General features: G+C 61.8%; 34 protein-coding genes and 2 rRNA genes (2 of these 36 only partly in view). 8 read left to right on the forward strand and 28 right to left on the reverse strand.

Going from position 1 to position 42,898, the window contains the following annotated elements; genetic code table 11:
• From MRK42_RS19980 to sgrR, 4 genes are all read right to left on the reverse strand, one after another.
• A protein-coding gene (locus MRK42_RS19980) for a hypothetical protein (RefSeq protein WP_354688589.1) crosses the window boundary here: on the reverse strand, positions 1-674 show its 5' portion. Its footprint begins 40 nt before the window's first position; only the first 674 of its 714 coding nucleotides appear in the window; the start codon lies at positions 672-674; its stop codon lies off the left edge, out of view.
• 32 nt (positions 675-706) lie between these two features.
• Positions 707-1,102 (reverse strand): thioesterase family protein, encoded by a 396-nt coding sequence (locus MRK42_RS19985; protein WP_026457237.1) that lies wholly within the window; start codon positions 1,100-1,102, stop codon positions 707-709.
• A gap of 190 nt (positions 1,103-1,292) precedes the next feature.
• A complete protein-coding gene (gene katG, locus MRK42_RS19990; protein ID WP_354688590.1) occupies positions 1,293-3,470 on the reverse strand; it encodes a catalase/peroxidase HPI in 2,178 nt (725 codons plus the stop codon).
• A gap of 147 nt (positions 3,471-3,617) precedes the next feature.
• Entirely contained in the window at positions 3,618-5,330 is a 1,713-nt protein-coding gene (sgrR, locus tag MRK42_RS19995) for an HTH-type transcriptional regulator SgrR (protein WP_354688591.1), read from the reverse strand.
• A 100-nt stretch (positions 5,331-5,430) separates the two neighbouring features.
• Here sgrR and MRK42_RS20000 point away from each other — a divergent pair, with 100 nt between their 5' ends.
• Together MRK42_RS20000 and MRK42_RS20005 are read left to right on the forward strand one after the other, a co-directional pair.
• Positions 5,431-5,607, forward strand: coding sequence for a hypothetical protein (locus tag MRK42_RS20000; protein WP_342014042.1), 177 nt, complete (start codon positions 5,431-5,433; stop codon positions 5,605-5,607).
• Between the two features lie 107 nt (positions 5,608-5,714).
• On the forward strand, positions 5,715-6,983 hold the full coding sequence (locus MRK42_RS20005; protein ID WP_354688592.1) for an aminotransferase class I/II-fold pyridoxal phosphate-dependent enzyme: 1,269 nt from the start codon (positions 5,715-5,717) through the stop codon (positions 6,981-6,983).
• Between the two features lie 80 nt (positions 6,984-7,063).
• On the opposite strand, the gene MRK42_RS20010 is transcribed toward MRK42_RS20005, so the two are convergent.
• Both MRK42_RS20010 and MRK42_RS20015 read right to left on the reverse strand, forming a co-directional pair.
• Positions 7,064-7,966 (reverse strand): DMT family transporter, encoded by a 903-nt coding sequence (locus MRK42_RS20010; RefSeq protein WP_223379478.1) that lies wholly within the window; start codon positions 7,964-7,966, stop codon positions 7,064-7,066.
• Positions 7,967-8,058: 92 nt separating this feature from the next.
• The gene (locus MRK42_RS20015; protein ID WP_026456877.1) at positions 8,059-8,478 is read right to left on the reverse strand and encodes a DUF2214 family protein; all 420 of its coding nucleotides are present in this window, start codon (positions 8,476-8,478) and stop codon (positions 8,059-8,061) included.
• A gap of 83 nt (positions 8,479-8,561) precedes the next feature.
• Here MRK42_RS20015 and MRK42_RS20020 point away from each other — a divergent pair, with 83 nt between their 5' ends.
• Positions 8,562-10,163 (forward strand): diguanylate cyclase, encoded by a 1,602-nt coding sequence (locus MRK42_RS20020; protein ID WP_354688593.1) that lies wholly within the window; start codon positions 8,562-8,564, stop codon positions 10,161-10,163.
• A gap of 120 nt (positions 10,164-10,283) precedes the next feature.
• On the opposite strand, the gene MRK42_RS20025 is transcribed toward MRK42_RS20020, so the two are convergent.
• The 6 genes from MRK42_RS20025 to MRK42_RS20050 are packed head-to-tail and all read right to left on the reverse strand — an operon-like array spanning position 10,284 to position 15,549.
• Positions 10,284-10,937, reverse strand: coding sequence for an HAD family hydrolase (locus MRK42_RS20025; RefSeq protein ID WP_042024988.1), 654 nt, complete (start codon positions 10,935-10,937; stop codon positions 10,284-10,286).
• A 39-nt stretch (positions 10,938-10,976) separates the two neighbouring features.
• Positions 10,977-11,984: an ABC transporter ATP-binding protein gene (locus MRK42_RS20030; RefSeq protein WP_354688594.1), complete on the reverse strand. Its 1,008-nt coding sequence runs from the start codon at positions 11,982-11,984 to the stop codon at positions 10,977-10,979.
• Between the two features lie 6 nt (positions 11,985-11,990).
• Positions 11,991-12,767, reverse strand: coding sequence for an ABC transporter permease subunit (locus MRK42_RS20035; RefSeq protein ID WP_005306167.1), 777 nt, complete (start codon positions 12,765-12,767; stop codon positions 11,991-11,993).
• Positions 12,760-13,659 (reverse strand): ABC transporter permease subunit, encoded by a 900-nt coding sequence (locus tag MRK42_RS20040; protein ID WP_005306164.1) that lies wholly within the window; start codon positions 13,657-13,659, stop codon positions 12,760-12,762. Before MRK42_RS20040 ends, MRK42_RS20035 begins: the two co-directional genes overlap by 8 nt.
• On the reverse strand, positions 13,659-14,492 hold the full coding sequence (locus MRK42_RS20045; RefSeq protein ID WP_043171849.1) for an alkaline phosphatase family protein: 834 nt from the start codon (positions 14,490-14,492) through the stop codon (positions 13,659-13,661). The genes MRK42_RS20040 and MRK42_RS20045 overlap by 1 nt, the downstream gene beginning before the upstream one ends.
• 10 nt (positions 14,493-14,502) lie before the next feature.
• A complete protein-coding gene (locus tag MRK42_RS20050; protein ID WP_005306158.1) occupies positions 14,503-15,549 on the reverse strand; it encodes an ABC transporter substrate-binding protein in 1,047 nt (348 codons plus the stop codon).
• Between the two features lie 197 nt (positions 15,550-15,746).
• Here MRK42_RS20050 and MRK42_RS20055 point away from each other — a divergent pair, with 197 nt between their 5' ends.
• Positions 15,747-16,559 carry a UTRA domain-containing protein gene (locus MRK42_RS20055; protein ID WP_354688595.1) on the forward strand — a complete coding sequence of 271 codons (813 nt, stop codon included), beginning with the start codon at positions 15,747-15,749 and terminating at the stop codon, positions 16,557-16,559.
• 227 nt (positions 16,560-16,786) lie between these two features.
• Here the strand turns inward: MRK42_RS20055 and MRK42_RS20060 are convergent, their stop codons facing one another.
• From MRK42_RS20060 to MRK42_RS20080, 5 genes are all read right to left on the reverse strand, one after another.
• The gene (locus MRK42_RS20060) at positions 16,787-17,551 is read right to left on the reverse strand and encodes a helix-turn-helix transcriptional regulator (protein ID WP_026457035.1); all 765 of its coding nucleotides are present in this window, start codon (positions 17,549-17,551) and stop codon (positions 16,787-16,789) included.
• Between the two features lie 238 nt (positions 17,552-17,789).
• Positions 17,790-17,984 (reverse strand): hypothetical protein, encoded by a 195-nt coding sequence (locus tag MRK42_RS20065; protein ID WP_354688596.1) that lies wholly within the window; start codon positions 17,982-17,984, stop codon positions 17,790-17,792.
• 47 nt (positions 17,985-18,031) lie between these two features.
• A complete protein-coding gene (gene dcuC, locus MRK42_RS20070; protein WP_026457034.1) occupies positions 18,032-19,402 on the reverse strand; it encodes a C4-dicarboxylate transporter DcuC in 1,371 nt (456 codons plus the stop codon).
• An 830-nt stretch (positions 19,403-20,232) separates the two neighbouring features.
• Positions 20,233-21,231: a diguanylate cyclase gene (locus MRK42_RS20075; RefSeq protein WP_354689066.1), complete on the reverse strand. Its 999-nt coding sequence runs from the start codon at positions 21,229-21,231 to the stop codon at positions 20,233-20,235.
• 178 nt (positions 21,232-21,409) lie between these two features.
• On the reverse strand, positions 21,410-22,276 hold the full coding sequence (locus MRK42_RS20080) for a helix-turn-helix domain-containing protein (RefSeq protein ID WP_354688597.1): 867 nt from the start codon (positions 22,274-22,276) through the stop codon (positions 21,410-21,412).
• 75 nt (positions 22,277-22,351) lie between these two features.
• Here MRK42_RS20080 and MRK42_RS20085 point away from each other — a divergent pair, with 75 nt between their 5' ends.
• Positions 22,352-22,750, forward strand: coding sequence for a VOC family protein (locus MRK42_RS20085; RefSeq protein ID WP_042070979.1), 399 nt, complete (start codon positions 22,352-22,354; stop codon positions 22,748-22,750).
• 693 nt (positions 22,751-23,443) lie between these two features.
• Here the strand turns inward: MRK42_RS20085 and MRK42_RS20090 are convergent.
• From MRK42_RS20090 to MRK42_RS20120, 7 genes are all read right to left on the reverse strand, one after another.
• Positions 23,444-24,040, reverse strand: a complete 597-nt coding sequence (locus MRK42_RS20090) for a hypothetical protein (RefSeq protein ID WP_268855508.1) — start codon at positions 24,038-24,040, stop codon at positions 23,444-23,446.
• Positions 24,041-24,132: 92 nt separating this feature from the next.
• Positions 24,133-26,172, reverse strand: a complete 2,040-nt coding sequence (gene recD / locus MRK42_RS20095; RefSeq protein ID WP_354688598.1) for an exodeoxyribonuclease V subunit alpha — start codon at positions 26,170-26,172, stop codon at positions 24,133-24,135.
• A complete protein-coding gene (gene recB, locus MRK42_RS20100; RefSeq protein ID WP_354688599.1) occupies positions 26,169-29,774 on the reverse strand; it encodes an exodeoxyribonuclease V subunit beta in 3,606 nt (1,201 codons plus the stop codon). The genes recD and recB overlap by 4 nt, the downstream gene beginning before the upstream one ends.
• The gene (gene recC / locus MRK42_RS20105) at positions 29,774-33,121 is read right to left on the reverse strand and encodes an exodeoxyribonuclease V subunit gamma (RefSeq protein ID WP_354688600.1); all 3,348 of its coding nucleotides are present in this window, start codon (positions 33,119-33,121) and stop codon (positions 29,774-29,776) included. Before recC ends, recB begins: the two co-directional genes overlap by 1 nt.
• 232 nt (positions 33,122-33,353) lie before the next feature.
• The gene (locus MRK42_RS20110) at positions 33,354-33,746 is read right to left on the reverse strand and encodes a DoxX family protein (RefSeq protein ID WP_042070987.1); all 393 of its coding nucleotides are present in this window, start codon (positions 33,744-33,746) and stop codon (positions 33,354-33,356) included.
• Between the two features lie 39 nt (positions 33,747-33,785).
• Positions 33,786-34,472: a pirin family protein gene (locus tag MRK42_RS20115; protein WP_354688601.1), complete on the reverse strand. Its 687-nt coding sequence runs from the start codon at positions 34,470-34,472 to the stop codon at positions 33,786-33,788.
• Positions 34,473-34,501: 29 nt separating this feature from the next.
• On the reverse strand, positions 34,502-34,834 hold the full coding sequence (locus tag MRK42_RS20120) for a hypothetical protein (RefSeq protein ID WP_225633827.1): 333 nt from the start codon (positions 34,832-34,834) through the stop codon (positions 34,502-34,504).
• Between the two features lie 253 nt (positions 34,835-35,087).
• Between MRK42_RS20120 and MRK42_RS20125 the strand changes: the two genes are divergently transcribed.
• A complete protein-coding gene (locus MRK42_RS20125; protein WP_026456757.1) occupies positions 35,088-35,996 on the forward strand; it encodes a LysR family transcriptional regulator in 909 nt (302 codons plus the stop codon).
• A 76-nt stretch (positions 35,997-36,072) separates the two neighbouring features.
• Here MRK42_RS20125 and MRK42_RS20130 read toward each other — a convergent pair whose 3' ends face one another.
• Complete coding sequence (locus MRK42_RS20130) at positions 36,073-36,423, reverse strand: hypothetical protein (protein ID WP_026456756.1); 351 nt, start codon at positions 36,421-36,423, stop codon at positions 36,073-36,075.
• Between the two features lie 199 nt (positions 36,424-36,622).
• On the opposite strand from MRK42_RS20130, the gene MRK42_RS20135 reads away from it, so the two are divergent.
• Positions 36,623-37,345 carry a response regulator gene (locus MRK42_RS20135; RefSeq protein WP_042024967.1) on the forward strand — a complete coding sequence of 241 codons (723 nt, stop codon included), beginning with the start codon at positions 36,623-36,625 and terminating at the stop codon, positions 37,343-37,345.
• A 4-nt stretch (positions 37,346-37,349) separates the two neighbouring features.
• Positions 37,350-38,738 (forward strand): ATP-binding protein, encoded by a 1,389-nt coding sequence (locus tag MRK42_RS20140; RefSeq protein WP_042070991.1) that lies wholly within the window; start codon positions 37,350-37,352, stop codon positions 38,736-38,738.
• An 80-nt stretch (positions 38,739-38,818) separates the two neighbouring features.
• Here MRK42_RS20140 and MRK42_RS20145 read toward each other — a convergent pair whose 3' ends face one another.
• The 3 genes from MRK42_RS20145 to MRK42_RS20155 form a co-directional block, all read right to left on the reverse strand.
• Complete coding sequence (locus tag MRK42_RS20145) at positions 38,819-40,771, reverse strand: ligand-gated channel protein (RefSeq protein ID WP_354688602.1); 1,953 nt, start codon at positions 40,769-40,771, stop codon at positions 38,819-38,821.
• 412 nt (positions 40,772-41,183) lie between these two features.
• Positions 41,184-41,298, reverse strand: a 5S ribosomal RNA gene (rrf, locus tag MRK42_RS20150).
• Positions 41,299-41,494: 196 nt separating this feature from the next.
• A 23S ribosomal RNA gene (locus MRK42_RS20155) occupies positions 41,495-42,898 on the reverse strand (it continues 1,485 nt past the right edge of the window).

Genomic DNA, 42,898 nt, shown 5'->3' on the forward strand with positions numbered 1-42,898 from the left:
AGGCGAGTCACCTGGGTGCCCTGTACCTCGCACTGGAGGCCAAGATCCTGCCACCCCTTCTCCTGGCGCAGGGAGACCTCCCCCGCGATCCCCTGCTCGTCGACCTTGAGCTTCTCCTGCTCGAAGATCACCTTGTCGCCCCCGGCCAGCGCCATCAGCTTGCCACTGCAGAGCCAGTGGGCAAGATCGGCCCCCTTGAGCTTGACACCGCCGCTGGCCGCCTTGCGCTCCGCCGGGCTGGGGGCGAACAGCCCGGCCAGCTCGGCAGCCCGTTTGGTGAGCCAGCTCTCGCGCTGCTGCATGCTCATCTTGCTGACGAACTCGGCGGGCTGACCCTTCTCGTCCAGCCACTGGACCAGCTTGCCCTCGTCATCAAAACCGAACCGGGCGGCAGGCTCCTTCACACCGAACAGCTTGCCCCCCTTGAAGTAGTAACGGCTCTCCCCCTCCTGCTTGCCCTGCTCGTTCATGATGGGTACGGCGATGATGACGGGGGCACCGTCGATCCAGGCCTGGATGTCGACGCCGTCGTAACTCAGTAGCCGGGTATCGAGGGCACTATCGACCCCCTTTTCCATCAGGGTGAACTGCTCTTCAAGGGGGCTTGCCACGGCAGAAAGGGAACAGAGTCCCAGCCCCAGGCCGAGGCTCAGGGCGATCACGGTATTGCGCATAAGTGTCCTGTCATTGGCCATCAAGGCCAGGGTTAACTCTCTATCAGCCAGGCTCGCAGCCCCTCGCGATGGGTCTCGCTCAGGGGCAGGGACTGGCGGGTTTGGTAATCGAAATGGATCAGGGTCGTCTCGGCGGTGACGGCCAGCTCGCCTCCCTGCCAGGCTTCCTGCCAGAGCGTGAAGGAACTTGAACCGATGCGGCGCACCCCGGTTTTGATCAGAACCGGCTGACCGTAGAACAGCTCCCGTTTGAACTGCACCGTGTAGCCCGCGATGATCAAGTGCCAGTTGTGCACGTCCAGCTCGGGGGAGAAGATCCGGAACAGGGGATCCCGCGCCGATTCGAACCAGACCGCCGGCACCGTATTGTTGATGTGTCCGAGGGCATCTGTCTCCTGAAAACGGGGGTGGATCTGCATTTCCAGCATGGGGTGACTCCTTGTCAGCAGGGATTGGCGACTCGCCATCATTGATGGATCAAGATGTTACCCGATGAGAGACCCAAAAGGACAGGTACATGCCGCGGTGCTCGTCACCGCCATGGCGTGTCGCAACCTGGCCGGCCGGGCACCAAAAAGCCCCGCACGGCAGGCCATGCGGGGCTTGGTTTCAGGGGGATCAGTCCAGCAGATCGAAGCGATCCGCGTTCATCACCTTGTTCCAGGCTCTGACGAAGTCACAGACGAACTTCTCCTTGCTGTCGTCCTGGGCGTAGACCTCGGCGTAGGCCCGCAACACCGAGTTGGAGCCAAAAACCAGATCCACCCGGGTGGCCGTCCACTTCAGCTGGCCGCTGCTGCGCTCCCGCAGCTCGTAGAGGTTGTTGCCGGCCGGCACCCACTGGTAGGCCATGTCGGTCAGGTTGACGAAGAAGTCGGTGGTCAGGGCGCCCGCCCTGTGGGTGAAGACCCCGTGCAGGGTGCCGCCATGGTTGGTGCCCAGCACTCGCATCCCGCCCACCAGCACCGTCATCTCGTGGGCCGTCAGCCCCATCAACTGGGCACGATCCAGCAACAGCTCTTCCGGCGTGACCACATAGTCCTGCTTCAGCCAGTTGCGGAAACCGTCGGCCAGGGGCTCCAGCACGGCGAAGGAGTCCACGTCAGTTTGAGCCTGGCTGGCATCGCCCCGGCCCGGCGAGAAGGGCACGTTCACCGTCACCCCCGCCGCCTGGGCAGCCTGCTCTATGCCCAGATTGCCCCCGAGCACGATCAGATCGGCGACGCTCACCCCGCATTCTGCGGCCAGCTTGTCATAGACGGCCAGCACCCTGGCCAGCCGCTCCGGTTCGTTGCCGAGCCAATCCTTCTGCGGTGCCAGCCGGATGCGGGCGCCATTGGCCCCGCCCCGCTTGTCGGAACCGCGGAAGGTGCGGGCACTGTCCCAGGCGGTGGTCACCAGCTCGCCGATAGTGAGACCACTGGCGACGATCCTGGCCTTGACCGCGGCCACGTCATAGTCGCTGCGACCGGCTGGTACCGGATCCTGCCAAATCAGATCTTCGGCCGGCACATAGGGCCCCACATAACGGCTCTTCGGCCCCATGTCTCTGTGGGTCAGCTTGAACCAGGCGCGGGCGAAGGCGTCGGAGAAGGCAGCCGGATCGGCGCGGAAACGCTCGGCTATCTTGCGATATTCGGGATCGAACTTCAGCGCCATGTCGGCATCCGTCATCATCGGCTTGCAGCGGATCGAGGGATCCTCGACATCCACCGGCATGTCCTCTTCGGCGATGTTGATGGGTTCCCACTGATGGGCGCCAGCCGGGGATTTTTGCAGCCACCAGTCGTACTTGAACAGGAGTTCGAAGTAGCCGTTGTCCCACTTGGTCGGGTGAGTGGTCCAGGCCCCTTCGATGCCGCTGGTCACCGTATCGCGACCGATACCGCGACTGCTGTGGTTCATCCAGCCCAGTCCCTGCTCCTCAAGGCCGGCCCCTTCAGGCTCGGGGCCAAGGCGTTTGGCATCCCCGTTGCCATGGGCCTTGCCGACGGTGTGGCCACCGGCGGTCAGGGCCACCGTTTCCTCATCGTTCATGGCCATGCGGGCGAAGGTGACTCGCATATCCTGTGCAGTTTTCAGCGGATCAGGCTGGCCATCCACCCCTTCCGGGTTGACGTAGATGAGCCCCATCATCACCGCCGCCAGCGGGTTTTCCAGATCCCGCTCGCCGGAGTAGCGACCGCCCGGCTTGCTGCTCGGCGCCAGCCACTCCCGTTCGGAGCCCCAGTAGATGTCTTTTTCCGGATGCCAGATATCCTCGCGGCCGAAGGCGAAACCGAAGGTCTTGAGTCCCATGGACTCATAGGCCACGGTGCCCGCCAGGATCATCAGATCGGCCCAGCTGATCTTGTTGCCGTATTTTTTCTTGATGGGCCACAGCAGGCGCCGGGCCTTGTCGAGGTTGGCGTTGTCAGGCCAGGAGTTGAGCGGGGCAAAGCGCTGGTTGCCGGTGCCGCCACCGCCACGACCGTCTGCGATGCGATAGGTACCGGCTGAGTGCCAGGCCATGCGGATCATCAGGCCGCCATAATGGCCCCAGTCGGCGGGCCACCAATCCTGGCTGTCGGTCATCAGGGCCGTCACGTCCCGCTTGAGCTCGGCCATGTCGAGCTGCTTCAGGGCCTCCCGATAGTTGAAACCGGCTCCGAGGGGATTGGTCTTGCTGTCATGTTGATGGAGGATGTCGAGGTTAAGACTCTTCGGCCACCATGCCATGCCGGAGGTCTCGACCGAGGTGGAGCCACCGTGCATGACCGGGCATTTTCCGGGGGCACTTGCTGGATGTTTGCTCATCGCTGTCCTCATTTACTTTATGGTCAATAACCTGAAACAGCATGGCACAGGGAAATTGCATATTCTGTGCGCCTACAGCCGATTTTCTCCATTTCGGGGCAGGCAGAGCGATAGTGCGACTCCGTCTGTCAGCAGCCAACGGGCTGGCTACTGACGAGGATTTTCCTCCTCCGGCGGCCCTGCCAGCTCGGGCCGCAGCCAGGCGCTGCGAAAATCGAACCAGCCGAGCGCCGTCATCCGAACCCCGTGCACCCCGACCCGGCTCTCCAGCTCCAGCCAGTGGTGAAACAGCGGCACGAACCAACCCTGGCGTTGCACCTCGGCCAGCAGAGCGCGCGGGCCTGGCTCCTCGCCGCGGGTACGCCACTGGGTCAACCCCTGCCACAAGTCCTGCTGGCCGGCCCATACCCTGCGCAGCAGCGGCGTGCCCTGCAGCCAGGCGTAGGGGGCGAAGGCATGTTCATGCTCCAGGTTGAGGGTACCGAGCCAGAGATCCACGTCTTCATCTGCCCCGCTCACCCAGCGGCCGTAATCCAGGGTACGCACCTCGAGTTCGATGTCCTGCTCTGCCAGCAGGCTGCTCATGGCATTGGCACACTCGTTGAACTCCAGATGCTGGTTGAAACAGGCCAGCACCAGATGACGCGGCCGCCCGGCCGGCGCCGGCAACGGGGCCGGCTGCGCCTCGCGCCAGTGAGGCAGAAGCCCCAGCGCACTGGTCCAGCCCCGTTGCAGTTCGGGGGCGACCCGGGCCATCAGGGCGATGGGGTTGAGCAGCTGTGCCAGCCACTGGCGCAGGGCTGGATCCTGCAGGGATCCGGATCTGTCGTCCTGCAGCAGGAAGTAGCAGCCGGACTCGAGCTCGGATTCGCCGTGCATGGTGCCCAGCTCCGGGCTGTCGCGCCCCAGCTGCAGGTGGCTCTCCAGCCGCTCCGCCAGCTCGGGCAGCATCCAGATGTCGATTTCGTCGAGCAGGGCACGTAACCCGAAGTAGTCGTCGAACGCCTCCAGACACAGGTGCAGGGGATCGTTGGCAACCACCTTGTAAGGACCCGTGCCCACCGGCTGCAGGGCAAACCCCGCCTCCCCCTTGAGCTCGCGCGGCAATATGACGGCCACCGGCTCGGCCAGCAGGTGGGGCAGCAGGGGATCCGGGCTGTCGAGGTGCAGATCCAGGGTGCGCGGCCAGGGGCTCTCCAGCCGCGCCAGATGGGCGAACAGCGGGCGATCCCGCAAGGCGAGCAGGCTCTCCATCACGTCCTCCACCGCCAGCTCGCGGCCGTGGTGAAAACGCACCGCCGGCCTCAGGTAGAAGCGCCAGTGGCAGGAGCCGAGGCACTCCCAGTGGTGGGCCAGATCCCCCTCGATTTCCCCATTTTCCTCATTTCGCCGGGTTAGGCCGTTGAAGATCTGGCGACTGAGGTGCACCTCGGAGCGGCGCATGGGGCCGGTGGGCAGCAACTGGGGCAGCGGCCGGTAGTAGGGCACCCGCAGGATCTGACGCCCCTCCCGGGTGGCCTGACCGAGCTGTTCGATGAGCAGCGGGGTGAGCAGATCCAGCCGATCCTCGGCCAGCCGCACCGCCTGGGCGAGTTGGCCCTGACTAAGCAGATCCCGCAGCCGGCGGCGAGTCAGACTCTCCTGACTGTCGAGCAGGGTGAGCCGGGAACGCCGTCCCCTGCCCGCCTCCGCCGACCAGCTGAGCCAGCCCTGTTCCTGCATCCGGCGCAGCAGCAGGCGGGCATTGCGCGGGGTGCAGCAGAGCAGATCCGCCACCTCGGCGAGGCTGATCTCCCGCTCATCGCAGCCAAGCTGCTGGGCGAGTCGTTGAAATTGCTGGTAGAGGCGACCGGTCGGCATAAAAGAGGAAATCCTGTTGCAATAAGTCATCAGTTTTTACTTCCGCATTTTAGCTCAATACTGCCGGTGAACATGAGAGAGAACCCACAGGAGCCCCATCATGAACCAGGTCATCTCCCCCAAACCGAACCGGATCCAGCAGTACCTGCGCCGTTACTTCAAGCGGATCCTGCCCCGACCACTGCCGTTTATCGAGGATCCCATGAGCCAGCTCAATCGCCTGATGCAGTGGGACATGAACCAGATTGACGACAGGGAATATCGCCGCCGCCTCTGATATGACAGGGAATAGATACGGGAGATCTGCCTGTTTACATCGGCCACGGGACTGATAGATTGGACGTCTATCCATCCATAATGGTGACATCCAACAAGGAGTGTGTGATGAAAGATGCGACCCTGGCCCTGCACCACGGCTTTGCCAACGACCCCACCACCAAGGCGGTGGCCGTGCCCATCTACCAGACGGTGGCCTACGAATTCGAGAGCGCCCAGCACGGGGCGGATCTGTTCAACCTGGCGGTGCCGGGCAACATCTACACCCGCATCATGAATCCCACCAACGATGTGCTGGAGCAGCGGATGGCTGCGCTGGAAGGGGGCATAGCCGCGCTGGTGGTTTCGGCCGGTTCCGCCGCCATCACCTACGCCATCCAGGCGCTGACCGCCGCCGGCGACAACATCGTCTCCACGCCCCAGCTCTATGGCGGTACCTACACCCTGTTTGCCCACATGCTACCGAGCTTCGGGGTCGAGGTGCGCTTCGCCAGGGATGACAGCGCCGAGGCCATCGCCGCCCTCATCGATGACAAAACCAAGGCGGTCTACTGCGAGAGCATCGGCAACCCGGCGGGCAACATAGTGGACATAGCAGAGCTGGCCAGGGTGGCCCACGCCCGCGGCGTGCCCCTCATCGTCGACAACACGGTCGCCACCCCTGTGCTGTGCAAACCCATCGAGCACGGTGCCGACATCGTCGTCCACAGCCTCACCAAATACGTCGGCGGTCACGGCAACTCGCTGGGCGGTGTGGTGGTCGACTCGGGCAAGTTCCCCTGGGCGGATCACGCCGACCGCTTCCCCCAGCTCACCCAACCCGAGCCCTCCTACCACGGGGTGGTCTACACCGAGGCCTTTGGCCCGGCGGCCTTCATCGGCCGGGTACGCACAGTGCCCCTGCGCAATACCGGCGCGGCGCTCGCCCCCATGAACGCCTTCCTGCTGCTGCAGGGGCTGGAGACCCTGAGCCTGCGCATGGAGCGCCACGTGGACAACGCCCTGCAGGTCGCCCACCACCTCAAGCATCACCCCAAGGTAGCCTGGGTCAGCTACGCCGGCCTGCCGGGTCACCCTCACTACCTGCTGGCGGAGAAGTACATGGCCGGCCGCCCCTCGGCCATCCTCTCGTTTGGCCTGAAAGAGGGCTACGAGGCGGGGGTACACTTCTACGATGCGCTGAAGATCTTCAAGCGGCTGGTCAATATCGGCGACGCCAAGTCGCTGGCCTGTCACCCCGCCTCCACCACCCATCGTCAGCTGAGCGAAGAGGAACAGGCCAAGGCTGGGGTCAAGCCGGAGATGATCCGGCTGTCGGTGGGGATCGAGGCCATCGAGGACATACTGGCAGATCTGGATCAGGCGCTGGAGGCCTGATCGCCCCCCGTAGTCCCCTCAACCGACAGCAAAGAGAAGGCCCCGCCAAGCGGGGCCTTCGTCTCTCTGGCCGAGCCGTATCAGCGACTATCGGCCGGCACCTTGTCGCGGCGGGATTTCCACCACCAGCGCAGCCGGATCTGGGAGACCAGCATGCCCGCCAGCATCAGGGAACAACCGGCGACGGCGCGCTCGTCCAGGGTCTCGCCAAGCAGCAGCACGCCCCCCACGGCGGCGAACACAGTCTCCAGACTGAGGATGATGGCGGCGTGGGCCGGGTGGGCGCCACGCTGCCCCAGCACCTGCAAGGTGTACCCCACACCGACCGACACTACCCCTGCATAGAGCAGCGCCTGCCAACCGGCCAGTGCTCCACCCAGAGTCGGCGTCTCGATGACGAAGGCGGTGGCAAGACTGAGCAGGCCGCAGACCACGAACTGCACCCCGGCCAGCCGGATAGGGGCGACGCGTCTGGCGTAGTGATCCAGCACCAGCAGATGAATGGCCCAGAACAGGGCGCCGATCACCTGCAGCAGATCGCCAAAGCCGATGGTGAAGTCATCGGTCACGCTCAGCACATAGAGGCCGGCCACCGCGATCAGGGCCCCTACCCAGGTGTTGGCACCCGTCTTGTGATGGAGCAGCAGACCCAGCACGGGGACCAGTATGATGTAGAGCCCTGTGATGAAGCCCGCCTTGGCAGCCGTGGTATAGAGCAGTCCCACCTGTTGCAGGGAAGCGGCACAGAACAGTACCAGCCCGGCCAGCATGCCGCCCACCAGCAGTTGCTGGTGCGAACCCTGAGCAATGGTCGGCTGCCTGGCCTTGAGCCACCACAGCAGGGGTAACAGAGAGAAAGCGCCGAGCAGGAAACGCAGGCCATTGAAGGTATATGGCCCCATATGGTCCATCCCCAGGCGCTGGGCGACGAAGCCCATGCCCCAGATGGTGGCGGCCATCAGCAACATTAGATTGGAACGCATGACGATTCATCCTTAAATCGGCGTTTTACGGAATATCCTGTCCAAGATACCCGCCTCCCCCGTCCCTTGTCTGCAAGGAAAGCGGGTTTTATTCACAGGACCAGCAGGGCCACCAGCAACAGGTTGCTTCTGAGGATCCAGACCACCCGGAAGTGCTGCTGGGTGGAGATCATCGGCGCCTTGCCACTGCGCAGGGAGCGCCGCCAGCGATAGAAGAGGCGGCTGGGGTAGTCGAGGGTGGCGACGATCAGCAGAAACAGCGCCGCCTTGGCGAGATATTCGGGGTGGGCAAGAAGCTGTTCCATGGTGCGGGCCTGCGCCAGCACCAGCAGACAACCGGTAACGAAGAGGCTGAACAACGCCAGGGCGGCGATCCCGTCCACCAGCAGCAGCCGGCGCACACGCACCATGGTCAGACCCCGGCGAAAGATCAGGTATTCGATGGCCAGGGCCAGGATCAGGGTTCCGATGGCACCATCATGGATGACCGGGATCAGGGGGTGTGTCAGCATTGCAAGTTTCTCATTTTCCGCCTTTAGACGTGCGCTGCGCCATCATATATGCTGGAGTCACCCGAGACGAAAAGGATAGCGTCATGTCCCCAGCCAAGCCCAGGAGCACCTGGTCTTTGATTGCCCGAATGCGGCTTGGCCTGCTGCTGCTTTTCATTCCCGTCCTGTTGCTCGGCAGCATCTACTACCTGCATATGGAACGCACCCTGCGCCAGGAGCAGGAGAACAACCTGATGGCCCGCAACACCCAGTACCTGCATACCCTGATCGAACCCTATCTCGAAGAACTTGAACGCCAGTTTACGCTGATTTATCAGCAGGTAAATTATCAGGATTTCAGCGAGCCGCAGATCCACAACCGCGCACGCTACCTGCAGTCATGGCGTGCCTATCAGGCAGTAATGGAGCTGGATTACATCTATGTGGGCACGGAGCTGCGCCAGATGCTGATCTACCCGTCCTGGCAGGCGGATGACCAGTTCGATCCCAGAACCCGTCCCTGGTACCAGCTGGCCTCCCGCCATCCCGATCAGCTGGTCTGGACTGATCCCTACTACGACTACACCATGGGCACCCTGACCATGGCGCTGGCCAGAACCATCCAGGATCCGGCGGGCAAGCGGGTCGGCGTCCTCTCTCTCGATACCCAACTCACCCCCCTCGCCAACTGGCTAAACAAACGGGATCGGTTGGATCATCAGGAAGAGGGCTACCAGATCCTGCTCAACCAGGACGGCGTTGTGCTGGCGCACCCGGACCGCAACCTGGTGTTCAAACCCCTGCCCCAGATCGGCTGGCAGGTTCGCATGTCGGCCCCGCAGGGCTTCTTCCTCGATGAAACGAGCGACCTTATGGTGGCCTACCACCATATCCCCAGACTGAACTGGATCCTGCTCAGCGTGGCGCCGACCGCCCACATGCAACAGGTCACCAACAGCGTCTCCATCAACGTACAGCTGATGATCGGATTCGCCTTCGTGCTCTATCTGCTGCTGGCCCTGCTCTGGTCACGTTACTTTCGCCGCATGCTGGGCGAGATCACCCTGCTGATCAGGGCCAGCCGCATCGGCAATATCAGCCCCCAGAGCAACAGCAGGATGCTGGAGCTCGCCAACGTCTACGAGGAGATAGCAGCCGCCAGCCAGGACTTTGCCCAGATCCGCCGCCAAGCCAATCAGGACAAGCTCACCACCCTCTACAACCGGCGCTTCTTCGACGAATGCCTGCAGCAGCAGCTCGATGCCGGCAAGCAAATCGGACTGGTGATGTTCGATCTGGACGACTTCAAGCGGGTCAACGACACCTATGGCCACCAGACCGGTGATGTAGTGCTCCGGCGGGTCAGCAAGCTGGGCTTGAGCCTGTTCCATGAATGGGGCTGGTTCTGCCGCTATGGCGGCGAAGAGCTGGTGCTTATCTTCCGCCTCGATGAACACACTGACGTGTTTGCCTCCCTGCTGGAAGCCTTTCGCCACGGGGTGGAGCTGCTGGAGTGGCGAGAGCCCGAGCTGCGCATTACCCTCAGCGCCGGGGTGGCCATCAGCCACACCGGCGTATCGGCCAGGACCCTGGTCGAGCAGGCCGACAACGAGGTCTACCGCGCCAAGCGGGAGGGGAAAAACCGGGTCTGCTTTCCTCTGGCGTCAGCCGACCATTCCGCCCCCTCACCGACCGGCGACGGCTGATCCCCGCACTGGTTTTTCAGAAGCTGTCTGCAAAGCACACCAACCCACAGTGGCAACCAAAACGTCCGCAAAAAAACGAGAGGCCCGCAGGCCTCTCGTGTTGCATTCGGGGGACCAGCGTCACCGCTGCCACGCCAGGGTCGGCCAGCCCAGCTCATCTGCCAGCTGGCGCAGGGCCGGCGCCGGGTTGACCGCATGGGGATGGTCTACCGCCCGCAGCAGGGGCAGATCGTTGTGGGAGTCGCTGTAGCCGTGGCTCTCCCGCCAGGGGTCGGCGCTTGCGGCAAACAGCTGGTTGATGCGAGCCACCTTGCCCTCGCGAAAACTGAGGGTGCCGCGGGTCTGGCCGGTCAGCATGCCGGCCTCTTCATCCAGCAGGATGGCCACGCAGTGATCCATCCCCAGCATCTGCGCCATGGGGGCCACCAGATGCTCGCCGGAGGCGGAGATGAGCACCAGCTCGTCGCCCCGCTTGCGGTGCCATTCGATGCGCTCCACCCCCTCAGGGTAGATGCGCTCGCGCAGCACCTGCTCGGCAAAGCGGGCACAGAGCGGGTCGAGCCATTGGCGCGACTTGCCTGCCAGCGGCTGCAGGGTGAAGGCCATGTACTGGTGCATGTCCATCTTGCCCTGATGGTAGAGGGACATCATCGCCTGCTCCTCGGCGATCATGCCGGCCGGGGCCAGCTCCTCGGTCACCATGTACTCCAGCCAGAGGCTGGCGGAATCCCCCGCAATCAGGGTCTCGTCCAGATCAAACAGTGCCAGTGCCATGGGTGCTCCTCGCAGTGAAAATGGAAATGTAATGGGGCGTCATGCTACCTCACAGAGTTGATCCCGGGCCACCGCCAGGGTCACGGCGCCACCCACCGGCAGCAGATCCCGGGCCGAGCGGTTGAGGCAGTCCACCGTCAGCATCCCCGCCGCACAACTCACCTGATAGCGGATCACGTTGCCTAGCAGCTGCTGCCCGCTGATAACCCCCGGCAGGTGCGGCTCATCGCTGCGGGCGCCGGCCGGCAGCAGGGAGAGGGACTCCGGTCGCAGCGCCAGCTTGCCACGGCAGTGCTGGCCGAACAGGGCCTTGGCCTGCTCGCCATCGAGCAGGTTGTAGTTGCCGATAAAGCCCGCCACGAAGGCATCGGCGGGGCGGGTGTAGATCTCCTCCGGCGTGCCGCTCTGGACGATGGATCCCTTGTTCATCAGGAAGATCCGGTCCGACATGGTGAGCGCCTCCTCCTGATCGTGGGTGACGAAGATGGTGGTGAGCTCGAGGCGCTGCTGGATCTCGCGGATCTGCTGGCGCAGGCTGCGGCGGATGCGGGCATCCAGCGCCGAGAGCGGCTCGTCCAGCAGCAGGATCCGCGGCTGCACTACCAAAGCCCGGGCCAGGGCCACCCGCTGGCGCTGGCCACCGGAGAGCTCGGCCGGATAGCGGCGCTCGAAGCCGGTCAGCTCCACCAGCGCCAGCGCCTCCTGCACGCTGGCGGCCAGATCCCGCCCCGGCTGGGGCTTCATCTTGAGGCCGAAGGCGACGTTGTCCCGCACCGTCATGTTGGGGAACAGGGCATAGCTCTGGAACACCATGCCGATGCCCCGCTTCTGGGGTTCCTGCCAGGTGATCTCCTCACCGGCCACCCGCACCTGGCCACCATCCACCGGGGTGAGCCCGGCCAGCGCCCGCAGCAGGGTGGACTTGCCGCAGCCGGAGGGGCCGAGCAGGGTCACCAGCTCCCCCTTGCGGATGCCGAATTCGATCCCCTCGAACACCTTTGTCTCGCCGTAGGACTTATGCAGTTGATTCACTTCTAGATGGAACATCTTGATTCACCTATGAAATCTGTTCGCCGCCCAGGTGAGCAGCAGGGTCAGCAGGAAGTAGCTCATCACCAGCGCGCTGGTGAAGTGGCCCGAGGTCGAACGCATGTTGTAGAGGTAGACCTGCAGGGTCTCGTAACGGGTACCCACCAGCATGTTGGCAAACACAAACTCGCCGAGCAGGAAGGAGAGCGACAGAAACAGCGCCGCCAGCAGCCCCTTGCGCAGGCAGGGGATCACCACCAACAGGAAGGCGCGCCGGCTGCTCGCCCCCAGCAGGTGGGCGGCATCCATCAGATCCCTGAGCGGTACTCCCTGCAGGCTGTTGGCCAGCGCCCGGTACATGAAGGGGAGCACCACGGTGAACCAGGTGCCGATCAGGATCCACGGTGTGCCGATAATGGGCAGAACGCCGTCGGCGTAGATCTGCAGCAACCCCACCGACGACACCACGGGCGGCACCGCGAAGGGGAGCAGGATCAACAGGTTCATCCAGGGATCCAGCTTTGGGAAGTAGTAGGCCACCACCAGCACGGTCGGTACCAGCACTAGCGTGCCGAGCAGCAGGGTGGCGAAGCAGACCAGCAGGCTTCGGCCAAACGCCGCCAGAAAGCGCGGGTCGCCCCAGAGCTTGAGATACCAGTCGAGGGTGAAGCCGTCAGGCAGCAGGGTGGCCCCCCAGCGGGTGGAGATGGAGTAGAGAAAGGTGGCCAGCAGCGGCAACAGCAGGGTAGCCACCAGGGCTCCCAGCACCCAGCGCGGCCAGCCAGGTTTCAAATCATGCATGGGATTGCCCCTTGTTCACGTAGCTCTTTTTCAGCAGCCACTGGTTGGCGGCCGTCACCACCCCCAGCAGCACCATCAGGATCACCGCCAGCGCCGCCGCCATATTGGGCTCGAGGAAGATGTCGCCGGAGACCAGGCTGGCCACCCTGATAGTCACCAGGTTGAAGTTGCCGGTGGTGAGGGCGTAGGCGGAGGCATAGGCCCCCACCGCGTTGGCAAACAGGATGATCAGGGTGCCGAGCAGCGCAGGCGTAAGCACCGGCAGCGCCACGTGCCAGACATATTGGCTCTTGCTCGCGCCGAGCAGGGCGGCGGCCTGCGGCCACTCATCCTGCAACGCATCGAAGGCCGGATAGAGCAGCAGCAGGGCGAGCGGGATCTGGAAGTAGGTGTAGATGAGGATGAGACCGCTGCCGGAGTAGAGGTTGAAGCCGTCGATGAGGCCCCAGGATTTCAGCAGCAGGGTCACGGCGCCATTGATGCCGAGAATGATGATGAAGGCGAACGCCAGCGGCACCCCGCTGAAGTTGCCGGTCATGGTGACAAAGGCCAGCAGCAGCCGTTTCACCCGCTCACCGCTGTGGCGCAGCGCCGCCGCCCCCAGCGTGCCGATGGCGAGCCCCGCCAGACTGGCGATGCCGGCGATGCGCAAGGAGTTGCCGAACGATTGCAGATAAAAGGGGGAGCTCAAAATCTCCCGGTAGTAGTCGAGGCCCCAGCCGTCCGGGGTCTGAAAGCTGCCCACCAGCACCCACACCATGGGGGCGAGCTGGAACAGGATCATCAGGAGAACGAACGGCAGCAGCACCAGCGCGGGCAGCCAGTGGCGGCGCAGCCGGCGCCGGGTGACGGTCGGTTGATCCGCGAGGATCTCGGTGGTGGCGGGCATCATCAGTGTACCTCCGGCAGGTTGCCGGCCTTGAGCAGCGGCGGGCAGCCCGGCTTGTCGTGGGAAACTCCCAGCAGGTCGGCCATCAGGGCGCAGAGCTGGGTCTGCTGCATGGCGGGACCGGCCGGCCACTGGGCCACGAACGCATCGCCAAACAGCCAGAGCGGTACCCGGCGCTCTTCGGTCAGGGTGCCGCCGTGGCTGAGATCGTTGTTCATGCCGTGATCCGAGGTGATCACCACCTGATACCCCTCCGCCAGCCACTGGGGCAGCAGGTCGGCCAGCAGGCTGTCCATCCGGCGCGCCTGATTGCGGTACTGACGGGAGTCGAGGCCGAACCTGTGGCCCGCATCATCCACCCCCATCGGGTGGATCAAGAGAAAATCGGGGTCGTACTGGCTGCGCAGCCACTCGCCATCCATCAGCAGGTGGCTGTCGGGGTAGCCGTCATCCCAGTAGAAACAGCCGTGCTGGATGGGCAGTCGCTCGTCATGGGTGAAGCGATCACGGGCCGCTTGCCAGGGGCTCTGGTTGTAGAGCTCGCTTATCCAGTGGTAGGCCGCCGCCGCGGTGCGTTTGCCGCCCGCCCGGGCCAGATGGAAGATGGACTCCTGCCGACTGAGACGGCTCACCCCGTTGTGGGTGATGCCGCTCTCCACCGGCGTCGTTCCGGTCAGGATGCACTCGTAGAGGGGCCGGGAGAGGGAGGGGAGGGCGCAGCTCAGGGTGGCCTGCAACCCCTGTCCCGCCTCCACCATGCCCGCGAGGTAGCCCATGCAATGGGCTACCTCGGCGGAGAGGCCATCCACAAGTACCACTATCACCTTGTGTTGCACTGGCCGCTCCTTACTGCATGTTGATCATGACGGTTTCCTGCCACTGGCGCGGCAGGGCCTTGGAGCTCTGCTCCCAGGCTGCGTGATCCTGGACCGGTTTGGCATTGGCGTACTGCTCGGCCGGCAGCAGCTTGGCCTTGACGTCATCCGGCAGAGTCACGTTGCTGCGGATGGGGCGGGCGTAGCCGCGCGCCAGGTTGATCTGACCGGCGTCGGAGAGGATGTATTCCCGCGCCAGCTTGGCGGCATTGGGGTTCTTGGCCCACTTGTTGATGATGGTGGTGTAGCCGGCGATGACGGAACCGTCGCTCGGGATCACCACATCAAACTTCTTGGGGTCGATCTGGTCGCGGTAGTTGAGCGCGTTGAAGTCCCACAGCACACCCACTTCCACTTCGCCCTTCTCGATGTTGGCGATGGTGGGGTCGTTCAGCGACAGACGGCCCTGCTGGGCCAGCTTGCCGAACAGCTCCAGCGCAGGCTTGAGGTTTTTCTCGCTGCCGCCGGTGGCATAGGCCGCCGCCAGCACGCCGTTGTTGGCCTGGGAGGCGACACCCACGTCACCCAGGGTCACCTTGTAGTCGCCGCCCAGCAGGGATTGCCAGCTGGTGGGGGCGGCCTTGACCAGATCCTTGTTGATCAGGAAGGCGATGGTGCCGGTATAGGCCAGCATCCAATGACCGTCCGCATCTTTGGCCCAGTTCGGAATGTCGGCCCAGGTGGAGGGTTTGTAGGGCTGGGTGACTCCCTGCTTGACCGCGACCGGGCCGAAGGCGCCGCCCACATCGCCGATGTCGGCGGTGGCGTTGCCCTTCTCGGCGGCAAACTTGGCGATCTCCTGGGCCGAGCTCATGTCGGTGTCCTGATGCTTGATGCCGTAGATGCTGCCGAGTTGCTGCCAGGTATCCTTCCAGTTGGCCCAGCTGTCCGGCATGCCGACGCTGCTGAGCTGGCCTTCACCGCGGGCGGCCTTCTCGAGATCCGCGATGTTCTCGGCGGCAAACAGTGGCTGACTGATGGCCACCAGGGCCAGTGCACTTGCGATCACGCTTTTCATCATTCCATCCCTCTGGACTAGGTCAGTTAAGGTTCGAGAGGGATGCTAGAGGGGAAATATGACGGTGGCGGGGCGCTTTGATGGCAGTTTGATGACAATCGCCCTGTCATGGCGCTGTCATCCTGCACGGTTACAACTCTCAATCCGAGTGAGGCTGGACTACTCCAGCGAGGGATGAACCAGCCACGGCAGCCAGGATGATCGACAGGAAGATGAGCGTGATCGAACCGAGATTGAGCGAGCGGGCAGTGGCCGACGGCCGTGCCTCCAAGTGTGAACAGATTTGCCAGACCCTGCGCCGCTATATCGGCAGCGGCCAGCTGGGTGCGGGGCAGCAGCTGCCCGCCGAGCGGGCCCTGAGCGAGCGCTTCGCCACCACCCGCATCACCATCAAGGAGGCGCTCTCCAGTCTCGAGGCGGATGGCCTCATCTACCGGGCTGAGCGGCGCGGCTGGTTCGTGGCACCGCCCCGCCTCACCTACGACCCCGCCATCCACACCCACTTTCACCAGTGGATCGGCGAGCAGCAGCGCACCGCCGAGACCCGGGTGCTGGCCCACGGCGGCGAGCTGGCCAGCAGCGAGCTCTGCCGCTGGATGGGGCTGGAGCCTTTTACGCCGCTCTATGAAATCCGCCGCCTGCGCCTCATCGACGGTCGTCCTGTATTGCACGTCAGCCACCACCTGCTGGCCAGCCGCTTTCCCGACATCGCCAGCGCGCCGCTGGCCAGCTCCCTCACCGAGCTCTATCGGGAGCGCTATGGCATAGGCCAGGGCGGGGCGAGTCTCGAGATCACCCCCTCGGCGGCGCGCGGCGCCATTGCTCGCTCCCTCAATCTGGCGGAGGGGAGCGCCGTGCTGCGGCTGGTGCGGGTCAACTACGACGAGCGGGGAGCGCTGGTGGATTGCGACATCGAACACTGGCGGCCGGATGCGATCCGCATTCACCTCGATACACGAGCATTGCAGCCGCTCGCAGGCACGCTGTCGCAAGTCCGGCTCGCCGATTAGGGAATATCCAGAGCACTGTCGAGCACAGTGGCGATCCGCATCCATCTCGATACCCGCACCATGCCGCCTGTATTCGAGGGGGCCATTACAGACCCTGGTCGCGGATCGGGGATGAGCCGGCGAACACAGACGGGCAGCGCGGGCGCGCATGAGGTCATGGGTATCGCCTGAACAGGCGGACAACTCCGGGAGATAAAGAGACGCGGATCCCACGGGATCCGCCGGGATCAGTTGTCGATATTGGGGATCAGGTCGTCGAAGCTCTGGTAGCCGCAGTCCGCCAGTTGCAGCGACATGGTGTAGGTCTTGCTGTGTTCCTGATGGCCGATGGCGGGGCGATTGAGCTTGAGTTCCTGATGCCAGTACTCCTTCATCCGCTCGATCAGCGCCATCGCCTCGCTCTCGTTGAGATGGAGCTGACACAGGGCCATGTAGTTGTTGGGCTTGTGCATGTTCTCCACCAGATAATCCCCCAGCACCGACATCGCCTGGCGGGCCTGCTGGCGAGCGAAGCGGCTGTGCTGCTCGAAGCTGATCCGCTCGCTGATGAGGAAGTGATAGCTGTTGTCGAGGCCAAGCTGCAGTATGCCGAGCTTCTCCAGCTTGCGCAGGTAGAGGTAGCAAGAAGCGTCGGTCAGGCCATACTCCCGCTTGAGATCGATCAGGGTCTTGTCGCGCCAGAAGATATTGGCGAGAAAAGCGTAGAGGCCGGGCTCATTGTGAAACGCCTCGTCCTGCTCCTGAGTGAAGACGGCGCGCCGACTCTGGGCATCCTGAGTGCGATCCAGCAGCTCTTCAAATGACAATCCCACCAGATGGCAGATCTCCAGCAGGGTGTCGAATGGCAGGGAGGGCTTGTTCATCATCCGTTTGACGGTAGCGATGGAAACCCCCATGGCCTCCGCCAGGGTCTGATAGCGGATCCCTTTATCGGTCAGGCTCTTTTTCAGGGTATCGAGGATCTGGTTGGCCAGGGTCTGGCTGTAGGTCATGCCACTCTTCCTTGTTGTTGCAGCTTGATTGCATGGTTATGCCGAGTCAGCTTATGAGCCACATTAAGGCATAAGGCTCAAATATTGACACCGAAAAATTGTCATCGAGAAAAAATGCCCCTGCGAAGGGCGAAGGCCAGACCAGTTACGGAAGCAAGTATCAAAAATTGATACTTGGCAGCGCATATCTTTCAACTCGTAAACATTTTACTAGTGCTGCATATAACAAGGCGCATAATCAAAACGTATCGAATTCAAGACCTTCCTGGTTGAGAAATCGATTGTTTGCTTCCAAATTTTTTGATTTTAAACCGCAAGGTTTTTTCTCTTTCCTGGCATTGAGCGGCGCTTGCAAGAGCCCCGCTCTTTTCTTTTGCCCGCATCCGGTGAAAAAGGCAATCCCTCCCCCACCAACCAAGCAGATTGGGTGCATAAAAAAGCGCCTGCCAATGACAAGCGCTTGCCTCCTTGTTGTAGCGATCAGATATAACGGATCGCGGTCAGCACCATCACCACCGCCATGCTCGCCATCATGGGCACGAAGGTACGTTTCACCACATCCACCGGGCTCAGATTGGCAATGCCGGCTACCGTGATGATCACCCCGGCCACCGGAGAGATGGTGCGGCCAATCCCGGCGGCAAACAGGATGGGAACCAGCAGCAGCAAGGGGTTGATGTCGAACTGGCCCGACACCAGCGGCACTATGGGAATAAAGGCCATCACGGGCGCATTGCCGGAGCCTGTGATAAAGGCGGTCAGCAGGATGAAGAGCGAGAAGACCAGCGACAACCCGATAGGGTTGAGATCGAACGACTTGGCCAAATCAATCAGCTGGGTGATGGCGCCAATATTGGTAAGACCGGCTGAGAAAAACTCGGCTGCCAGCATCAGGGTCAGCACGCTGCCGAAGATCATGCCGGTACCGGTCAGCCAGGCTTCGAAGTTGGCAAACGCCTTGTTGATGGAACGGTAGCGCAACGCCTCGATAATGATGCAGAGGGTCATGGTCGACATCATGGCCACCGGAATGGTCATCTTGATGGCGCTGACAAACAGCTCGGAGAAGCCGAACAGAAAGACAAAGGGGATCACCGGCAGCAGGGCGTAATAACCCGGGGTGTCATGGTGTTTCTCCTCCAACTCGTGCAAATACTTGCCCCGCTCGGCGGCGGTGTCGTAACCCTCTTTGCGGTCGCAATATCGCTGCCATGCGATGTTGACGAAGGGAATACACACCAGCAGTGCGATCTGGAACAGCAGTTGATGATTCACCACAAACGGCATCACCTCGATATTGATCGCCTTGGCTCCGATCACCGCATTGATCTGGCCGGGGCCAAACTCCCAGGCGGTGGGGATCACGATAGTGGCCACCGCCGTCTTGGCGCTGATCCCGGCATTACGCAACAAGGGATAGAGGGTGCCCATCAACAGCAGGGAGAGCGAGGTCGCCCCTGTGATAAAGACATAGAGGATGGAAACCAGCAGCAGGATGATCCCCAGCAGGACATAGGGGTTCTCCAGCGCCATGATCGGGCGGGAAGTGGCCTTGACCAGGGCCGCCGAGGCGCCGATCTGGTTGAGGTAGGTCGCCACCCCCGCAATCGCCACCAGGGTCAAACCGGTAGAGGCAAGACGGGAATTGGTCACCATGGCGAACTTCTCCCACAGATCGAAGAACCAGAAGCCCTGGCTCTCTTCGGCAGGCAGAATGGGAGTGATCCCCATCCATTGGGCATAAGCCAGCAGCACCAGACCCGCCGTCAGCAAGGTCGCCTGTGGATTGAACCGCTTGAGCATGGCGTAAGCCACCAGCCCCACCACTACCAGAATCAATATTGTCGACATTTCTCCCCCTGTTGCGGCACAGATCAGGCCTGGCCACATCTGATTGCTGTTGCTGAAAATAGCCATTTTGGCGGGGGCAACGATAGCCTGAAAATATAATAAGGGATTGTGATTACTCTCCCAATAACCAATATTGAGTCAACTGTCAGACGTCAAAGATATATCGTCATCACAATAATATCCCCTGTGGCAAGGGGATAAGCGAACTTATTATGATATAACCCTATTCAATGGGTACAACCTGAATTAAGGCGCACTGTCTCGATCATCGAGCTTTCTGTTCCCTTCATGAGCAAGATAAACATCACACAGCCAGGTAGTCCGCTATAACAAAAACAAGCAGCACTTTATGCTGGTTATAAGATTGGAATGCAGGAGTAAACTTCATCGAACCACAAGTGATCCACCTGGCACTCCAGGGTTAATCAGGGTAAAAAGAATCTACTTACTCCACGATTGATAAACAATCGGCCAACAAACGATGAGTAATCTGTCGCCGCGTAAACAGGTCACAAAATAGCAAATCAGTTCAAGCAAAGATTCCGTTCAATATAAAATCAGCAGTGAAAGAATATATTATTTAACCTTAACACCCACACTTATCAATTTATCATCATGACAATACTCGCTATCACTTAAAATATATAGGTAACAGCGACTCATTATTATCAACCATCCATACGACAAGCCCTCCCCTCATAGAGCGTCAACAAGATATCCATGACGGTTATCCAGGAGAGCCGCACAACCTAGGCCAGGTCGAACCACACACCATGACAAAGGGCCGGAGGCATCGCCATCCGGCCCTTTGTCATATGCCATTCCCCCCTTCAACAGACCCGGTTCTTGCCCCGCTGCTTGGCTTGATAGAGGGAGCGATCGGCCCGCACCATCAGGCTTTCCGGCGGCTCGCCCTGCTGGTACTCCGCCAGTCCGAAGCTGATGGAGATGGGCATATGAGGACAGATGGAGGCTACCGCCATCAAGGCCTGCAGCTTGTTCGCCACCTTCCTGGCATCCTCCAGGCCCGTGTTGGGCAGCACTACCATAAACTCGTCGCCACCCCAGCGGGCCAGCAGATCGATCTCGCGGATATGGTTGCGCACCAGCGCCACTATGTTGATCAGGGTCTGATCCCCGGCGGCGTGGCCATGGCTGTCGTTGATCCGCTTGAAGTCATCCACATCCATGGCGATCACGGTAAACACCTGATGGAAACGGCGGGCCCGCTCGCATTCCAGCTGCAACACCCGCTCCAGCCGGTAGCGGCTGGCGGCGCCGGTCAGGGAGTCGGTCTCGGCCAGCTGGCGATTCTCATCCACCTTCTGCAGCAAGGCCGCGTTGAGCTGCTCCAGCTCGGCGGTGCGCTCGGCCACCAGCTGTTCCAGCGACTGGTTGCGCCGCTCCAGCTGATCCAGCAGCAGCTTCTGGGCATTGATATCGCGATGAGCGCCTATCATCCTGGCCACGGAACCATCCTCGTTACGAGCGATGATCCGGCCGTAGTCCTCGATCCAGACGAAGGATCCATCCTGGCAACGGCAGCGGTACTCGACCCTGTATTCGGGAGAGGTGCCGTTCAGACAGGCATCGAAGTGGGCCATCACCCGCTCCATGTCATCGGGGTGGATCACCGTCTCCCAGGTGAAGACGTTGTTGCCCAGCGAATGGGGCTCGTAGCCCAGCATCCGGTACCAGCCGGGGTTGCGATAGACGAACCCGCTATTGGCGTTCCAGTCCCAGATCCCGTCGCTGATCACCTCGAGGATGCCGTGAACCACCGCCTCGCTGACATCCGATATCCGGATCGTCGTGCTCTCCTGCACCATAGTTATCATCCTGATTTCTGCCCCATGACCCTACGGGGAACAAGTCTATTCAACCCATCGAATTATCTTGGCACAGGATCCGGGATCTCTCCGCTTTCTGACTCACCCGGCAGCTCGGTCACCGCAAGCAGATCCCTTTGGCCAAGCGTCACCATGAGTGTGGCGCAGGGTTTCACTCTTATCCTTTTTTGAAGGCGGGATGATGCCGGTTGCGATAGTGGCTGGGGGCCAGGCCAAACTGGCGCTTGAAGGCGGTGGAGAAGTGGTACTCGTTCTTGAAGCCGCACTGCCGGGCCAGCCGCTTCATGGGATCGGCGCTGCTGGCCAGCAACAGGGCGGCCCGCTGCAACCGCAATCGCTGCAACAGCCCCATGGGGGCCAGCGCGAAGTGCTGCTGGCAAAGGCGGTAGAGCTGGCGCTCGGAGAGATGCAGAGTGCCGGCCATGCGCGCTACATCCCAGCACTCGGCCAGTGCATCCTTGAGCATCAGCTCGAGGCGCAGCGCCAGCCGCTCGCCGCGGCTCTGCCCCTCCCCCTTTTGCAGCAGGCGGCGCAGGTAAAAGCCGAGCTGCTCCACCAAGAGGGCACTGAGCAACGGATCCTGATGGCGTTCCTGCTCCGCATAGAGGTTCTCGACGGTGCGAAGCAAGGTGGCCTGCTGGGAAGTACAACCGAGCCGGGGGCGGCAGGCAAAGTCATCCCAGGGGGAGTCCCTGTGCAGCAGCAACCACACCAGATCCCACTCGCCCGCCTCACCCAAGTGATAGCAAAGTGGCTGGCCCGCCGGGATCAGGGCCCACTCGCCGACCTGGAGTCGCTCAAGACTATCCCCGACCAGCACCTCCCCCTCGCCGCCCAAGGTGATCAAAAAGCAGTGCACATGTTCGAAACGACGGGCGATACGGTAACGGGTACACAGGCGCGAATAACCTGCCAGCCAGATTTGCTCCTGGCCCAGGGCCGGCAGCAGGCTGTCGCAGCAGATCTGCTCGCGGCAGTCGGGGGAGACATCGATGAGATCGCTATTGGCAGTTTCAGACATCATCAGGACGGCGTCAGCCATGTCGGCAAGGATGGCGCGAGCATAGCATGGAGCCATCAACCCAAGGAGTGACACATCATGCACATTCATCACGTCGCCATCTGGGCGCAGGATCTGGAGGCCCTCAAAACCTTCTATTGCAAGCTGTTTGGCGGTCAGGCGAATGAGCGCTACCACAACCCGGCCAAGCAGTTTTCCTCCTACTTTGTCCGTTTCAAAGACGGCGCCAGTCTGGAGCTGATGCACACCCCCATCCTGTTTCCGGTGGATCTGCGCCTGCCTCACCCGCTACAGGGGCTGGCCCATCTCGCCTTCTCCCTCGGCAGCGTGGAGGCGGTGGACAAGATGACCGCCCGCCTCAAGCTGCTCAAGGGGGCCGAGGTCAAACACCTGGACGGCCCCCGCTGGACCGGCGACGGCTATTACGAGAGCACCTTCCTAGACCCCGAAGGCAACCGGCTGGAGTTGACCATCTAATACCTGAATGATCCCCTCACCCTGACCCTCTCGTAAGTTCGATTAGCGAAGCGTAATCGGACGATGGTAACGGCATTGCTCCCTTCTCCCGTTTATTTATAAAGAATGGGGAGAAGCGCTGGGGATAAAGGGGAGGAAAAAAGAGATTTCTCGGTAAACGTTGGGCTTCGCTACGCTCAGCCACAACCTACATAATCGGTAGGTTGGTGCTGAGCCTGCGAAGCCCAACATACGCGATGGATCCGTGGCTTTACCGACTGGCTCAAGGAGGAGGTCGCCCAGGGCCCCGGCTGCCAGCCGGATATACAGGCCGAACCATAAGCCTGAGGCGGTTGGGGAGTGTGGATATCCGACACTCGAATCTCTGGCTTGCCGAAACCCCGACCAAGGGAGCCTCCAATTAGATGCTCATCGGGTTACGCGACCATCCGGTTACGCGATTGTCCGATTACGCGACCGTCCGATTACGCTTCGCTAATCGAACCTACAAATTCCCAATAAACCAATGATCCGAATCATATCCAAGGAGGACAAATCTCCCTTCTCCCGTTTATTAAAGAAGGAGGAGAAGGGCTGGGGATGAGGGATTGGAAAAAGAAATCACATGGAAAACGTTGGGCTTCGCTGCGCTCAACCACAACTTACACAATCGGTAAGTTGGTGCTGAACCTGCGAAGCCCAACATACGAGATGTTATTTGTTTTTTGACAATCTTTCTATTTCACCAGATTTTTCTAGGACATACCACATAGCCTTGCCTAAGTTAGTTACATGATATTGCGTTATATATATCGGATTATGTTTTAGTAAACCTAAGTTTGAAAGCTCATATTGATAGTCCTCATCAAATCCCATCGAGATATCAGCATAATATGACCCCATGCATTTAGAAAGAGGCGGGCTATATCTTTGAATTACATTTATTAGACGCTGGAATGTATCTACATCATATCGTTTCTCACTCAAGCCAATCACCGCTTGAGCAAGCCATTCTGCCCTATTAACGTTCTGAGCATTATCAATAATGAAGATCAGCTCACATCCAAGCTCACTCAGCTTTTCTTTATCTAAAATGTTTTCGTCAACAGCGGTGATGTCATGTTCATTTAACTTACTGATAAATGCTTGCAATTTTTTCGCAAAGATAAGATTAGATATGTCATTTCCTGCTTGGAGTATTTTAAGCACAGAGCCAATGAGAGGAAAATCCTTGAGAACCCCCTCTTTTAAAAAATAATCCAAGGTAAACTCACCTACCTCGGAAAGCATGTCCAAAGCATTACCCTTCATATATATTTCTCCAACACTATTTCCTCATACCACAATATTCGGTATGTAGAAAGATGATTAGACAACAGCAATCTCCCTTTACCGCCGTCCAATCATTCCCCCAACCTCTCCGCCAATCCGGAATACCGCTCGGTCTTTTTCCGCACTGCCTGTGCCAACAGGGCGCGGTCGCCGTAGAGGTCGAGTTTCGCCTTGGCACGGGTGATGCCGGTATAGACCAGCTCGCGGGTCAGCAGCGGGCTGGGGCTGTCGGGCAGCACCAGCACGGTATGGACAAACTCCGAGCCCTGGGACTTGTGGATGGTCATGGCGTAGACGGTCTCGTGAGGTGGCAGCCGGCTGGGTAAAAGCGCCCGCAGGGTGCCGTCCGGCTGCTCAAACCAGACCTTTAGCCGCCCGCTTTCATCGGGCAGGCAGAGCCCCATATCGCCGTTGTAGAGGCCGACGCCGTGGTCGTTACGCACCACCATCACAGGGCGACCGGCATACCAGTCGCCATCGCGGGCAATCAGGCCAGCCCGTGACAGGGCCAGTTCCAGCCGCTCGTTGAGCCCCTCGACCCCAAACGGGCCATCGCGCAGGGCGCAGAGGATCTGAAAGCCGTTGAACGCCTTGAACACGGCGGCGGGCGCCTCCCCCGCGCGGGCCGCCTTCAGATAGCTGCCGTAACCGGCCACCCCCTGGGCAATCAGGGCGTCGTAGGCCTCCCCCGCCCAGGGGTGCAGGCTGATATCGGCAAATCCCATGCCCCAGACCGATTCCACCGCCGCCGCATCGCCGCCGTTGCAGGCGCGCGCCAGCTGGCCGATGCCGGAGTGCTGATCGAAGCGCCAGCTCTTGGAGAGCAAACAGAGGCTGTCACGCACCGGGGCCCCTGCAGGCGTGCCCTGCAGGCGATAGCCGGTCTGGCGGGAGAGCCAGTCCGCCTGCGCGGGGCTGATGCCCTGTTCGATAAAGCTGCAGATATCGCCGAGCACGGCCCCCGCCTCCACCGAGGCGAGCTGATCCTTGTCGCCGAGCAGGATGAGGCGAGCGTGGCTTGGCAGCGCGTCCAGCAGGCGCGCCATCATCGGCAGGTCCACCATGGAGGCTTCATCCACCACCAGCAGGTCGAGGTGCAGCGGGTTGCCTTTGTGGTGGCGGAACTGGCTGCGCCCCGGGATCACCCCGAGCAGCCGGTGCAGGGTGCCCGCCTCGGTGGGGATGGCTTCGACCCACTCAGGGGGCAAGTCCAGCGCCTGCAGGGCAGAGCCGATACTCTCGGTCAGACGCGCCGCCGCCTTGCCGGTGGGGGCCACCAGCCGGATCGCCGGGGCCTTGCCCGCTTGCAGGCCGGTCTCCACCAGAATGGCCAGCAGCTTGGCCACAGTCGTGGTCTTGCCGGTGCCGGGGCCACCCGAAATCACCGCAAAGGGGCGCGCCGCGGCGGTGGCCGCCGCCAGCTTCTGGCCGTTGCAGCAGAGCGCCTCGGGCACCAGTGCATCCAGTTTGCTCAAATCGCTGGCCGCCTGGGCGCTGGCCAGCAGCGCCTCGATGGCGGGCCACTCCACTTCTTGCAGGAACACCAGATCCAGATACTTCTCGATAAAGTGGCGGGCCGAAAAATCCGGGGCGAGGCGGGCCTTGAGCAGGGCCGCGAACACCAGCCCGTAGTCGCGGGCAAAGAGGCGCGACAGGGCCGGGGCGATCTCCGGCCATTCGGCCCTCTCGCTTAACGCACGCAGATGGCGGGCCACCCCTTGCTCGTGATCGTGGTAGCGGGTGAGGTAGAGGCGGCCGTGCCAAAGCCGCAGCGGCCAGCGCGGGGCGAGCCCCTCATCCTGTTCGCTGCCAACCAGCGGGCTTGCCGCAAACAGGGCGGGCCAGCTCGCAGGATCCGCCAGATCGGCCAGCAGATCCCGGCCCTGATCCGGATCCAGCCCGAACGGGCGCAAGGATCCGGCAGAGAGCATCTCCAGCGGCAGGCAAACATGGCCGCGCCCCAGTTCGAAGCAGGCGAGCGCCGCCCCCAGCACCAGCTCGGGGCCGCCGCCAAGGTCGGCCACCAGCTTGGCAAATTGCAGATCCAGCTGGCGGATGCGCCCCGCCAGCGCCAGGGCCTTGAGCCGTTCGATCATCATTGCGCTCTTCATGCTTCTACCCCGTTATCCGAAACTTGTGCGAGGGCTGGCGCCGCCCCCTCGCTAAACAGCCGATCCAGCCCCAGCACCAGCTCACGGCTGGGCTGGGTATGGAAGATCCCACCCTGTGGCATGCCACGCAGGAACAGATAGAAGACCCCGCCAAAGTGCTGGTCGAAGTCGTAACCCGGCAGGCGCAGGGCGAGCAGCCGGTGCAGCGCCAGGGAGTAGAGCTGGTATTGCAGGTCGTAGCGATGCTCCACCATGGCCTGCTCCAGCGCCGGCCGGCTGTAGTCGGCCGGGCTCATGCCGAGGTGGTTCGACTTGTAGTCGAGCAGATACCAGCGCCCCTGCCACTCGAACACCAGGTCGATAAAGCCCTTGAGCATCCCCTGCACGGTGGCGAAGCTGAGCGGCTTGTTGCCCCGCGACAGCGGGTCGTGCTGCTGGCAGAGCGCGGTCAGCGCAGGTGCCGTCACCCGCCCCATGGGCAGGAAGAACTCCAGCTCCACCTGCTTGCGCTCGGGGGCCAGATCCCGCAGCCGCACCGGCTCGCCAAAGCCGGTTTCAAGCGGGGTATCCAGCACCGCCTCCACCTGCTGTTGCAGCACTTGGGCCCAGCTCTCGTCGAAGCCATCCTGCGCCAGCAGGGTGGCGATATGCTGTGCCAGCGGCTCGCCTGCGGCACTCTCAAAGTCGATGGTCTCGAACAGGCTGTGCAGCAATGTGCCGGGGCGCGCCCCCTTCGGGAAGGTGAAGATGGAGGGCTGGGGCGCCTGCACTGGCTCTTCGGCAGCCAGCGCGGCCGCCTCGGTGACCACCTCGTCATCGAAGCCGGGGTTGGCCAGCACCCCCTTGCTGTGACCGTGGCCCTGGGCCGCGAGACCGGAGTAGGAGCTGATCCACCAGTCCCGCTCAAGGGTGCCGCCAAAGCGGCGCACCCGGGGCTCGCCCAGTTGCTCCTCTTCTGGTGGAAGCGGGGCCGGGCGGGTGAGCGAGGGCTCACCGACGGCCACTCCGGGCAGATCTTCAGCAAGCGCACTGAGGGCGGTGGCCAGGGTCGCGGCGTCCCCCTCCTCCCCCTTTTGCAGCAGGTAGCCGATGGCAGTCTGGTGCAGGTCGGTCTTCTCCGACTTGCCATTGCCGGAGCGCACCGGCGCCAGCCCCAGCCAGGTGGCGTAGACGCCCCGGGTCAGCGCCACGTAGAGCAGGCGCAGATCCTCGGCAAGGCGCTCCTTGTCGGCCTCTGCCAGGGAATCCTCGGCGCCGGTGAGATCGAGGATGGTGCGATTGCCCTCCTCATCGGCCTCGTGATAGAGCGGGGTGTCGGCGCTGCGGTGGCTGCAGATAAAGGGGAGGAACACCAGCGGGTACTCCAGCCCCTTGGATTTGTGGATGGTGACGATCTGCACCAGTTTGCGCTCGGACTCCAGGCGAAGTATCTGCTCAGCATCCTGGCCGCTCTGGCGGTTCACCGCCTCCCCCAGCCAGCGCAGCAGGGCGTATTCGCCGTCCAGCTCGCTGCTCACTTGCTGGAGCAGCTCCCCCAGATGAAGGAAGTTGGTCAGCCGCCGCTCCCCGTAGGGGCTCGCCAAAAGCGATGCGGCGAGATTGCGCCTGTGCAGCAGGGCCCGCAGCATGGCCAGCACACCGCGCTTGTGCCAGACCTTGCGGTACTCCATAAACTCCTGCACCGCGCTCTCCCAGGCCCGCTCGTCGGAGGCAAGCTCGTCGAGGGCCTTGGCGTCGAGATCGAACAGGCCGGTGGCGAGCGCCGCCCGCAAACTTCTCTCCTCACTCGGGTTCTGGCAGGCGTGCAGGATGAGCAAGATCTCCCGCGCCTCCACCTGTTCCAGCACGCTCTCGCGATTCGACAGATACACCGAGGCGATGGCGAGGCGTGCCAGCTCCTGCTGCACCAGCTTGCCCTCGGCGCCGGTGCGCACCAGCACGGCGATATCCCCGGCTTTGACCGGCTCACTGCCGATCAGCGCCTTGCCCTCGCGGGCCAGGGTCAGCAGGCGGTGGATCTCCGCCGCCGTGGCGCGGGCCATCTTGCCCTGGTAATCCCCCCGGTTGAAGGTGGGCTGGCCGGTGAGCTGCCAGCAGTGCAGCACGGGGGCGGTGTCGCCCTCCAGCAGTAGCGCCTTGCTCTTGCCCTGCGCCTCCACCGGCAGGAAGGGGATATCCGCCTCGTAGATAAAAGGATCCTTGGCTCGCTCGAACAGACCGTTGACCGCCGCCACCAGGGCGCCGCTGGAACGCCAGTTGCGCCCCAAGGTGTAGTGGGCGCTCACATTTCGCCGCGCCTGAATGTAGGTGAAGATGTCGGCGCCACGAAAGCCGTAGATGGCCTGCTTGGGGTCACCGATCATCAACAGCGCCGTGTCTTTATGGCCGCCATAGAGCCGGTGGAAGATACGGTACTGCTGGGGGTCGGTATCCTGGAATTCATCGATCATGGCGACCCGGTAGGTGGTGCGAATGCGATCGCAGAGCCGCTCGCCAAGGCTAGAACCCAGCGCGCCGTCGAGGTCTTTGAGCAGATCGTCGAACGAGAGTTGATGAGCCTGGCGCTTGCTGGCCTGCATCCGGCTGCGCACCACCACGGCGGCCCGCTGCAGGATAAGATCGCGGATGCCGGGGCGGCTCGCCAGCAGCGCGTCGATCTCGCTGAACAGCGGCAGGGTTGGCAGCTCGCCCCCCTTCTTGAGGTTCGCCTCCAGCACCGTCTGGCCGAAGCGATCCAGCTCCTTGGGGATGGCGTAGCCGCTTGCCTCGTCCTGCGCCCAGTCGGCTATCTTGGCGAGCCACCCCTCGTAGTTCTTGCCGGTGTAGCGGCTGATGTGGCCGTCGGTCTGACGGCGGATCTCGTCCACCTGCGCCAGCCACTCGAGCTTCACCGCCTCAATGCGGGCCATGGCCGCCTGATGACGGGCCGCCAGGGTCTCGTCCCCCGCCGGCGGGCGCATCTCCAGTTCGCTGTTGTCGAGCCAGCCGTTCATCTCCCGCAGCAGGGCCGCCGGGCTTGGCCAGAGCGCGCGCACCGCGCTCGCCAGGGTTTTATCCACCGGATAGAACTCGGCGCGCCAGTAGTCGCTCACCGCCTGCAGCCTGAGCTGGCTGTCGTCGGTGAGAAATTCGGTCTCGAAGAGGGCGCCCGACTCGAAGGCGTTCTGTTTCAGCATCCGCTGGCAGAAGCCGTGGATGGTGAAGACGGCCGCCTCGTCCATCTGCCGCTCGGCGGCCAGCAGGCGGCGGGCCGCCAGCTCGTGATCCTCCACCTCCTCCAGCAGCTGGGCCAGCAGGGCATCCGTGCTTTGCCCTCGCATAAAGGCGAGGCGCGCCTCGTGGATGCGGCCACGGATCCGCCCGCGCAGCTCGGCGGTGGCCGCCTCGGTAAAGGTCACCACCAGGATCTCGGTCACCGACAGCGGCCGCTCGTGGGCACTGGGCTGACCGGCGTCTTCCCCTTCTTCGATGAGCGGGCCGTGACCCAGCAGCAGACGTAGATAGAGGCCAGCGATGGTGTAGGTCTTGCCGGTGCCGGCGGAGGCCTCGATCAGCCGCTCGCCATGGAGGGGAAAACGCAGGGTATTGAGCGGGTTAGCCATTATTGCAACTCCTCCAGCGCCTTGATCAGCGGGGTCAGGTGTTCGCGGGCCAGCGCCTGCAGCTGGGCCAGCACCTCGTCATCGAGTTCCGGGAAGCAGCGGGCGACGTAGACGTCCTGCCCCTCCCCCGTCACTATGTAGCCGCCGTTGAAGCGGGCGAGTGCCGCCTTGTCGGCGGCCTCCGGTTTCTCCGGATCCTTCTCGATCCCCTTGATCCACTCCCAGGCAGTGCTCGGGAAAAACGGCAGCGGCCGCTTCATCCCCTGGGTCCAGAGCGCCACCAGCGCCGCCAGTCTGGGGCGGGCTTCATCAGCCGGGAGCCTGGCCAGTCGCAGGCTCTGCTTGGCGTCAAACAGCAGGGTGTCGCCGGGGGCGCAGCTCAATGAGAGGCAGAGGTGCTGGATCCAGCCCAGCAGCAGATCCTTGCCGTTGAAGCTGCCGGGTTTGACCACCAGCAAGCGTCCCTTCTGGGTGTCGATCCACCCCTGCAGCTGGCCCTGGGTCAGGGAGATATCGATCTCCACCGCCTGTTTGTCCGCCTCATTGGCCGCAACCCAGGGGCGCAGGCGCGCCGCCAGCTTGCCCATCTCGGCGTCCAGATCATCCAGCAGCAGGCTGCCGAACCAGCCCTGGGGCAGCAGGCCGGAGAGCTGCAAGCGCTGGCGACGCTCCTCGCTTTCCCCCTGTGCCAGATGGGCATCGAGCAGCAGCGCCTTGAGCTGGTAGTGCTGCAGGCCGTCCAGCTCGAACGGCTCGCTGTCCTCGATCTCGGCCTCGTCCAGCTCGAACCACACCTTGAGGCGGCGGTTGAGGAAATACTTGGCGGGCTGGCGATAGAAGCGCAGCAGCTCCGCCAGCTCCAGCCCCTGCTCCTTGCCCCATTCGGGTGGCAGCGGCAACTCGCCGCTCTGGAAGTTGGCGGCCCCGCGCTCTGGGCTCAGGGCCGGCAGCCAGTCGGCGGCATAGGTGAAGAGGCCGGAATCCGCCTCTGGATAGAAGTAGCTGCGGCTGTAGGGGGTGAGCGGGTGTTCGACGATCAGGTGTTCGAGCAGCCGCTTGCCGGACGTTTCGTCATCTAGGCCCTCATCCCCCGCCAGCACGAAGCCCTGACGCACATAGTCGATGAGTTCGGCCAGCAGCACAGAAGGCACCTTCTCGCTGTTGTCCTGGGCGCTGAAGCCCTGATAGCTGATATAGAGCCCCTGCTGGGCACTGAGCAGCGCCTCGAGGAAGAGATAGCGATCGTCATCGCGGCGCGAGCGATCCCCGCGCCGGCCCGCCACCGCCATCAGGTCAAACCCCATGGGGGGCAGGGTGCGCGGGTAGACGCCGTCGTTCATGCCGAGCAGGCAGACCTGTTTGAAGGGGATGGAGCGCATCGGCATCAGGGTGCAAAAGTTGACCTGACCGGCGAGGAAGCGCTGGCTGGAGCGGGACTCCCCCAGCACGCTGCCGAGGTAATCCTGTAGCAGATCCGCGCTGATGGGTTGCTCGAAACGGGCTTCGCCGAGCTGGGCGAGCCAGTCAGCCAGCTGGCTGCGAATAAGCTGCAGCTGGCGCTCCTCATCCTCGTCGGCCTGATAGAAGCGCTCCAGCAGTTCGTTGAGGCAGGCGATCCACTCGGGCAGCGACTGCGCCTGTTGCAGGCGGGGCAGAAATTCCGCCAGGGAGTCGACGAACCAGGCGAGCTTGCCGAGGGCCAGCCCCTGCTGCCCCTCGATATCGGCATAGGGCAAAATGCCGGCCACCGGTTCGCCATCCCCCATGGCAAAGCCGAGCAGCATGCGGCGCAGGCCGAACAGCCAGCTGTTGCCAGAGAGGCGCGGCAGATCGAAGCGCTCCGGGTAGCCGTCATCCAGCCCCCAGCGGATGCCGGTCTCCTGCACCCAGCGCCGCAGCTGGTTGAACTCGTCGTCATCGAGCTCGAAGCGGCGCAGCACGGCGGGCACCTCGAGGATGGCGAGCAGCTCGCCGGCCCCCAGCCGGGCGTTGGGCAATCTCAGCAGGGCGAGGAAGCTCTGCAGCAGCGGGCTCTCCTGGCTCGCCGCCCGGTCCGACACCGCGAAGGGGATCTGGCCCCGCGCCCCGAACACCGCCTGGATATAGGGGCCGTAGCTGTTCACATCCGGCATCATCACCACCACGTCTTTCGGGGTGAGGGTGGGGTCCTGCTCGAACAGCGCCAGCAGGCGGTCGTGCAGCACCTCGAGCTCGCGCATCGGGCCGTGACAGGCGTGGATCTGCAGGGAGCCGTCCGCCGGGCTGATGGGGCTCTTGTGGTGGCTGGCATCGAGACTGAATTCGCCAGCCCCCCGTTCGGCCAGCTCCAACACATCTTTCTGGATGGCGCGCAGCAAGCTGGTGTCATCGATATCGACAAAGGCCTCGATTTGCGGCACCTCCAGCTCCATCAGCTGGTGCAGGTAGTCGCGCCCCAGCTTGCCCATGGAGGCAAGCAGCGGGTTGGCGGGGCCCTGCAGGGTCTCGAGATCGGTGCCGGGTTTGAGCTTGTTTTGAAGGCGCGCCAGGGTCTTGCGATCGAGCAAGTCCCCCCAGTAGTAGCGGCAAGGGTTGGTGACGAAGAGATGCACCTCCACCTCATCCCGGCTGCCGAGGGCCAGCAGCGCCTCCACATAGCGCGGCGGCAGCGCCGAGATGCCGAACACGAAGACCCGCCGGGGCAGTTTGCCCGGCAGATCCGGGGTGCGCTCCAGCTCGTGGATGAACTCCTCGTAGAGGTTGGCACGGTGGTAGCCGCTGGGGGCGAGCGCCAGGGTGCGGGCCACCAGCTCGCGCCAGAGCTCCGGCTGCCAATCCTGACCGCTCACCCCGGCCAGCTCCTGGCTCAATCCCTCCCCCTGTTCCCAGCGGGCGATCCAGTCCGGCCGATAGACCAGATACTGGTCAAACAGATCCGCCACCTTCTGGCAGAGCTGCCATAGCCGCACCTGCTCGGGCGCCTTGGCGGAATCCGGGGCAGGATCCGCATCATCCCCACTCCCCAGATAGGCGGCCAGCGGCGCAAAGGCGGGGCGGTCAAGCAGGGCGGGCAAGATGGTCATCAGCTGCCAGCTCATGGATCCCTTGTTGTAAGGGCTCTGACGAGGCACGTCCGCCAGCACCCGGGTGAACATTTCCCAGATAAAGCTGGCGGGCAGCGGGAAGTCGATATTGGCGGCAATGCCGAAGGCTTTGGCCAGCTCCAGCTTGAGCCACTGGGCCATGCCCGGGCTCTGCACCAGGATCTGTTCCCGCTCGAAGGGGTGAGCGAGGGGGGTCTGCCGGATGCGGCTCACCAGCAACTCTTTGAGCAGATCCAGCTGATTGGAGTGGTAGAGGGTAAACATGGGCAATTCCCGCCAGTGCAAAAGAGGGGTCAGCGCGGGAAAACCTCAAAGATCCCCGCCACTTCAACAAGAATTGGGATTGTCGGGGATCGGGGAGGAAGATGCAAAAGGCACTTGTTGCCGCCGATCACGTCGTCATCACGAATGGCAAAAAGGCGTAGGTGGCGGGCATAAAAAAGCCGGAGCATGGGCTCCGGCCAAAAAGCATTGGAAAACTCGAACTGTCAGGGCATTACCAACTCTTGCCAAGGCGGGCATCCAGGCTGAAAGCGCCTGCACCTGCCGCCGCCAGGGCCAGGAAACCACCGGCGACCGAGATGTTCTTCATGAACATCAACATCTGCATCTGATCAGCCGGTTGATAGTGGAAGATGAAGGCGGCCATCAGGGTGAAACCGGCCATCAGCACCGAGAGGCTGCGGGTGAACAGGCCCAGCATGATGGCGAGGCCACCACCCAGCTCCAGCAGGATCACCAGCGGCAACAGGAAACCGGGCACGCCCATGGCCTCCATATAGCCCTGGGTACCGGCATAACCACCGATCTTGCTCCAGCCCGCCATCACAAACATCAGCGCCAGCAGTACGCGACCCACCAGCAGTGCCACATCTTTCATCTTGTCCATCTCAATCTCCTTGTTCACGCCGCATCAGAGCTGGCAACTTCAGGGTAGGTCAAATAACAGGCCCTGAGTGGCACTTGTTGCCACCAGCTCCCAACTTGATTCATCACGACTGAGCACCCCGTCGCCGGGTCGGGCAGCCAGACCGTTGGCGGTCAACTCCCCTGAAATCATCTGCAGGTAACCGTGCCGACCGGCCAGCTCCCAGGTGAGGGATTCACCGGGCTCAAGCTGCACGCGCCAGACCCGGGCCTGCTGGCGGATCCTGAAAGATCCATCCTCGCCATCCGGTGACGCCACCAGCGTCATGCCGGGCCTGGCCTCTATCTTCTTCTGCTGATAGCCGGGGGGCGTATCGTATTCGTTCGGCTCGATCCAGATCTGCAACAGGGAGAGCGGCTCGCTCTGCGAGGGGTTGTACTCGCTGTGACGGATCCCGCTGCCTGCGCTCATCAACTGGAAATCCCCGGCCGGGATCTGCTCGGCATGGCCGAGGCTGTCCTTGTGCTCTATGGTGCCGGTCAGCACGCAAGTCAGGATCTCCATGTTGGCGTGAGGATGGGTGGCGAAACCGCCACCCGGCGACACCAGATCCTGATTGATGACCCGCAGGACCGAGTGGCCCATCCACTCCGGGTCATAGTAGTGCCCGAACGAAAAACTGTGGCGCGCATCCAGCCAGCCAAAGTTGGCCTTGCCCCGCGCCTCTGCGGCTCTCAATTGCATCATGATGTGCTCCTCATCTCTGAAGGTTCGCCTTAGCGGGGGTTGCCACCGCCGATGCCGAACGGAATACGGTACTCGCTGCTGTCACCGGCCAGGCTGACGGTCAGGTTGCCCTGGGTGCGGCTCGGGATCTTCACCTGCTGGGTGCCGACCAGACTGGCGTGGACGGAAGCCAGCAGATCACCGGACTGATCGCGCACCTCCAGCATGGGGTTGGCCTTGCCATCCATCGCCGCACTCGCATGCCAGTTTACAAACAGCACGCCCGGGGTGGCGTTGAAGTCAGCCGGCACGGAAGCCTGAGCTACACCTGCGGTCATCAGGCCTGCAACGGCCAGCATCTTGATTACGTTTTTCATGTTCACTCTCTTGTTTTATATGTCATTGCCAAGGCCGCTTTGGCCCGAATCAATGCATCCATGCAAGAGGTCATTCAAATAGTATGTTGTTCTTTCACCGACGTCTGACGTGCCCTTTGGGGCTGTCACAGCACTGAACTACCTTTTATTTGGCCACTTGGCGTTCCTGCCTAAGCGTTGATTGAATATTAAAGTTGCCTGGCCTAACTTGTTAGCGAGATAAACTGGCAAACATATTCAAAAAAATTGAAGGCAGGCTATGGCCAAGGAACTGAACAAGGAACGGGCGCTGACCCTGGAGGCGATCCGGGTGCTGGACGCCATCGATCGCCGCGGCAGCTTTGCGGCGGCGGCCGACGAGCTGGGCAAGGTGCCCTCGGCGCTCAGCTACACGGTACAGAAGCTGGAAGACGAGCTGGACGCCATGCTGTTCGACCGCAGCGGCCACAGAACCAAATTCACCCCGGCCGGTCGCATGCTGCTGGAACGGGGCCGGGTGCTCTTGGAAGCAGCCGAGCATCTGGTGGGCGAGACCCGGGCCCTGGCCCGTGGCTGGGAGACCGACATCACCATCGCCGTCGATGCGCTGGTGCCGGTGCAGGCGCTCTATCCCCTGGTGGAACGGCTGGCCGAGCTGACCGACACCCGACTGCGGCTGCGGGCCGAGGTGCTGGCGGGCAGCTGGGAGTGTCTGGAGGATAGCCGCGCCGATCTGCTCATCTCCTCCCTCAATCCCGACATCATGATGACCGGCATCAAGCACCAGCTGCTCAGGGAGGAGGTGATGCTCTACGTCGCCCACCCGGACCACCCCCTGCACCAGGAAGCCGAGCCCCTGGCGGACGAAACCCTGCGCCGTTACCGCGCCATCGCGGTGGCCGATACGGCGCTGCGCAAGCCGGTGCTTACCTACCGTCTGCTCGACAAGCAGCCACGCCTCACCGTCAGCTCCATGAGCGAGAAGCGGGATGCCCTGCTGGCTGGGATTGGGGTCGGCACCATGCCGCAAAGCTGGATCGAGGAGGACATCAAGGCGGGACGACTCAAGGTGATCTGCCCCGAGTATCGCCATCAGCTGCAGGTGGTGCTGGCCTGGCGCCGCGATACCATGGGCAAGGCCAAGAGCTGGCTGGTGCGGGAGATCCCCAAACTGTTCCAGACGCAATAGGGGCAGTAGCGCTGGCAAAAACGAGAAAGGGGAGCCTCAGGCACCCCTCTTTACGACTGGCTGTCGGTGATGGCGCTTACTGGTTCGCCTCGGCGAACTGTTTCATCGCTTCGGCATGCTTGGCCATGCCGTTGGCACGCTCGCCGAGGTTCTTGATAAACTCGGCCTTCTTGGCCGGATCCTCGATGCGATCATAACGTTGCTGCAGGTTGGCCTGGATCTGCTCCGGGGTCATGTTCTGCATGCGGGCCATGCGGTCGTGACGACCACCGTGGTGCTTGCCACCCATCATGCCGCTGCCATCCATCGGGCAGTCCACCATGGGACCCGGTTGAGCGGTCGGAGTTGCTTCACTGGCAGCATAGGCACCCAGCGGCAGGCCGAGGATCAGGGTAGCGGTCAGCAGGGTTTTGGTCAGCTTTTTCATGGTCTATCTCCTCTCGGGATGAATCGGGTTCGGCACTCTTGCCTTGCCCTCAAGTAAACACCCCTCTGGTGTCTGAACTTTGCCAGTATCACCCTTTTTTGTAGCAGAGTGTGGCATCTTGCTGATCTGGCACACTTTGACACAAACCCTGCAAGGGATTTCCGTATACTCGAGCCAACTCCAAGCAAGAGAGGCAGTCATGAATCAAGGCAGCACCCACATCCTGGTCGTCGACGATCACAGCGAGATCCGCGATCTCCTCAAGCGTTTTCTGGAACAGCATGGCCTGCGGGTCAGCTGCGCCCGGGACGGCAAGGAGATGAAGCGGCTGCTGGAGGAGCGCGAGTTCGATCTGCTGGTGCTGGATCTGATGATGCCGGGTGAGGATGGCCTGACCCTCTGCCGCGAACTGAGGGTGAAATCCAACATGCCCATCATCATGCTCACCGCCATGGGCGAAGAGACTGACCGCATCATAGGGCTGGAGATGGGGGCCGATGACTATCTGGCCAAGCCGTTCAACCCGCGCGAGTTGCTGGCCAGGATCAAGGCGGTGATGCGCCGCACCCAGGCCGACACCCAGCCCTCGCCCGAGACCCTGACCCGGGATCTGCGCTTCGATCGCTGGCTGCTCGACATCAACCGCCGGGAGCTGGTCGACGAGGATGGCGTGGGGCTGAGCCTCTCCACCGCCGAGTTCGATCTGCTCAAGGTGTTTCTGGAGCGACCGCAACGGGTACTGAGTCGGGATCAACTGCTGGATCTTGCCCGCGGACGCGAGGCGGTGGCGTTTGATCGCGCCATCGACACCCTGGTGAGCCGGCTGCGCCGCAAGCTGGAGCGGGATCCCAAGAATCCCGAACTCATCAAGACCATCTGGGGTGGAGGCTATATGTTCTCCGCCGATGTGACGCAGGTATAAGCTGATGGCCGCCTTCAAGCGACTTGGCTCTGGTTTGTGGCCCAAGGGGCTGACCGGCCAGATCATCCTGGTGGCGCTGGCCGGGCTGATCCTGATCCAGCTGCTCAGCATCCAGATCTATCGCACGGATCGGGAGGAGGCGCTCGGCTTCGTCAACAGCCGCAACGCCATGCAGCGGATCATCTCTGTGGTGCGCCTGCTCTCCCTCTCCCCCCCTTCGCTCTATGACGAGATCCTCAAGGCGAGCCGCAGCGAAACCCTGCTGCTACGTCTCTCGAATGAACCCTTGCGGCCGGACAATCGCAGCCCCCGCTTCGAGCAGCTGGTTCGCTCCCGCCTCAGCTATCCGGCCGGGCTCGATGTCGAGATCAGCGCCGAGCTGAAGCAGGATTCCCAGCGCAGCAAGGCGTGGGAGCACCACGCCCGCATGATGCGGGATCGCAAGGGGCCGCCGCCACGGGACATGCGGCTCTATGGCTCCATCGAGCTGCCCCAAGGGGGCTGGCTGCAGTTCAGCTCCCTGGTGGACAAGGAAGCGGGCAGCTGGTCCTGGCAGACCACCCTCAACCTGATGCTGGTCGCCAGCCTGGTAATTGGCCTGATGGTGCTGCTGTTTCGCCGTGCCACCCGCCCCCTTAAACAGCTGGCGGCCAATGCCGATCGCCTCGGTCGCGGTGAGGACATCGATCCTCTGAAAGAAGAGGGGCCCATCGAGGTACGGGAATCGATCCAGGCCTTTAACCGGATGCACACCCGGCTCGCTCGCTTCGTACAGGACAGAACCCGGATGCTGGCGGCCATCTCCCACGACCTGCGCACCCCCATCACCAGCCTGCGGCTGCGTACCGAATTTCTGGCTGACGGAGAAGACAAGGAGCGGATCCAGCAGACCCTGCAACAGATGGAACAGATGCTGGCTGCAACCCTGAGCTTTGCCCGGGAAGAGGGGCAGCAGGAGGCGACCCGGGAGCTGGATCTGGTCAGCCTGCTGGAGAGCCTGTGCGACGACTATGCCGATACCGGTCAGCCGGTTACCTGTCTGGCCGAAGGCAAGCAGGTCTACGCCTGCCGGGCCAACACCTTGCGCCGGGTGCTGCAGAACCTCATTGGCAACGCCATCAAATATGCCGGCAGCGCCGAGGTGTCGCTGGAACGCACCCGGGACGAGCTGCTGATCCGGGTCTGCGACAACGGGCCCGGGATCGATGAGGAGCATCTGGAAGACGTGTTCAAGCCCTTCGTGCGCCTCGACGAGGCGCGCAACACCGAATCGGGCAGTGTGGGGCTCGGCCTCTCCATCGCCCGCACCCTGGTGCATCAGCACGGCGGTGAGCTGACGTTGCAAAATCGGCCGCAAGGGGGGCTGGAGGCCAGGATCAGCCTGCCGCTCTAACATTTGCCCATCATTGAGAAAACAGAGATAAAAAACGGGGTCGCCCCTCACAGGGCGACCCCGTTGCGTTGCACTCGGGATCAGAAGTTATAGGTCACGCCGAGGTTGTAACGACGGCCATCCAGCACAGTGCCATAGCTGCCGTAATCCACTGTCTTGTCGAACAGGTTGTAGATGCCAGCGGTCACATTCAGGTGCTTGTTTGCCTTGTAGACCAGACCCATGTCGAAGAAGGTGTAGGAGGGCGTGCCTTCCGCCATCTTGACCCGGCTCAGGTATTCAGAGGTTTCGCCACGGAAGTTGACCCTGGACCAGAGGCCAAGATCCTCTGTGGTCTGCCAATCGACACTGCCGTTGAACATGTGGCGGGGCATCTGGTTCAGCGCATGACCGGCCAGCGGGCCGCTCTTCTGTTCGGACTGGGTGAAGGTGTAGCTGGAGCTGACCGACCAATCCTCATTGATCGCCCACTCCATCATGCTCTCGACGCCGCGCATGTTCGCCTTGTCGACGTTGATGCGATCGCTGATGAAGTCGTAGCTGTGACCATTGAGGGTGCAGGCGGGATCATTCTTGCTGGAGCAGCGACGCACCTCGGAGATCTTGTTCTTGAAGTCGGTATTGAACAGGGTCACACCTGCGTTGAGGCCCTGGCCGCCATCCCACAGCAGGCCGATCTCTTCGCTCACGCTGGTCTCCGGCTTCAGGTCCGGATTACCGACCAGCATGCCGTCCAGAGTGCCGCCACCCGTGACCTGACCCCAGTTGGCTGCAGACATCCGCAGATCCGGCGAGCGATAGCCGGTAGAGACGCCCCCCTTCAGGGTCCAGGCATCATCCAGGTGCCATACCCCATAGAGACGCGGGCTCCAGTGAGTACCGTAGTTTTGGTCCCGATCCATCCGGACACCGCCGGTCAGGGCAAACGTCTCGGTCAGCGACCACTCGTCCTCGACAAACAGTGCCCAGCTCCAGCGGGTCAGCTCACTGGCCGGGTTCGCCACCTTCAGGGTATTACCCTGATCCTGCAGATCTTCATAGCGATACTGGCCACCGACGCTCAGATAGTGATCCCCCAGAATGAACTGGGTATGGGTATCCAATATGGTGTTGGTCAACTCCATCTGACGGCCCGGGTTGGTGTTGATCTCCTGCTGCAGGTAGCTACTGGAAGAACCAAAGTCATACTGGCCGGTATGTGTCAGCGCGTAGTTGGTACGCTCATAGCGGTTGAGGCTGGGCTTGGCATTGTCAGCGACGGAGTTGCCCGGGGTACGATCCCGATCCTGCAGGCTGCGACTGGCCTCCAGATCGAAACGGTTATGCTCGTTGGGATTGAAACTCAGCACGGCGGTGCCGCTGAGGGTTTCCTGCTCGGCAAAGCCCTGGGCGAATTTGTCTTCATCACGATGGGCCAGCTGGCCGTTGAAGCGCAGCCCAAGCACATTGTCGATCAAGGCGCCGGCGGCGTAGGCATCGGTCTGGAAGCTGTTGCCCGCATCCTTGTTCTCCTGGAAGGTGGCATCAGCGCGAACCGAGCCTTGCCACGCCATGCCAGTAGTCTTGCGGGTGATGACGTTGATGACGCCGCCCATAGCATCCGAACCATAACGGGAAGACATGGGTCCGCGCACCACTTCGATCCGCTCGATGGCCTGCAACGGCGGCAACCAGCCCTGCTCGATACCGGGACCGTCGCTGTTGGGGCGGGTGCCGCGGCTATCTACCTTCTTGCCATCGACCAGCATCAGGGTGTATTTCGAGCCCATGCCGCGGATGCTGATATCGCTACTGCTGCCTCCGCCTGTAATCACTACCCCGGGCACATCCTTCAACGCATCGGTGACATCGCGATAGGCGCGTTTTTCCAGCTGTTCACGGGTAATGACGGAGATTGATGCCGCAGAGTCTTCAATTTTCTGCTGGAATCCGGAAGCCGTCACCACCATCACTTCGGACTCGGCGGCAAGGGCCTGCATGGAGAGCGTGGAGCAGATCAGCAAGGCAAGCTTGTTCGGTTTCACTGTTATCATCTTCTGGCCTGAACGTTTAAGTAGGAAAGAGGCGTATTCCCTTACTTCAGTCGTTACACCATCCCGGTCTCCTGCCAGGAAGGGGATAAATAAGGTTCATATGAAGAACAACTTATCAATCAGGCCGAATTGTAACGATCATTGCGATGGAGATCGAACAATAATCATTATCATTTGATGTTTTGTGAGCTCAATACATAGCTAAGCATAACATTATGTTTTATATGGATTATTGACGTTCTGGAGGGAACTGGGGAATCACAGCCGGAAGCGGCACAGGGTATCCGGTGAGTCAAGAATGGATCAGTACATCGGGCAAGGCTGCCATGACGAGCGCAGCAGGGACGATGCCTAGGCGCTAAATAGCAGGCAATAAAAAACCCCGCTCAGTGAGCGGGGTTTCGTGTTGGGTGCCTGGCAGTGTCCTACTCTCGCATGGCGAATGCCACACTACCATCGGCGCTACCGCGTTTCACTTCTGAGTTCGGCATGGGTTCAGGTGGTTCCACGGCGCTATGGCCGCCAGGCAAATTCTTCATCGATTTGTCCGGAACAAATCGAAACCGCCGTAGGCGGGCCCGAAGGGTGAGGTTCAGGACGAACCGAATAATCTTGGAAAGCTGACGTGAATAACGACCTAGCTAGTTTGCTTTGTCATTATCACTGAATTTATAAGTAGTTCATGCACTTGCTACAAGGCCAGAAACACTTCTTGGGTGTTGTATGGTTAAGCCTCACGGGTAATTAGTATGGGTTAGCTCAACACGTCGCCGCGCTTACACACCCCACCTATCAACGTTGTGGTCTCCAACGGCCCTTTAGGACCCTCAAGGGGTCAGGGATGACTCATCTCAGGGCTCGCTTCCCGCTTAGATGCTTTCAGCGGTTATCGATTCCGAACTTAGCTACCGGGCAGTGCCACTGGCGTGACAACCCGAACACCAGAGGTTCGTTCACTCCGGTCCTCTCGTACTAGGAGCAACTCCCTTCAATCATCCAACGCCCACGGCAGATAGGGACCGAACTGTCTCACGACGTTCTGAACCCAGCTCGCGTACCACTTTAAATGGCGAACAGCCATACCCTTGGGACCGACTTCAGCCCCAGGATGTGATGAGCCGACATCGAGGTGCCAAACACCGCCGTCGATATGAACTCTTGGGCGGTATCAGCCTGTTATCCCCGGAGTACCTTTTATCCGTTGAGCGATGGCCCTTCCATTCAGAACCACCGGATCACTATGACCTACTTTCGTACCTGCTCGACCTGTCCGTCTCGCAGTTAAGCTGGCTTATGCCATTGCACTAACCTCCTGATGTCCGACCAGGATTAGCCAACCTTCGTGCTCCTCCGTTACTCTTTGGGAGGAGACCGCCCCAGTCAAACTACCCACCAGGCACTGTCCGCGACCCCGATTCAGGGGCCTGCGTTAGAACATCAAACATACAAGGGTGGTATTTCAAGGACGGCTCCAGCGCAACTGGCGTCACGCCTTCAAAGCCTCCCACCTATCCTACACATGTAGGTTCAATGTTCAGTGCCAAGCTGTAGTAAAGGTTCACGGGGTCTTTCCGTCTAGCCGCGGGTACACCGCATCTTCACGGCGAATTCGATTTCACTGAGTCTCGGGTGGAGACAGCATGGCCATGGTTACACCATTCGTGCAGGTCGGAACTTACCCGACAAGGAATTTCGCTACCTTAGGACCGTTATAGTTACGGCCGCCGTTTACCGGGGCTTCGATCAAGAGCTTCGCTTGCGCTAACCCCATCAATTAACCTTCCGGCACCGGGCAGGTGTCACACCCTATACGTCCACTTTCGTGTTTGCAGAGTGCTGTGTTTTTGATAAACAGTCCCAGCCATCTGGTCACTGCGACTCCCGTCAGCTCCATCCGCAAGGGACTTCACCAACAAGAGCGTACCTTCTCCCGAAGTTACGGTACTATTTTGCCTAGTTCCTTCACCCGAGTTCTCTCAAGCGCCTTGGTATTCTCTACCCGACCACCTGTGTCGGTTTGGGGTACGATGACTTGTAATCTGAAGCTTAGAGGCTTTTCCTGGAAGCAGGGCATCAATGGCTTCCGCACCGTAGTGCGTTCGTCTCGTGTCTCAGCGTTGCACCTCC

Origin of the sequence: Aeromonas sp. 19NY04SH05-1, assembly GCF_040581895.1 — a bacterium.
In the GTDB taxonomy this organism is placed as follows: Bacteria; Pseudomonadota; Gammaproteobacteria; order Enterobacterales; family Aeromonadaceae; genus Aeromonas; species Aeromonas enteropelogenes.

What these genes read in the sequence shown, in the direction of transcription:
- MRK42_RS20010 (WP_223379478.1), bottom strand. Translation starts at nt 7,966, where the DNA reads ATGCGTTCCAATCTAATGTTGCTGATGGCCGCCACCATCTGGGGCATG.
- MRK42_RS20050 (WP_005306158.1), bottom strand. Translation starts at nt 15,549, where the DNA reads ATGAAAAGCGTGATCGCAAGTGCACTGGCCCTGGTGGCCATCAGTCAG.
- MRK42_RS20055 (WP_354688595.1), top strand. Translation starts at nt 15,747, where the DNA reads ATGATCGACAGGAAGATGAGCGTGATCGAACCGAGATTGAGCGAGCGG.
- MRK42_RS20005 (WP_354688592.1), top strand. Translation starts at nt 5,715, where the DNA reads ATGAAAGATGCGACCCTGGCCCTGCACCACGGCTTTGCCAACGACCCC.
- MRK42_RS20130 (WP_026456756.1), bottom strand. Translation starts at nt 36,423, where the DNA reads ATGAAAAAGCTGACCAAAACCCTGCTGACCGCTACCCTGATCCTCGGC.
- MRK42_RS20110 (WP_042070987.1), bottom strand. Translation starts at nt 33,746, where the DNA reads ATGGACAAGATGAAAGATGTGGCACTGCTGGTGGGTCGCGTACTGCTG.
- MRK42_RS20075 (WP_354689066.1), bottom strand. Translation starts at nt 21,231, where the DNA reads ATGGTGCAGGAGAGCACGACGATCCGGATATCGGATGTCAGCGAGGCG.
- MRK42_RS20135 (WP_042024967.1), top strand. Translation starts at nt 36,623, where the DNA reads ATGAATCAAGGCAGCACCCACATCCTGGTCGTCGACGATCACAGCGAG.
- MRK42_RS20035 (WP_005306167.1), bottom strand. Translation starts at nt 12,767, where the DNA reads ATGCATGATTTGAAACCTGGCTGGCCGCGCTGGGTGCTGGGAGCCCTG.
- MRK42_RS20015 (WP_026456877.1), bottom strand. Translation starts at nt 8,478, where the DNA reads ATGCTGACACACCCCCTGATCCCGGTCATCCATGATGGTGCCATCGGA.
- MRK42_RS20145 (WP_354688602.1), bottom strand. Translation starts at nt 40,771, where the DNA reads ATGATAACAGTGAAACCGAACAAGCTTGCCTTGCTGATCTGCTCCACG.
- MRK42_RS20080 (WP_354688597.1), bottom strand. Translation starts at nt 22,276, where the DNA reads ATGATGTCTGAAACTGCCAATAGCGATCTCATCGATGTCTCCCCCGAC.
- MRK42_RS20085 (WP_042070979.1), top strand. Translation starts at nt 22,352, where the DNA reads ATGCACATTCATCACGTCGCCATCTGGGCGCAGGATCTGGAGGCCCTC.
- MRK42_RS20040 (WP_005306164.1), bottom strand. Translation starts at nt 13,659, where the DNA reads ATGATGCCCGCCACCACCGAGATCCTCGCGGATCAACCGACCGTCACC.
- MRK42_RS20000 (WP_342014042.1), top strand. Translation starts at nt 5,431, where the DNA reads ATGAACCAGGTCATCTCCCCCAAACCGAACCGGATCCAGCAGTACCTG.
- recB (WP_354688599.1), bottom strand. Translation starts at nt 29,774, where the DNA reads ATGGCTAACCCGCTCAATACCCTGCGTTTTCCCCTCCATGGCGAGCGG.
- recC (WP_354688600.1), bottom strand. Translation starts at nt 33,121, where the DNA reads ATGTTTACCCTCTACCACTCCAATCAGCTGGATCTGCTCAAAGAGTTG.
- MRK42_RS19985 (WP_026457237.1), bottom strand. Translation starts at nt 1,102, where the DNA reads ATGCTGGAAATGCAGATCCACCCCCGTTTTCAGGAGACAGATGCCCTC.
- recD (WP_354688598.1), bottom strand. Translation starts at nt 26,172, where the DNA reads ATGAAGAGCGCAATGATGATCGAACGGCTCAAGGCCCTGGCGCTGGCG.
- MRK42_RS20065 (WP_354688596.1), bottom strand. Translation starts at nt 17,984, where the DNA reads ATGCACCCAATCTGCTTGGTTGGTGGGGGAGGGATTGCCTTTTTCACC.
- MRK42_RS20025 (WP_042024988.1), bottom strand. Translation starts at nt 10,937, where the DNA reads ATGGCACTGGCACTGTTTGATCTGGACGAGACCCTGATTGCGGGGGAT.
- sgrR (WP_354688591.1), bottom strand. Translation starts at nt 5,330, where the DNA reads ATGCCGACCGGTCGCCTCTACCAGCAATTTCAACGACTCGCCCAGCAG.
- MRK42_RS20060 (WP_026457035.1), bottom strand. Translation starts at nt 17,551, where the DNA reads ATGACCTACAGCCAGACCCTGGCCAACCAGATCCTCGATACCCTGAAA.
- MRK42_RS20140 (WP_042070991.1), top strand. Translation starts at nt 37,350, where the DNA reads ATGGCCGCCTTCAAGCGACTTGGCTCTGGTTTGTGGCCCAAGGGGCTG.
- dcuC (WP_026457034.1), bottom strand. Translation starts at nt 19,402, where the DNA reads ATGTCGACAATATTGATTCTGGTAGTGGTGGGGCTGGTGGCTTACGCC.
- MRK42_RS20030 (WP_354688594.1), bottom strand. Translation starts at nt 11,984, where the DNA reads ATGTTCCATCTAGAAGTGAATCAACTGCATAAGTCCTACGGCGAGACA.
- MRK42_RS20115 (WP_354688601.1), bottom strand. Translation starts at nt 34,472, where the DNA reads ATGATGCAATTGAGAGCCGCAGAGGCGCGGGGCAAGGCCAACTTTGGC.
- MRK42_RS20125 (WP_026456757.1), top strand. Translation starts at nt 35,088, where the DNA reads ATGGCCAAGGAACTGAACAAGGAACGGGCGCTGACCCTGGAGGCGATC.
- MRK42_RS20020 (WP_354688593.1), top strand. Translation starts at nt 8,562, where the DNA reads ATGTCCCCAGCCAAGCCCAGGAGCACCTGGTCTTTGATTGCCCGAATG.
- MRK42_RS20090 (WP_268855508.1), bottom strand. Translation starts at nt 24,040, where the DNA reads ATGAAGGGTAATGCTTTGGACATGCTTTCCGAGGTAGGTGAGTTTACC.
- katG (WP_354688590.1), bottom strand. Translation starts at nt 3,470, where the DNA reads ATGAGCAAACATCCAGCAAGTGCCCCCGGAAAATGCCCGGTCATGCAC.